Raw genomic sequence first — 57671 nt, forward strand, 5'->3', positions numbered from 1 at the left:
CATCGCGCCGCAGCCGGCCGAGGTCCGCAGCCGACGCGTCACGACGGCGGGTGCGGAATGACCCAGTCCCGGCCGGTGCTGCGACGCCGGCCGGGTGCCTGGGGCGGCGCGGCAGGTGCTTGACCATGCCGAACGACGTACCCAGGTGCTACGAACTGCGCATCGAGGGACACCTCGACCAGCACTGGTCGACCTGGTTCGGCGGCCTCGCCCTCACCCTCGAGAACGACGACACCACCACCCTCCGCGGCGTCGTGACGGACCAGTCGGAGCTGCACGGCGTACTCGCCAAGATCCGCGACCTCGGCGTCGCCCTCATCTCGGTCACACCCATCAACGCCGCCCACGACGCTGATCCCCAGCAACAGCAACATCGGTAGGCCTTCGGGGCTCACGCCACGAACGTGGCGCACACACCCGAACTACATGCTCGAAGACCACCGACTTCGGCGTGAGACGAGTGGGCATGACCACGGTTCCGCTCAAGTACCGGAGGTCCGTCGGACAGCTACTGTCGAGGCATGACCCATCTCGTGGTGGACGCTCCGATCACCACCGTCACTGTCTATCCGGACCGCGCGCGAGTCACTCGGCGCGGCCGGATCACGGTGCCGGCCGGCGACCAGACCGTGTACGTCGAGCCACTCCCGCTCGCACTGGAGGAGGACTCGGTCCGGGTCGCCGGCCGCGGACCGGCCACCGTGCTCGGCGTGGACCTGGCGATGCAGCACCATCCACAGGCCCCGGACGACACCGTGGCCGAGCTGGAACGACAACGCCGCGAGACCCAGTCCGAGGTTGCGGAACTGACCGACGCCGATGATGTCCAGGCCCAGCTGGACACGTTCCTGGCGCAACTGGCCCGCCGAGCCGGCGGCAGCTTCGCCCGGACGCTGGCGTCCGGCGAGGCAGATGACGAGCTGAGCGGGTTCACCGACTCGCTCGCCGCCCGGCTGTCCGCCGTACGATCGAAGCGGAGAGAGCTGGCCACGCAGCGGCGCGAGGCCGAGGCACGCCTCGCCGCCGCCGACCGTCGGCTTGCCGCGGTCGCGCAGCAACGCACCCCAGACCGCCGTTCCGCCGCCGTCGCGTTGGCTCTGGACTCCGAAGCGGAGGTGGAGATCGAGCTGTCCTACGTCGTGTCCGGCGCCGGCTGGACCAGCTCGTACGACGTACGCCTCACGGGCGACCAGCTCACGCTCCACTGGTACGGCCTGATCACCCAGCGCACCGGTGAGGACTGGCCCGAGTGCGACCTCACGCTGTCGACAGCCCGGCCCACGGTGACCGCGAAGGTGCCCGAGCTCGCCCCCTGGTACCTCGACCGCTTCCACCCGCCGGTACCGGCCGCGGCGGCCGCACTCTCGCGAGGCCGCGAATCCCGGACGGCCGAGTACGGCGCCGTCCAGCTCCAGTCAGCCGAGCCCGCCTTCGCCGACCTCGCCGCGACCGTCGAGCAGGGCGTCACGGCAGCGATCTACACTCCGCCCCGACCGGTCGCCGTACCCGCCGACGGCGCGTCGCACCGCGCGACCATCGCCGCGATCGACCTCGACGCCGAACTGGACTACATCACGGCACCGGTCCGGTCAGCCGACGTCCACCTGCGGGCCACGGTCGTCAACTCGTCTACGCACACATTGCCTGCCGGGAAAGCCGCGGTCTTCCACGAGGCGGACTTCGTCGGCTCGGCCGCGCTGCCGCTGTGGGCTCCCAGCGAGGACGTCGAACTCGCCCTCGGTCTGGACGACCGGATCCGCGTCGAGCGGAAGCTGGTACGCCGGACCGCGAGCAAGGCGACGCTCGGATCGACGCGCCGGCGCGAGGTCGAGTACGAAACCCGGATCGAGAACCACACCCCCCGCAGGGCCCGGGTCACGGTCCTCGACCAGCTGCCGGTATCGCGCGACCACGAGATCACCGTCAAACCGATCACCGCGGACCCGGAGCCGGCCGAGACCACCGACCTCGGCGTCGTCACCTGGAAGATCGACCTGGCCGCCGGCGAGGAGATCGGGCTCAAGCTCGGCTTCCGGGTCGATACCGGCAAGTCCGTCGAACTGACCGGATGGCGCGAGTGACGGTGGCCGGGGTTCGGCGCTGATCAGCGGCGGCCAACTCCCCCTTGCTCACCGGAGGGGCGCCGATAGCCATTACGCTGACTGGATGCGCAGGCACAGCGGGATTCCCGCCCTGCTTCTCTCAGCCGCGGCGGTGACGGCGGCCGGATGCTCAGATCCTGCCTCGGTCCCGTCATCGGCGCCCGGATCGACCACTTCGGCGAGCGTGGTGTCTACGTCCCCAGCGCCGGCCCCCGCCAGTACGCCGACACCGGGCACCACCCAACCGTCAACGACTCCGACGATCCCACCCAGCACTCGGTTCAAGGACCCGGCCGGGCAGTTGGTCCGGTCCGTCAACCGCTACGCCACCGGGCGGGCTCCCAAGCAGGTGGCATTCACCCCTGACGGCAAAGAACTCTGGGCAACGCTCCTCGGCGGCGATGGCGTTGCGGTACACAACGCGGTGTCCGGCGCCAAGCTGGCCGGCATCCGGCTCGGCCGTCACGGCGGCGCCGTCGAGGTGATCTTCACCCGTGACGGTAAGACCGCATTTGCGTCGCAGATGGAGACACACACCGTCTGGCAGATCGACGTCGCCTCGCGGAGAGTACGGCGCAACCTGGACGTCGAAGGCGCATGGACGAAGGTGCTGGCGCTGTCGCCGGACGAACGCACGTTGTATGCGGCGAACTGGATCAGCCACGACGTGTCGGTGATCGATCTGCCGTCGTGGCGGGTGCGCAAAGTCATCCCGACCGTGCACACTCCGCGGGGCCTCTACCCGGCGCCGGACGGCCGAACCCTCTATGTGGCGGGCTACGAGAACGGCGAGCTCGCGAGGCTTGACCTTCGCACGGGCAAGCAGACGACCCTGCTCCGCACGGGAGGCGCCATGCGGCACCTGGTCGGCGACGGGCGACGGCTCTACGCCAGCGACATGGGTACCGCCTCCGTGTACGTCGTGGACCTGGCGTCCGGCAAGGCGCGGCGGCTGGCCAAGGTCGACGATCATCCCAACACCATCGACCTCAGCCCTGACGGCCGGGTGCTGTTCGTGTCCTGTCGGGGCCGGAACAACCCGAAGAGCTACTACATCCCAGGCCCCGAATGGGGCTCGGTGGTCGTCGTGGACGCCACGACAGGGCGCCCGCTGGACGCGATCGTGGCAGGCAATCAGACCACCGGGCTCGACGTCAGTGAAGACGGCGCCCTCTTGGCGATCTCCGACTTCCTGGACAACCGGATCCGCGTCTACACCATCCCGCCGTACCAGAAGCTCGCCAGTGGCAAAGGCGGCTTCTGGTCCGAACATCACGCCGACCTGGCCAAGTAGCCCGGGCGTCAAACGGCGATCGCTTCGCCTCACCGCCCGGCTCCTTGGCTCGCCGTCGAAACTTGGTTGGCTCCGTCTGTCTCAGGGTTGGGCGGCGAGCCACTCCTGGAAGGTGGGCCGGCGAGCTTGGCGTGCGGGCCGGGCAGGAACCCGCCGCCGGCGGCGGTCTCGGCATCGGGCAGGTCAGGGTTGTCGACGCCGACGACCTTGATCCCCCGGCGGGCGCCGAGGAGTTTGGCCGCCTCGGCAAGGTTCTCCGCGCGCGGCCCGGCGATCTCGGGGATCGGCGTTCCGGGAGCGGGCTGGGCGGGCACGTCGGGGTCGGTGGCCAGGTCGACCAGTTCCTCGGCCACGGTGCGGCAAGCAACGAGCTGGGTGGGCGGGTCGAGAACGGCTCATCACCGGCCTGTACAACGTGCGCAACCCGGAAAAGCTGTCGCGTGTGGAGCGGGAGACCGCCGTGAGCCGCTGAGTCCGCGGGGAAGCCGCCGCCCTGGCCCGCGACGGGGCGGGACAACTGATCAGGAATCGAGAAGCGGGGCGCCGGTGCCGCTACTAGCGTGACCGTCATGGCAACCATCGAATTCGTCACCATCGAGGTGGCCGACACCACGGCTGCCGACGGCTTCTACACCGCTGCCTTCGGTCTGGGTCCGCGGGTGCGCGTACGAACGGCGGAGGCATCGACGACCGGCTTTCGCGGGTTCACGTTGTCGCTCGTCGTGTCCCAACCCGCCAACGCCAACAGTCTCCTCGACAGCGCACTCGACGCCGGCGCCACGTCGCTGAAGCCGGCCGCCAAGTCGCTCTGGGGGTACGGCGGCGTCGTCCAAGCCCCGGACGGGACGATCTGCACGGTCGCGTCGTCGGCGAAGAAGGACAGCGGCCCGGTCACCCGGCAGATCGACGCGTTCGTGCTCCAACTGGGAGTCGCGGATGTGGCCGCGAGCAAGCGGTTCTACCTCGACCGCGGCTTCGCCGTGGCGAAGAGCTATGGCCGGAGGTACGTCGAGTTGGGCACTCCGTCGAGTCCCGTCAAGCTGGCGCTGTATCCGCGCCGCACTCTCGCCAAAGTCGCTGGCGTCTCCGCTGACGGCGCCGGATCCCACCGGCTCACGATTGGCAGCGATGCCGGGCCCTTCACCGACCCGGACGGCTTCGTCTGGGAGCCCGAATCACCCTGAGCGGGGCTCGGAGTGGGGCTACCCTTCCTCACATCGACGCATCTCACCGGCTGTTGCGGACCACATTCAGGACGTGATCCCATGACTGATCGCAAGAAGGACGGCGCAGGACCGAAGCTGCTCTCGGGCGGTAATCCGCAGATCCCCAAGGGCGAGGGGAAGGGCCCTGTGCAGGACTACATCGCTGCCATGCCCGGCTGGAAACGAGACGTCGGGCAACGCCTCGATGACCTGATCGTGCGCACGGTCCCCGATGTACACAAAGCTGTGAAGTGGAACCAGCCGTTCTACGGCCTCGATGGCGAGGGCTGGTTCCTGTCGTTCCGTTGTTACACGAAGTACGTGCAACTGCAGTTCCTCAGAGGGACTTCGCTCGATCCCCTGCCGCCGAAGGAGTCCAAGCACGACGAGGTGCGCTACCTCGACATCCATGAGGACGACGAACTCGACGAGAACCAACTCCGATCCTGGATCGAACAGTCCAGCAAGCTACCGGGCGAGCAAATGTGACACACCTCGAAACGCCCCGCTCGCCTTCGGTGCGCCGTACTCGTCGTCCGGGCGCAACTGACCTCTCATTCGTCGGTCTGGGTCACTGCTGATCCGTCGTACGCCGCCGGCGTGAATCCCTTGATCAGCAGCCAGATCGCCAACGTCACCTCGAAGATGCCGCCGGGGATGAGGAGCACCAGGCTGATAGGTGCACCGAAGATCTCGGCGGCGGCGCCGGCCAGGTGAAGCAGGTAGCCGATCAGGCCCCAGCCCGCCAGCCATCTGGGGACCAGCCCGGTGCGGAACAGCAGCGCACACAGGAACAGGCACCCGAACGCGAGCGAGAGCTGGCCGATCTGGTAGGCGGTCTCGTTCGCGTCGACCGCGAGCGACCCGAGGGCCTGAGCTGCGTCCGGGGACAGCCGTCCGCCGTCAGCCTGGCCGGCGAGCGGAATGATCATGAGCAGCGCGAGCACCCCGACGGTCATCAGGGCCATCTCGAAGACCATCGTGGCCAGATAGGCGACGGCGGTGCGCTTACCGTGGCGTTCCAGGACCGGGTAGAAGAAGACGGCCTTGCCGATGTCGACCGCGCTGGTCGCGATCATCAGGAACGCGCCAAGGGCCAGGATGGTCTGCTGCGCGCCGACGCCGGCGAGGAAGTCGGGGGCGCCGACGACCGAGTTCACCAGGATCGAACCGGCGCCGTAGATGAGGAACCCGGCCAGGAACAGGGCTCCGATCAGCCGGGACGTCCACATCCGTGAACCGGTCCGTGGGTCTCTGGCTTCGATGGGTACGACGCCGCGGCCGCGGTCGCCCAAGCTCGGTGGTGTTGCGATCGTGGTCATGTGTCGTGCCTCTGTTCCTGAAGATCGGACCTGAAGATGGCAGCGCCGGCGGCGCCCGATTGGTACTCAGATGGTGATGACGGCCTTGCCCCGGACCTGCCCGGACGCGAGCTGGCGCATGGCGTCCGGCACCTGGTCCAGTGGATAAGTCCGGTCGATGCTCGGCGTCACCTGACCGGCCTCGATGAGCTCGGTGAGGCGCTCGAGGTCGCTGGCCCGCTCCTTGGCGACGAACCAGGCCAGCCGCTGGCCCACGAACGGCGAGAGCATCAGTGCCCGCAGGGATCGGTTCATCCCGCCGGTGAGGTTGCCACCGTCTTCGCCGCCCACGAGCACTGCCGTCCCCTTGGGTGTGAGCGCGCGGCGTAGCCGGGACAGCTTGGGATTCCCGGCGATGTCGAGCACCAGGTCGTAATGGTGGGTGCCGTCGGCGTAGTCGTCGCGGGTGTAGTCGACGACCCGGTCGGCGCCGAGGGAGCGCACCAGGTCCAGTTTCGCTGTGCCGGCGACGCCGGTGACTTCTGCACCGAACGCCTTGGCCAGCTGCACGGCATAGCTGCCGACTCCCCCTGACGCCCCGATCACCAGCACCTGCTGACCCGCCTCGATCCGGCCGTGGTCGGTCAGCGCCTGGAGTGCGGTCCCGGCCGAGATCGGGACCGCGGCGGCCTGCTCGAACGAGAGGCTCACTGGCTTGCGAGACAGCTTGCCCTCGACGGCTACGGCGTACTCCGCGAACGAGCCGCGGCCGACGCCGTACACCTCGTCGCCGACAGCGAACCGGGTCACTGCGGACCCTACGGCCTCGACCGTTCCGGCGAGGTCACGCCCCGGCACCCGGTCCTTCGGACCGCGGAAGCCGAGGCCCACGATCCGCATCAGATACGGCTTGCCCGTCATCAGGTGCCAGGTGCCACGGTCCAGACCCGCCGCGCGCACCCGAACCAGCACCTCGTTGTCGGCCACCTCAGGACGGGCAATCCGGTCGTGCCGCAGCACGCTGGCGTCGCCGTACGTATCTTGAACGATTGCCCGCATGCGGGCGGTTACTGCGCCTAGCTGCTCAGAGTCCATGACCTTCTGCTTCCAGTGAGATACGGCGACCGCGGGTAACGAGCCAGAGGGCCAGGAGGAACTCACCGAGGAAGGTGACCGTGGCGACGCTGCCCGGAGGACTCGCGAGGACTGTCGAGAGGACGCTGTCGAACACGTAGCCGGCGCCGGCAATGACGAGTAGGACGCCCAATAGCTTCGGGACATACCCCGAGCGATAGGCCAGGTATCCGACGAGCGCCAGATGGATCCCGAAGAGGATCAGCCCGGCCATCCAGAGGTCCTCGAACGCATTGATCTTCAGGAGGCTCTGGCCCTGGATCTGCTCTGCGGTGAAGACGCGCGAGTACTCGTCGGAGGCCACCAGGTCGGGGATTCCGGCGAGCTGGCCGATGGCCAGCATGAATATGCCCGCGTAGGCGAGCCGGAACCAGGCCGCCAGCCTCGCAAGTCCGCTGCTCACCGGACTGAAGAATCGGAACAACGCCCACGCGACCACCACGTCGAGCACCACCACCGCGTAGAGGCTCGCGGTCCCCCAGCGGAAGAGGCCGTCGGAAGCCGCGATGTCCTCGACGGTCCTGGCTGGGTCACCCTGCGTCATCAGCCCTTCACCGGCGTAGAAGATCCCGAAGCCCGACAGGGCCGCCATGACCAGAATCCCGACTCCGGCGAAGAGGCCGGCCTGCCGGATCGACGCGGCTCCGGGCTCCCGCTTGTGTGTCCTCGGTGGGACGGGAGCCGAGTGGCCCTCGATGGTGGTGTTGCTCATGGAGTGTCCTCGCGTCGGCGGTGTAGTACTTAGTACGGGACGGTACAGTACAAAGTACGAATACACTATGGCTGGACTGGCCAGATGAAACCTGACGGGCAATGGATCGGAGCGAGATGTCTGAACCCTCGGACGACAGTCGCGATGAACGCCCCCGACTCAGCCGGGAACGCGTCCTGCGAGGGGCCGTCGCGGTGGCCGATGCCGGTGGCCTCGAGTCCCTGACGATCCGCTCCCTTGCCCAGAGCCTGGGTGTGAAGCCGATGTCGGTCTACTACTACGTCTCCAACAAGGAAGAGATCCTGGACTGCATCATCGACCTCGTGTTCAGCGAGATCGAGCTGCCGGCGGCCGGCGGGGACTGGCGTACCGAGATCCGCCGGCGAGCGCACTCAGCCCGCCGAGTGCTGCGTGCGCATCCGTGGGCGATCGGGCTGATGGAGTCGCGCACCAGTCCCGGCCCGGCGACTCTGCGGCATCACGACGCGGTCATCGCCACACTGCGGGCCGCCGGCTTCTCCCGCGAGTTGACCGCTCACGCCTACGCGCTGCTCGACAGCTACACCTACGGCTTCGCGCTCCAAGAGGTCGGTCTGCCCTTCAACGGCTCGGACACCGTCGCCGACGTCGCCGAGCCGATCATGGAACGATTCTCCACCGGCGAATACCCCCATCTCGTCGAGATGGCGACCGACTACTACCTCCAACCCGGGTACGACTTCGGTGACGAGTTCGAGTGGGGACTCAACCTGATCCTCGACGCCCTCACGGCATCGGCAACCTCCGGCACCCGGCATCGCTCCGATCCCGACCGGGAGAGCTCGGCGGGCCGAGGGCAGTGAGCCCGGCCCCTGGCTGCCAGGTGCCAACTGCTCTTCCCTGGTGGGCTTGTGCGCGCCCTTTCGGCGCGCACAAGAGGTGTGCTTCTACTGAGCTTGATGCGCATGGTGCGGCAGAAGTTGCGGCATCCGCCGACTCACAACGTCAATCACATCGTTTGGTGATGCCCAGTCACCACATCGCTCCCTAGTTTCTGGTCATCGCGCGTCGCACGTCGCGCTAGCCGAACCAGGGGAAGTCGATGACCATCACCGCCACCAAACCCACCCGCGCGGCCGGCCTCGGGTACTCCCTGTGACGCGATCAGCGCACAAGCTCCCATGCATCCGCGTCCAGCATTCCGGATGCCCGCCTCGACCGGCCAGCGTGAAATGAGACCCGTCTCCGGCGCAGCCGTCGGGCAACGTCCCGAGCGCAGTCGACCCAGCTCCGGCTCGAAGCCTGCGGCGGTGCGCGTACGGCGCCGTGGGTCGACCTGGCGCGTACCCGCCGCGCTAGTCGCACTCAGCCTGGTCCCGATCCTGGCCGGCTCCGCCCGTCTCATCGAGCTGTCCGGCGGACCGCAGCTGCTACCTCCCCGTGTCGACGACCCCGTCACCCGTCCCGCTGGTGGTGCACATCGTCAGCGTCATCATCTACGCCACACTCGGAGCCTTCCAGTTCTCCGCCGGCCTCCGTCGCCGCAGGCTCGGCTGGCACCGGACCGCCGGACGCCTCGTCGTACTCGTCGGTCTGGTCGTGGCGCTGTCCGCGCTGTGGCTGACGCTGTTCTATCCCCGCCCCACAGGTGGGGACCTGCTGTTCGTCTTCCGCCTACTGGCCGGATCTGGCATGGCCGCAAGCCTTGTCCTCGGGGTCACCGCGATTCGTCGGCGCGACATCATCCGGCACCGCGCGTGGATGGCCCGCGCGTACGCCCTCGCCCTGGGCGCGGGCACCCAGGTGTTCACTCTGAGCATCGGAGAGGCGATCCTCGGGACCAACGACCTCAGCGAAGCGATCCTTCAAGGCGCGGGCTGGGTGATCAACCTCGCCGTCGCCGAGTGGTTCATCCGTCGGCGGCCGGCCCACCGATCCGCACCTGCGTGACGTCCCTGGCTGAGGCAGCGATGGCGATTCCGATCGAGGAGGCGTGCCGCCGAAGCGTGGCTGGCCACCTGTGGGCCACCGTCCACGGCACGTTGCTATTTCAGAACCAGGTGGTCCGCTGAGCGGTGGCCTCAGCCCCGCGTAGTCGCCGCTGGACTGGGTGCAGTTGACTCTGGCCGCCTTCCAGAGGATGGTGAGCCCCTCAGGGCGTATGCGGTGTTGATCTCAGACGTGTCCGTCGAAGAGGACAACCGGAGCCGGCGATCGGCGGGCTCCTCCCAGGGAGCTCAGGCCCGATGACGGGACCCGCCCCGACTGCGGCACCGCCGCGTTGCAGGGTCCGCCGCCCGCGTCCAGCCGGCCGACCGCAGCCCTCACGATCTTCCTGCGCCCCGCTCATGGAGGGAGTGGCGGGGCGCAGGAAGCACACCGGCGTTCGCAGACGCCCGTACCCAACGACTCCGCTCGTTGGGTGCCGTCAGCCGCGCGGAGTGGACCAGGTCACCGTCACCGGATCGCGTCGAATGTTGCCCGAGGCAAAGGGCGGCTCTGGTCCATCGCCCCGGCAAACTGCGGCCGGATGATCAGGCATGCCAGAGATTGGCGAACGATGGTGCATTCATACTTTGTACGATAGTGTTCACGGTACGAGTCACCCCTCTCTGTCGGCGCACTGAGAGCATCCGCCTCAAGGCCGCTCCTGCGCACCCAACTCAGCGATCCACGAGGACTTCAGCCGTGTAGGTCGCAAGACCACGGCGCCGCCTCGGGCGGCATCTCACTAGGCGGGATCCCGCGCCGAAAACTCCGGTTTCACTGAGCAAGACCGCTTGGTCGAAGGAACACGAACATGGAGCAGATCCAGACTGGACCGGTGGCCGGCAAGACAGTGCTGATCACCGGTGGCACCGCAGGCATCGGCCGGGCAACCGCGCTGGGACTGGCCACGATGAACGCACGCGTCGCGATCACCGGGCGGGACCGCAGGCGCACCGCGGACGCGGCTCGCGCGATCCGCGCGGCCGGCGGCGAGCAGGTAGACGTCTTCGTCGCAGACCTCTCGTCCGAGGCAGAGGTACGGCGGCTGGCCGACGAGATCCTCCAGCGACTTCCGCGGATCGACGTACTGATCAACAACGTCGGCGGATACTGGAACACCCGGCATGTCACCGCAGACGGACTCGAGCGCACCCTCGCGCTCAACCACCTCGCGCCCTTCCTTCTCACCAACCTGCTCCTGGACCGCCTGAAGCAGAACACCTCGGCCCGCGTGGTCACCGTCGCTTCCAACGCCCACGCCACCGGCCGAATCGATTTCGACGACCTCCAGGGCGAACACTCATACTCCGGCGCGCGGGCCTACAACCAGTCCAAGCTCGCCAACGTCTTGTTCACCTACGAGCTGGCCAGGCGGCTGCGGGACACCTCCGTCACCGCCAACGCACTGCATCCCGGCGTGGTGAGCACATCCTTCGGATCCGAGGATCCCGGGGCTGCCCAGCGACTATTCGTCCCCGTCCTGCGGCCCTTCATGAAAACCCCGGTCCAAGGCGCCGCCACGTCGATCCACGTGGCTTCCGCTCCGGACCTCGAGCATGTCACAGGCCTGTACTTCGCCAACAGCAAACCGAAGAGCTCCTCCAATCGCAGCTACGACCAGACCGCCGCGACACAGCTGTGGCAGGTGAGCGCCGACCTCGTCGGCCTCTCAGCTCCACTCGGCCGTGGAGTCTGATGCGTGTGGTTGAGGTGCGTTCTGCTTCTCCTACACGTCGGGGATCGCTTCTCTAGGGCCAATTGAGCGGTTGTGATGGTCCTTGATCGAATGCGTTCGAAGTCTTGCTGCCGTCATCGAACGCGGCCGAGCCTGTCACTGCGGCTCTCGTGGCCGACCAGACGAGAAGGCCCCGACACCTGGCACTGGGAGGCAGCAGCATGCTTGGCAACATCCGGTGGCGCCGGGCGGCGTCCGTGGCGCTGATCGCCGCTTCCATCTGGACAAGTGCGCCTTCCTTTGCGACATCGGTGCACGAGGCCGGCCCTACCCCAAGGCTTCCCGAGCTGTCATTCGGTGACGACGCCAGCCCATGGCAGGACATCGTCGTCGACGGCGACGACGTGGAACGAGATGCCGACGGTGACGCCTACAACGTCTTCGGCGGCTTCGGTTCCGTCTCCTGCAACAACACGTCGCGGCTGTTGCTCGACTATCGCGAGGAGAACCCGGCGGCGTACTGGCGGATCCTCAACCTCCTGTTCAACCGGCGCACGGGTGCGGGGCTGAACCACATCAAGGTCGAACTCGGCTCGGACACCAACACCTCCTCGGGGGCCGAGCCCGCGACCAAGCGCAGTGCGGACGAACCGGCCAATGTCCTTCGTGGCGCCGGCTTCCGGCTCATCGCGGACGCGAAGACGATCAACCCCCACCTCAAGGTCGAGGCGCTGCGCTGGGGCGAGCCGTCCTGGACGGGCAACCGGCCGGCCGACCGGTACAACTGGTACAAGGAGACGATCGACGCCGCGTACGACACGTACGGCGTCAAGTTCGACTACATCAGCCCGTCGCAGAACGAGGTGAACATGAACCACCTCGCCTCCGAGCTCGGCTGGGTGGTCGACTTCGCGAAGCGGCTCCAGGCGGACGCCCGAGCCGGCGACGCGCGCTACGACTACTCCAAGATCAAGGTCGTCGCGATGGACTCCTACCGCAACGGCGAGACGGTCTCCCGGGCAATCCTGAACAGTCCCGAGGCGCTCAGCAACATCGATGCCATCGGCATCCACTACACCATCGGGGGTGGTCCCGAGCTCACCCGGCTCAACAAGGAGTACGGGAAGGAGGTCATCTACTCCGAGGGTGTCGCGCCGATGATCGACCCGGAGTACCGCATCAACGCACAGCCGGAGCGTGGCGGGATCGGGGGAACGGTCGGCGCGGTCGACATCGCCGACCGGTTCATCAATGCCTATCGGTGGTCCGGCTCCGGGGACAACCCGGCGCACATGACGTCCTTCCTCTTCCAGCCGGCGGTGAGCGCCCTCTACGAGGGATCGTCGTACTCGCCCAAGCATCTGATCCGGGCGTCCGACCCGTGGTCCGGCTACTACGAGGGCGGCGTCGGGATCACTCTGGTGCGACATTTCATGCAATTCATCGACCAGGGATGGGAGTACATCGAGGGCGCCAGCTACGGCGACGGAACGTTCGCCGACGGCGGCACCGCAGTCGACTCGAGTACCCGTACCTATCTGACGTTGCGCGAGCCGCGGAAGCCGGCCGACGCGAGTGGCGCGAGGACCTCCGACTTCACCCAGGTCCACGCCAACAACACCAGCAAGCCTCGGTACTTCGAGGTCAAGGTCACCGATCTCGGCACCACGTCGAAGACACCCCTCTACCTGTGGCAGACCAGGGGACCCGACGACGACGCCACGCAACCGGTCGACGTGAACCACTTCAAGAACATCGGCTACGTCACGCCGGTACGCGCGGAGACCCGTGACGGCAGCAAGTACTTCGTGTACCGCGTCAAGGTCGAGCCGTATTCCATCCTCACCGTGTCGTCACAAGCCCGCGGGATCCACAACTCGGCGAAGGAGTACAGCAGTGGCCAGTACGCGCCGACCGCCAAGGATTCGCCGCTTGCGCTCCCGTACTCCGATGACTTCGAGTACGCCGGCTACCCGACGGAGAACGTCAACGGCGTCGACATGACCTACCTGGAGCGGCGAGGAGGGACCCCGCGCTACACCGCCGACCAGAACGGCGCCTTCGAGGTCGTCGAGTCCGGCGACGGCAGCCACGACAACGTCCTCCAGCAACGCATCCACGCAGACAACCGCGGCTACACCTGGAACGCGTGGGGCGACGGCTCCCAGAACCAGCTCTCGACGACCGCACCGGCGACGATCCTGGGCGACCACACCTGGGCGAACTACCGCGCGTCGGTCGATGTCCGCTTCGACACGAAGGTCCGCAACCCCGCCCTTCCCAACTTCGCCGGGCTGGGTGTACGGCAAGTCGTCAGCCAGGGATCGGATCTCGCGGCGTACGCCCTGCGCCTCTCCCCCGCCGGCACCTGGCAACTGCGCAAGCTCGACACCGTCGTTGCCTCGGGCACCATCACAGGCTTCGACCCGGACGCCTGGCACCACATCACGCTGGAGGCAAAGGAAAACCAGATCACACCGGCGGTGGATGGTTCGCAGCTGACGACCTGGACCGACTCGGCGCCGAACCCGGTCATGGCAGGGCGGATCGCGCTGACATCCGGCTACTACCAGAACAACTGGGACAACCTTTCCGTCGTACCGATCGAGGGGCACGCCTGGCGGTCCGACAAACTGGACGACACTGCGTCTGCCCTCACGTACACCGGTGCGGCACAGTTCCAGCAAGTCGGTTTCGCAAACTACAACAGAACGCTGCACGTCCTCAGCCCACGTGCGTCGTTGACGCTGCCGTTCCGGGGGACGGGGCTCAACATCTTCGGAGCGACGGCACGGGCCACGATCGACGTGTCCGTCGACGGTGCACCCGCCCAAAGGATCACGGTCGGGCCCACAGGCACCCGTCAGACGTCACATTGGCTCCGCGGACTCACGACGACTGATCCCCACACGCTCTCGATCACGGTCGTGGAGGGTACGTACACCGTCGACGGTATCGACGTCCTGAAAGAGCTGGAGTAGCACCAGGACCTCGCGCTGCAAGCGTCGTACGCAACGCGTGCCGACTCCAGAACGCATCGCCCGGCTGATCTGAGGGGGTTCCGCAGGAGGAATCTCTGGCGCACGCTGGTGGCGTCACGATGACCCAGCAGGGAGGATGCCATGTCCCTGGAGAATCCCATCGACACCTGGCCGCCAGGGCCACCCGAGATACCGCCGCTGCGGCCGCCGGAACGCCCGGCACCAAAGCCGATCCTGCCGTCGTGGCTGGAGCCGGCCCCGGCGGGACTGGACCGCGACGTGGCCGACCGGCTGCTCGAGCAGCGAGTGATCGTCGTCGGCGGGCACCTCGACGACTCGGTGGCGAACCGGGTGGCAGCGCAACTGCTGCTTCTCGACGCACGCGAAAACGACCCGATCACCTTGCACCTTGCCTGTACCGACGCCGAACTGGAGGCATCGCTCGCCCTGGCCGGCGCAATCGATCTCGTCGAGTCGCCGGTCCACGCCATCGCCCGTGGAACAGTCCGCGGAGCCGCGGTCGCCGTACTGTGTGCCGCGCACCAGCGGGCCGCGCACCGGCACACGATGTTCGTTTTGTTGTCGCCACAGTTCTCGGGTGAGGGCACGGCCGCCGTACTGGCCACGCTCGCCGACCAGCACGAACGCCAGGTGGCGCGATTGCGAGACCTCATCGTGCGAGCGACCGGACGCACCACACAGGAAGCGGCCGCGGATTTGGACGCCGGCCGTGTACTCGGAGCCGATGAGGCCAAGGAGTACGGCCTCGTCAGCCAACTGCTGTGACCGCGTCAGCCAGACAGTCGCCCACAGGGTGGTGATAGAGATCGGGCAGCGGACTCGTCCGACGTCGTAGAGCGGTCGGCTCAGGCCAGCGGCTTCGTGTAGCGGCTGGGCGATGAGTGTGTTGAAGAGGCGGTGGATCTCGTTGCAGGTCAGCGTGACCAGGCCTTGTGGGGGTGGGGTTTCGGTTCGTTCGGTCGCGGTGACGGCGGCGAGGAAGGACCCCCGGACTTTGCAATGGCCGTGATGCTCACGGGAGGCGGTGTAGCCGATTGCGTCGCGCATCGAAGATGCCTATTTGCTCTAAGCAACCACGCCGGAAGACTGGGGCAGGTGGCTCCACCAACCAGCTGCCTAGCCAGTTCCGGGCGATGAGTCGCGTGGCGGCATCGCCTTGGCAACAAGGAGCGACGCACCGATTTCGAATCAGCGCTGGGTCACGACGGCTGGCCGTCGAGCCTGCGGACCTCTCACCAAGTTGTCCGCAGGTTCGCTGGCTGCCGATGTCTTCGACGTACCTCACAACGCCGGTGTGACCGGCTGCAAGACAAGGATGCCTATCAGGTGCTGCCGCCACACACACACGTGCGTGGCGGCCGGCCGTGGCTCAGATCGTGACCAACTCGAAGATCTTCGGCGACTGGCTGCCCAAGAATCGGTCTGCCCCGATGTATACGGCCCTGATCGCGTGGAGGCCGACGGCCAGGCTGGAGGTCGTGAACACTGCGTGCCCGGCGCTGTCAAGGGTGACGACGCCAATGAGCGTCGACCTGTCCATGAACACCACGAGGCCGCTGGGAATGGCAGTACCGCTATTGGCCAGCACCGCGGCGGTGAAGGTGACGGGATGGTTCGCCCGCGTGGGGTTGGCCGACGTGCTCAGGCTTGTGGTGGTGCCGATCAGCGCCGGCGGCTGCTGGATACCGGTCGGGCGGGTGATCGTGTCAGAGTCCAGCGTGACCGCGGCGGTGCGGGCCAGCGTGCGGCCATCCACGGTGACACCCGTCGTCACGGTGATCGAGGCGAGGGCCATGATGGTTCCTCGGAGGGTCGAGTAGGTACCGAGCGTTGCGGAGCTACCGACCTTCCAGAAGACATTGGACGCCTGGGCCCCGTTGACGAGGGTCACGCTGCTCGCGGACGCCGTGATGAGCGTGGATGCGGCCTTGAAGATGAAGACGGCGTTCGGGTCGCCTTGAGCGTCAAGAGTCAACGTTCCGGTGATGCCGAATGTGCCCGCAGGCGACTCGTAAACGCCGGGAGTCTTGGTGGTCCCGCCGAGTTCCACTCCGACGGTGGCCGTGGTCGGGCGCGCCGCTGCGTCGTCGTACGCGGCTGCGAGGTCGTTCTTGGCCTGTAGCGCAACAGCGTCGGCCACGTGGACAGTCCCGTTCACCTGCCCGGGCGGAAATCCGGTCACCGCTGTGCCCGGGCTCAGCCCGAGATCGCCGTTGATCGTCGTCGGGCCGGTGTTCGTGATCGTTGACCCGGCGAGGACCGCGAAGTCGGCGGCTGTGCCCAGCGACGGCGCCAGGGTGGCAGCGCTCGCGGTCGGCGGTCCGACCACACCGATCAGGACAGTCATCAGACAGGCAAGGATCAACGTTGGAACAAGCCGGGATGCTGCGGTGACCTTGCGGAGGTTGCCAGTGAGGGCGGTCATCAACATGGGGTATCCATTCTTCGCGGTCTACGTGAAAGTTGGTCGCTTCCGAATCCATAGTCGCACACAGAACGAAATCGTGTCGTTACTATAAGTGACTGATGGTTTCTCATGCTGCCTTTTTTGCGAAAACGCAGAATAAGGCCGACATGATGTTTGGAACGGCCAGACCCGAAACGTCAAAACATGAATCCAGAAATCGGCGACTCGTTCCGGCGCGGGTCAGATACACCCCGGCGAACACGGGCTGCCCGACGATCGCCACCACGTGCGCGCTGACAACGGCCCGGAATACCCACCCAGTCGGTCTTGTCCGATGCGCGGCAACGGAGCCCAGACTGCTGGTGGCCATGAGCGTCCTCCCGGATGTGTTCACTGTGCGAACACCGACGCTGTGACTCGCGGGCTATCTTGTCGAAGATCAATATTGCTATGACGTTATGCTGCGGGACGTCGCCTCGCAGCCGATCCACACCGACGGCCTGGAGTCGATGCAGCTGTTCGAGGATGTGGTGGGGGTTGGCATGCCACTCGATCACCCACTCGCAGGCCGTACGTCGGTGAGCATCGACGAGCTCGCCGACCAGCCTTTCGTCACCTCCCGCAGCGGACATTGGGGCCGCCGGCTGCTCGACCGGCTCTTCGCCGCACGGGGTCTCACTCCGAGGATCGTCTGCGAGAGCGACGAGCACAGCGCCATCGCCGACCTGATCAGCGCCGGACTTGGCATCGGTCTCGTCCCCGGCTTCGCCCGGCGTTCGGTCACGCGTGCGCCGATCGCCTGGATCGCCGTCGACAGCGCCGACTGCCGTCGCACGGTCACTCTCTACTGGGGGTCCGACAGCCATTTGTCACCCGCCGCCCGTCTGATGCGTACCACGATCACCAACTGGGACTGGACCACCGGCGATCCCCAAGAGAAGCACTGAAGATCAGCTCTCGGAATGGGCGCGACTCGGCCATCTCGAATGGATAGAGGACACACCTTCTGGCCGCTACTCGGACCACACTGAAGTCATGACGATGACAAAGATTCCCGGTGGCAAGTCGACGGTCACGCCGTACGTGATGGTGAAGGCTGCCGCGCGGTTCCTCGATCCGAGCACGCTGGGCGAGGTGTTCGCTGACCCGGCGGAACTGGCCAAGATGCGGGCGGCGCAGGAGTCCTTTGCCGACGAGATGCGCAGCCGCCGCTGACCGCCATTCGGCAGCGTTCTGCGTCCCGGCGTGATCTCGAGGATCCTCGAGCCCCGTCAGAGCGGGGTGAGGACGCAGAACTCGTTGCCCTCCGGGTCGGCCAGGACCGTCCATGGGACGTCGCCCTGGCCTACGTCGGCGGGCGTCGCGCCGAGGGCCTCGAGCCGGGCCACCTCCGCCGGTTTATCGTCACCGGGATACGGCCGGAGGTCGAGATGGACGCGGTTCCACCCGGTCTTCACGTCGGGCGTGCGGAGGAACTCGAGATACGGGCCGACACCCTTGGCGGAGCGCAGCACCGCGTGATCGTCGGTCACCTCGTGCACGGTCCAGTCCATCGCCTCGCCCCAGAACCGGGCCATGGCCCGCGGATCCGCGCAGTCGACCACCACCGCGGCAATCGGCCCGATGTCCCGGTAGATCTCCCGAGGCTCCAACACGCAGAACTCGTTGCCCTCCGGGTCGGCCAGGACCGTCCACGGCACGTCGCCCTGACCCACGTCAGCCGGCGTCGCACCGAGCTCCTTCAGACGCGCGACCAACTCCGTCTGATGGGCCACAGAGGTGGTGGCCAGGTCGACGTGCACGCGGTTCTTCACCGTCTTGGGTTCCGGGACGGCGAGGACGTCGATGCAGACGGCGGCGGGGTCGGGATAGACGAAGCCCACGGGCTCGACGTTGGTCACGCCGGGTCCCTCGCTGTCTAGCCCCCAGCCGAGCGCCTCCGCCCAGAACCGGCCGACCGCCGAGTCATCCCGAGCCTTCATCGTGATCTGAACAAGCCGCGTCGCCATGCCGCCGATCCTATGTCCAGGCGGGTCAGGCATCCCAAGTTCGGTGGTGCGCGCTTGCCCGCGCCGGCGTTCTTCACTGGCAGCAGTCGCGGAGTATTGTGACAGTAGGGTTCCCGGCGTTGAAGGTGGCCCGGCCGTGAGTTCGAACCGGCGGGTCAGCGCCCGGGAACCCGCCGTGTACGCGACGAACGTCGTGGCCTGGTGGCTCACTCGATAGCCGAGCGCGATTGCGCGTTGACGCTCGGAGCTGCTGCGTACCGCACCAATAAGGGCGTTGCCTCTCGGGCACTCAGTGTCTGCTGGTGCGGAGTCGGCCGGGTGTACGCGCGGGTACTGGTGCATGGGTGTCCCTCGACACTTTCCTGAGGGTTCCGGCACGGGAGGTGAGGGGCCATGAGCAATGGACGCGATCGCGGTGTGGAGAACTCCGCTGAGACGACAGCGAACCCCGGCACCGAGCATCTCCCAGACACGCCGAACCGAGATCCCGAAGCATTTGTTGCGGACGCTGAGCAGGCGCCGGAAGTACCCGCACCCGCCGAGGCGTCCGACCAGCCTGCGGAAGTGGAGCGGTCAAGCCCGGTTCCGGAGCCGGTGGTTGTGCCGCGGTGGGTGCAGGCGATCGTGGTGGCGGTTGCGCTGTTCGCGCTGACCGCGTTGGCGCGTGCGGCTGCGCCGGTGCTGATGATTTTCCTGGTCGCCGCGGTCGTGGCGTTGATCATCAATCCCCTGGTCTCCGGGTTGCAGCGGGCAAGGGTGCCCCGTGGGATCGCGATCGGCGCCGTCTTCCTGGCCTTCTTCGCGGTTGTGGCCGGCCTGGTGGCGCTGCTGGTGCGGCAAGTCTCTGCCCAGCTGTCGGCGTTCCAGGCTGACTTGCCCCAGCTGATCACCTCGGCGAACTCCTCGCTGGCTAACTTCCAGCAGTGGCTGGACCAGCGAGGTATCGGCATCCAGATCCAGCGCCCGGGAGAGACCGCACTGGAAACCATGCAGGCCCAGGTGCTCCAGGGCTCCGGTGATGTCGTCGCGTTCACCCGTGACCTGGTCACCATGGCCGTAGAGGCGGGATTCGTCCTCATTCTGATCCTGGTGATCACCGTCTACATGCTCATCTACGGTGCCCAGATCGGCGCTCTCGCCCGCAATATCATGCCGACCGGTGACGGCAGCAGCGACGACGACTACCCGGCCAGGGTGCAGCGCGCCGTGTCAGGGTACGTGCGCGGCCAGCTCACATTCAGTCTCATCATGGGCCTCAGCGCGGGCATCGCGCTCTGGATCTTCGGCGCAGTGGGGATCTTCCCCGCCGGACAGACCTACGCCGTGTTCTTCGGCGTCTTCTACGGGCTGATGGAACTCATCCCCTACCTCGGTCCTGTTCTCGGCGCGGCTCCCCCAGTGCTGGTGGCGCTCTTCCAGGGCGACCTGTGGACCGCGCTGTGGCTGGTACTCCTGTTCATCGCGCTGCAGCAGCTGGAAGGCCACGTGGTGGCGCCACAGGTCTTCGGACACACCTTGCGCATCAACCCCTTACTGGTGATCTTCGCGCTGTTGCTCGGCGGCCACCTGCACGGCATCGCGGGCGCCCTGGTGGCGCTTCCGCTGGCGGCGATCGCACGAGAGACCGCGCTCTATCTGCGGCGCCATCTGATGCTGGAGCCCTGGGGAACACCGAGCGCGGCCGCACTCCTCGCGCAGCCGACCGAACACACGCCGGCGATGTCCGGGCCGCGCCCGCCCCGGCACCCCAAGTCCCGGGTCACACGCCTGCTTTCAGCGGACGGGCTGAAGCGGCGCTTGCACGACAGGCACCGCCGAGGCCAATTGCCAGACCAGCCACCTGTCCACCACGACCAGCCGAACGCCTAGTGCAGGCGGACCATGGCAGATCGGAGTGGTCGCGGTGAGTGGCGGCAAGCGCCAGTGGATGGACAAGGGCCGAGCCCGGATCGGCACGGGCATCGCTGCGACAGCGCGAAGTGCCTGGCGGCACCGCGTGCTCGGCATGGCAGCGGAGATCGCGTTCTGGATGCTGCTGGCGTTGCCGCCCCTGGTGTTGTGCCTGCTCGGGCTGGTCGGCTATCTCGAATCGGTCTTCGGGGCCGACCTCGGCGCAGCGATCGAACAGCGGGTCCTGGAGGTCGCAACCCAGGCGCTGACCCCGGAAACAGTGGCGGACCTGGTCCAACCGCTGCTGACTCAGGTTCTCACCGACGGCCGTGCCGACATCGCGTCCGCCGGCTTCCTCCTCGCGATCTGGGCTGGTTCCACCGCGACCGCCAGCTACGTCAACGCGATCGCGATCGCTTACGGACAGCGCAGCGAACGCGGCGCTGTGCACAGCCGTCTGCTTGCTCTCGGCATCTACCTTGCCGGCGTGGTCACCGGAGTCGTTGTCCTACCGCTGCTTGTCATCGGCCCACGCACCGTGCTGCGCCTCATCCCGGACGATGGCCACGATCTCGCCGTGACCACCCTTCGGGTCGCGTACTGGCCGACCATACTCATCTTGTCGATCCTCGCCCTGGTCACGCTCTACCACTACGCCGTACCACTGCGCACCCGATGGCGCGACCACCTGCTCGGCGCCGCCATCGCGACGGGCATCTGGCTCGCTGGTGCCGCAGCCGTTCGCGCGTACCTGCGCTACGCCTTCGACTCGATCAGCGTCTACGGACCGGTCAGCACCCCCATCGCCGCTCTGTTCTTCTTCTACCTCACCGCGCTTGCCGTCCTCCTCGGCGCGGAAGCCAATGCCCATACCGCTGTCTCCGCGGCCAGACCCCGAAACTCACCACGGCGCCGGCGTACGCCGAGCGCATCCCCCGACGACACGGATCACGCGTGCCGACCTACCACCCCCGGCAGCCGGCGATCAGGAGGTTCCGATGACGATACGGCCCGACAACCCTCGCGACCCTCAGGCCAAGGCTCAGGTGACGACCCCGGCCAACTCGGAACCCGGCCCGGCCGATGACCTGAAACCACGCGAAGAACGCGATCCAGCCGAGCGGCCCGACGAAGAACCGCAGCTTGAGCCCTCGCCGTCGTCGACCACGCCCGCGCCCAAGCCAGTCCCTTCGACCCGCGCCGGCGCCATGTGGGTCGCCCTGTGCGCCACAGCCGTCGTACTGGTCGCCCTGATCGTGTTCTTGCTCCAGAACACGCGCACAGTGCAGGTCTCGTTCTTGTGGATGGACGGTTCCGCGCCACTGGCGATCACTTTGCTGATCGCCGCGGTAGGCGCGGCCCTCATGACCGCGTTGCTCGGCACCGTCCGGATCACCCAGCTCAGGCGCGTGGCCCGGCGCAGGCCAGCCAGCCACCGCCACAAACGCGGCAGCAAGTTCTGAACACGCTCTGGCCGTCAGGCGCGGACCTTGGATGGGCGGGATTTCAGGAGGCCGATCGCGACGGTGGTGTAGAGGGCGACGCCGGACAGTACGCCGGCTACGACGTTCACCGTGGCGACTGCCGCGCCGGTTGCCGCGAGTACGAAACCAGCCAGCCCCAAGACGGTCTGTGCCAGGCCGAGTCCGGCGTACAGGCTGATGCGCCAGGCCCGACCCAGCACGATGAAGTGGACGCCGACGACCAACGCGATCCACGGGACCGCGTACTCGGTGCGTCCGAGCACTCCGTTGATCAACACCAGCCCACCGAACAACGCCAGTCCTTCGAAGCCGACGATGTTCCAGTACCGGCGTCCGGCGAACCCACCGGACGGGACCTCGCCCTCGACCTGCCCGTTGCGTGCCACCCAGATGATGCCGGCCAACAGCGCGGCCGCCACCACAGCGCCGGCCAGCCGTAGCACCAGCGGCCCGTTGCCCGGCAGCCCACCACTGTTGACTTCGATGAACACCAATCCGAAGAGCACACCGACCAACGAGCCCACGATCATCCCGGCCCGCGCCTGATTCCCCACAGAGCACCCCTCATACGTCCATTTGAACCGACCGCCGATCCTAGACGGAACTCAGTTCCACCGGCCGGTCGGCGTCTGGTTCCGCCCGCCCGTGGGGTGTCCTCAGGCCGCCGCTGCGCGCAGGGTGGGTGACGGCTGCAAGCTCTCCCTGAGGTACTTCCGGCCACGATGGAGACGGGACATCACCGTCCCGGGCGGGACGCCGACCATCGCGGCGATCTCACGGCAGCTGAATCCGCCGACCTCGAAGAGCAAGAGCACCCTGCGATGCTGCTCGGGCAGCGATGACAGTGCCTGCCGGAGCTGCTCGTCGACGATCGAGCCGACGACAGCGGCTTCAGCCGACACCTCGACGTGTCGCCGATCCAGTTCGCTGTCCGGCTCCCAGGCTGCCGGAACCGTCTTCGGTTCGCGCAGGCGCTTGCGGTAACCGTTGATGAAGGTGTTGCGCAGGATCCGGTACAGCCAGGCGGTCAGGTTCGTCCCGGCGCGGAACTGAGAAAAGCCGCAGTAGGCGCGCAAGTAGGTCTCCTGCAGCAGGTCCTCTGCGTCCGCGGGGTTCCCAGTCAGCCGCAGGGCAGCGATGTGGAAACGAGGCAGGAGCGGAACCGCCTCGGCTTCGAACCGGGTCTTCAGGACATCTGGAGTGGAGGAGGCCACACCACGAGACTCGCGCCACCTCGCCTGTTTGTCGTCGCTGCGAGCCCCCATCCCACACCCCCGCTGACCGGGCACCCGGCATACCTGCTGGCAGGAATCCCCAGTCGCCCGTACGACGATCGCGTGGCCCGACACCCACCAGCCACCCGGGACGCCCTCGGTCGGATCCTTGCCTGCAACAGCAGCTGCGGTCGAGGTCGTCAGCGGCGAGGACCATCGGTTAGCGTTCGTTCAGGGAAGTGGTGTGGATGGCGCAGCTCCGGACTGGATCACCCGTCGTTCGCCGGCTGCTTGGCTTGCTCACAGCCGGCCTGCTGGTCGCTGCCGTCACCGGGCTCGTCAAGCTCGGGGAGCCGCACGTGCCGACACTGAATCTGCTGGTGCTCTACCTGCTCGCGGTGCTGCCCGTCGCCGTCTTCTGGGGTACGCCGCTGGCGGTCATCACGGCCGTGCTGAGCGTCTGGACGTACGCATACTTCTTCGTCTCTCCGCTGCACTCTCTGTTGATCGCCGATGCCCAGAACGCGATCGGTCTGGCTGTCTTTCTCGTGACCGCGGTCGTTGTGGGCGAGCTGGCGGCTCGGCTTCGGCGCGCGGCGCTTGTCGCCGAACGTCTGTCGGACGAGCAGTCGGCGCTGCGCCGGGTCGCCACTCAGGTGGCGCAGGGCGTGCCCCCCGGCGTCCTGTTCACCACCGTGACCGAAGCGGTCGGGCGGCTCTGTGGTGCCGATCTCGCCCGAATGGAGCGCTACGAACCGGATGGGACAGTCACCGGTGTCGCGGCTTGGAGCCGCGTGCCCGGCCACCTGGCGGTCGGAGAACGGTTCAACCTCGACGGACTCAGTGTCGCCCGCGATGTCCTGCGCCGGGGCGGACCGGTCCGGCTCGAGAGCTTCGCCGGCGAACCAGGCACCATCGCGCAGGAGGCGCAGGCGCTCGGGATCCGCTCGTCGATCGGATGCCCGATCAACGTCGGCGGGCGGCTCTGGGGCATCATCGCCGCCTCGACGACCAGCGACAAGCCGTTCCCGTCCAACACCGAGGCGCAGATCGCCAGCTTCACCGAACTGGTCGCGACCGCGGTCGAGAACGCCGAGGCCCGGGCTGAGCTGATGGCGTCGCGTGCTCGGGTCGTGGTCACCGCCGACCGGACGCGTCGTCAGATCGAACGCAACCTGCACGACGGCGCCCAACAAAGGCTGGTCTCACTCGCCCTGCGGCTGCAGGCGGCACGGGCGAGGGTTCCGCCGGAGCTGGTCGAGCTGAGCGGCGAGCTGGATCAGCTCGCCGGCGGGCTGACGGACGCGCTGGACGAGCTCCGTGAGACGGCGCGCGGAATCCACCCGGCAATCCTCGCCGAGGGCGGCCTCAGTCCGGCCCTGAAGACACTGGCCCGCCGGTCGGCGATTCCGGTCCAGCTGATCCTCGGTGCCGAGCCGCGGTTGTCCGAGCGACTCGAGGTCAGCGCCTATTACTTCGTCTCCGAGGCATTGACCAACGCGGCGAAGCACTCGGAGGCCACGCGAGTCACGGTGACCACGGACATTGTCGGCGACGTATTGCTGGTCGAGGTCCACGACGACGGCCGCGGCGGCGCGGACTTCGGCCGAGGCACCGGCCTCGTCGGCCTACGCGACCGCGTGGAAGCACTCGGTGGCCGACTGACCCTGGACAGTCCCCGCGGCGAGGGAACCACCCTGACGGCAGAATTCCCGCTCACGGACAGCTGACCACTCCGCTGCGACTGTTGGCCGGCGTACGGAAGGTCGGCGATGACTTCAGTGACTCACCCGGTACTCGCCCGAGCGAATCGGCCGAAAGGTCGCGTTAGCCGGAATGTATCGGCCCCCCACACGCGTGATGCTGAGGTTATGGCATTGCGTTGCTTCATCGTCGACGACAGCACTCACTTCCTGGGTGCTGCCCGAGCCTTGCTCGAACGCGATGGATTCGCCGTGATCGGTGTCGCCTCGACCATCGCGGAGGCTTTGGAGCACGTGGAAGGCGCTGAGCCCGACGTGGTGCTCGTCGACGTGAACCTCGGCAGTGAAAGCGGCCTCGACCTGGCCAGCCGGATCCACGATGAGACGAACGTGGACCAGTCGAAGGTGGTTCTGATCTCCACCCATTCCGAGGAGGACCTGGCGGAGCTGGTCGAGAACGCGCCGGCCGCAGCGTTCCTGTCCAAGTCACAGTTGTCGGCCGGCGCCATTCGTCGGATCCTCGACATCACCTAAGACTTGGCGCAGCTACCGGAGCGGAGATGCCTGTCAGCGAGACAAGGCGATTCCGGCTAGCAGGTAGCCGACCTGGGGGCTGGCGGTGCAGACGCGCCCGGCCCCGGGCGCGGATGGTGGTTGCAGGATCACCGAACCTCGGGCAACACAAGGGATCGATCGCGATGCTCGCCACGGAGACCACGCAGAGACAGCCGGCCGGTGGCGCAGCGCAGCCTGCCGTTCCACCACTGGGCGACGTACAGGAGGGCTGAGATGCGACAGGTTCAGATCGCGAAGGTGAGTCGCCCGAATGAGCGGTACGACGACGCCCCACTGCCCCTCGACCCCAGGGACCCGGACGTGGTGAGGGCACAGCAGCTACGCCGGACCGGTCATCCGTCGAGCACTCGGTCACGTCGGTCGAGAGAGGCTGGCTCGTGACCGGGACCAGTCAGGGCGTTCGGCCGGCCCGCCGCGAGCGGACGACGGCGGGGCGATGGACCTTACAGGCCGCGTGTGTGGACGAGGATCCCGATCTGTTCTTCCCGATCGGAACCAGCGGGCCCGGACTGTGGCAAATCGAGCAGGCCAAGCAGGTGTGCAGCCGCTGCGACGTGATCGAAGCCTGTCTCGAGTGGGCGCTGGCCAGTGGAGAACATGCCGGCGTCTGGGGCGGCCTCTCCGAGCCGGAACGCCAAGCCCTCCTCCGCCGCCGCCTTCGCCCTTAAGGCTCAGGAAGCGGTGCGGGCCCGAGTTGCCCGCCAGCGGTGACCTCCAGCTAGGCCCCCTCAGGGCTCGCGAGAAGGGGGTTGGGGACATCGGACAAGAAGTGGGTGAGCCGACCGGCACAAGACTCGTTCGAGTCACAACGAGACGTGAACCTTGCCCAGATTCCGCCCAGATGGCTGATTCCAGCCGTCTCGATCGCCGTGGTGGCCGTCGCCGCCGTTCCCTTCCCCGCCTCCGGCGACCAACCCTCCGGTACGACGACCAGCCGGATCGCGGCCCCTCGGACACCCAGCACCTTCACGCTGATCACCGGTGACAAGGTGATCGCCCGCCAGAGCCCCGGCGGCACCTTCGGCACCGAGGTTCGTCCCGGCCCGGGCCGTGCCGGCATGATGTTCCACAAGGTTGCCCTAGGCAACCAGCAGCTGGTGATCCCGTTCGACGCGGTCCCGCTGGTCACCGACGGCATCGTCGATCCGAGGCTCTTCGACGTCGCCCTGGCAGGACTGGACCACTGACTGCGTCCACAACGCGTACATCGAGATGCGTCGTCGGGGAACTGTAGCTATTGTCTGACGCGTCAGGCACTCAGCGGGCTGCATCCAATCCCTCACGCTCCGCTGCCGCGGGTGCCCGGAAGGAGCCCTCCGTGCACCTGGGACGTGGGCATAGTGCACAAATCTGGAGAATCGCCCACGCGATCCTCACCCACCGTGCCACTCACATCACTGCATTACTGATCGCTGTCAGCCTGTCCGTGTGGAACGTCGACCGCGTTCCACACACGGCGGTGCTGCCCGCGATCCTCGGCCTGCTGCCCTTCGCGATCGGCAAGTACGTCCTGTGTCCGTTGCGGTGGCACGCGCTGTCGACCAGCGGCCGCTCGCGTCGCTGGCACCTCCGCGCCTACGCGGAGAGTGAGATTCTCGGCCTGATCTCCCCGTGGCACGCCGGCGCGGACCTGTGGCGAATTCACCGGCTGGAGCGCGTCGGCGTACGGCGGACCGCCGCGGTCTCCGAGGTCGCCCTCGACCGGTTCGTCGGCGCCGTCGGGCTGATCCTCGCGGTCGCGATCTGCGGTGTCGCCATGCCTCCGGTAGTGCTCGCGGTCGCGGTCGGCGCGGCGACCGTCGTACTCCTGGCGGCACTGGTCGTGAACCGCCGGCGACCCGGCCTGGCCGGACGCTGGCCGTGGCCGTCACCGAAGGTATTCGCGGTCGGTGTGTTGCTGTCGATCGGTTATCAGACCACGATCCTGGGCTTGCTCATCGGAGCCATCACCGCGGTCGGCGACTCGGTGTCCCCCGTCCAACTCGTCGCTGTGTTCGGTGCCAGTCAGCTCGCGGGGGTGCTGCCCGGAGTCCACGGAGCCAGCCCACGCGAGGGCGCGCTGGTCGCGGGTCTGGCCTCCATCGGTGTCTCGTGGACGGCCGCATTCGGAGCCGTCGCGCTGACAGCGCTGCTGTACTGGATCCCGGCTCTCCTCATTGGCGGCGGCTGCCTCTTCCTCCGTTGGCGCGGCTGGTTCAGCGAGCCATCCCTGCGTACGTCGTGACACCTCACGCGACTGCGACGACGTCGAGGGTTGCGTGAAGTAGTTCCCACGACGTGCTGGACATCGGCGCCGTGTATCAACGGCGTGCGGCCGGGGGCTCTCGATGGGAGAGGTGACGACCACGGAGACGAAGGCGGCGCAGAATGGCTGAACAGATGTCCATGTCCGACGTGGAGGTCGAGCTGCTGGCGATCGGCGCCGGACCGTCGAACCTCGGACTCGCGGTCGCACTCGAGGAGTTGGCACCGGAGCTCGCGGCGAATGCCCTGCTGATCGACCGGAACCCGACGATCGAGTGGCAGCAGGGCATGCTGATGCCGTGGGCCACCAGCCAGGTGTCGTTCCTCAAGGACCTGGTCACCCAGCGGGATCCGCGCAGCAAGTTCTCGTTCCTGAACCACTTGTACGAGACCGGCCGGCTCGACGAGTTCGTCAACATGAGCACGTTCACGCCGTACCGGGTCGAGTTCGCGGAATACCTGCGCTGGGTGGCGGACACCCTGAGCGAGGTCCGGATCGAGCTGGGTCGCGAGTGTGTGGCGATCCGGCCGCGACGAGACGAGGCCGGAGCGGTGACGGGATGGGTCACCACGCTGGCCGACGGTACGGTGATCACCAGCAGGTACCTGGTGTACGGCGGCAGTCGCGAACCGAACATCCCGCCGGAACTCGCCGGTGTGTCCCCGAGCCGGATCATCCACAGCACGCAGTACCGCCAGCGGGTGGCCGAACTGTCCGCCGAACTGCCGTATCGGGTCGCCCTGGTGGGCAGCTCGCAGAGCGCCGCGGAAATGTTCCGTGCACTGCGCGACGACCTGCCCGACAGTGACATCACCTGGCTGATGCGGTCCATCGGGCTGAGCTCGGACCAGTCCAGCAAGTTCACCAACGAGCTTTACTACCCATCCTTCGTGGGCGAGTTCTACGACGCCCAGCCCGCGGCGCGTGAGCAGATCCTCCGGGAGCTGTACCGGACCAACTACTCCGTCGTCACTCCCCCGATGCTCGAGCATCTGTACGCCGACCTGTACCTGGACCGGTTCAACGAGCGCACCGATCGGCGGCTCGTCACCATGGTCGACATCACCGCCGCCCACGAGTCCGGTGACGAGGTGGTGCTGGAGCTCAAGGACCGGCGGACCGGGGCGGTCACGGAACTGCGCCGCGACCTGGTCTTCCTGGGCACCGGGTTCGACACCCGGATGCCGCGCCTGGTGCGCGACCTCGCCAACAGCCTCGAGCTGGACCGGATCGACGTCTCCCGCGAGTACCGGCTGGAGCTCGGCGCCGACAGCCCCGCCGCCTGCTACCTCCAAGGCGTCAACGAGGAGACCCACGGCATCTCCGACTCGCTGCTCAGTGTGCTGGCCCAGCGGGCCGAAGAGATCTGCCGGGACATCGTCGCGCACCGGGCCCGGATCCCGGCCGCGGCTGTATCAGCACAGGCGCCGTCCGGGCTCTAACGGGTGGGAGAACCGCCAAGCCCGCGAGGAGAGCCGGATGACAACGCTCGAACTGGATCGTGCCCCGACCGACGACGTGGCGCGAGCCCGGGACCAGGCGTTCGCGGGTCTGCGGGCAGCGATGCCGCCCGACATCATGGCCGAGGCGTTGCGCTGCAGCGGCCGGCTCGAGGCGGAGCTGCCACACCGGCCGGAACTCGAGCGCAATCTCGTCCTGGTGGCGTTCGGCGGCGGCAAGGACAGCGCGTACATGCTGGCGTTCGTCCGCGCGATGCAGCTGATCCTCGACAAGGTGCACGGCCGCACGTTCCGGATGCGGGTGGCGACCAACCGGCACGCGGGTATGCCCCGCGCGGTGCTGGAGAACATCGACCGTGAGTACCGCGCGCTGCGGCTGACCGACGACCCGGACTGCGAACTGCTGCTCGTGGACGGCGACGAGATCAGCGAGTTCCACGTCGACTCCCCGCAGCGCGAGCACGTGGTCCGTCGCAACCGGACCGACATCCTGATGACCGGTCACCGTACCTTCGCCGACGGGCGGCCGACGTTCTGCAACTCCTGCAACCTCAGCGTTTTCAACGCGTTCGGGCTGGCGGCGGCGTACGGCGACGGCGCCGACGTGCTGATCACCGGTGACTCGCCGCAGGAGCAGCGCCAGTACACCTTCTGGGTCGGCCGGCTGGCCCATCGGCTCCGGACCGCACCCACTGCCCGTCCGCGCGACGGCCTGAGCGGATTCGGCCGGGTGCTCGGCCAGCTGGACGACATCGCACACTCGTACTTCGCCGACATCCACGGCCCGGACGACACCGGCGCGATCGCCGAGCGCCGGGTCTGCACCGACGTACCGGAGCGGCTGCGGTTCTTCACGATCTACGGCGAGACCGCGTACGCCGCCGGTGACCACTTCGAACTGCTGACCGGTTTCCTCGGCTTCCAGTTCGACGACCTCGCCTTCAGCTTCACCGAGTCCGACTGCGCGAATCCCGCGCTGATGGCCCACCTGCGCGGGCTGAAGGCGGAGCGCCTGTTCCAGCGCTCGTACGACGAGGGCCTTGCCGAGTACGTCGAGTTCGCGCTCGGCCTGATGCGGAAGAAGGAGATCCCGGACAGCCTGGTGGAGATGATGCGCGCCCGCTACAACAGCCCGGACGCGCTGCAACGGATGCGGCGGACCGCCGAGGAGTACGCGCTGACGACCTTCGGGCTCACCGAGGAGCAACTGGTCTGCATGACCTACTCCCCCTTCGCCGGACAGGGCGGCGGGCTGGAGCGGTTCCTGGATCGCGAGCACCCACGCCTGACCGGTCGCCTCGGCGAGATCCACGACCTGCTGGCCGGTGCGGTGGGAGATCCCGCGCTGGTTGCGGAGCTGGAGCGGATCAGCGGACTCGAACCGAGCCAGCTGCGGGTGCTGTACAGCCGGTCGGTGCAGACGCCCGGCGGCGGCGGTGCGCCGGTGATCGACCTGATCCTGGCGGGCGACCCGCACAAGGCGGTCATCGAGACCCGGCACACCACGCACGGTCCGAACACCTTCGAGCAGATTTCGGGACGGTAACCATGGTCGTACACATCTCCCGGCTGGATCGCGACAACCTGCTGCACGAGTACGGCGTGGACACCCAGCGACTGCAGCCCTGGCCGGTGCTGAACGCCCCGTTCGAGCTCTCCTACGCGGTCTGCCGGGCGGGCACGGTCTCCAAGCTGCACACCCATCACGAGCAGGAGATCTTCGTCGCCGTCTCCGGCGAGTGCGTCGTCGAGTGCGGCGGTGACCGGCAGCCGTTCCGGGCCGGCGACGTCACGTACTTCACTCCCGGCCAGCTGCACCGGGTGCACAACCTCAACGACGAGGACTTCGTCTTCTGCAGCATCTGGTGGGACCCGCAGATGGCCCACCGGTTCCTCGCCGAGTACGCCGGGTCGGACACCGAGACCCTCGCAGCCAAGGCGGCCGCGAACGTCGCCGAGAACGCCCAGGCCGCCGAGGCCATCGAGACCGCCGAACGAGTAGGAGCCAGCGAATGACCCGACTGCTGCCGTCCGACGACGACCGTCCCGTCCTCGTCCTCGGTCCGAACCCGACCCCGAACGGCGGGATGCACCTGGGCCACATCGCCGGGCCGTACCTGGCCGGCGACGTCTACGCCCGGTACCAGCGAGCCCGCGGCCGCAACGTCATCTTCACCTCCGAGACCGACGACAGCCAGACCTACGTGGTGGCCTCGGCGGGCCGGGAGGGCATCACGCCGGAAGAGTTGTGCAGGCGCTCGACCGCGAAGATCCAGTCGGCACTGAGCGCGATCGGCATTTCGATCGACGGATTCGGCCCGTTCGACCAGACCTACCGGGCCACCGTGCTGCAGTACTTCAGCGCCCTGCACGCCGCCGGTGTGTTCCGGCTGAAGACCGTTCGGCTGCCGTTCCTGGAACGGACCGGCGAGTTCATGGTCGAAGGACTGATCGAGGGCGACTGCCCGGTCTGCCTGACGACCAGCCGCGGCGGACTGTGCGAAACCTGCTGCCACCCGAACAACTTCGACCAGCTGATCAATCCGCACTCGACGATCGACCCCGACGACAAGCTGACCTACCGCGAAGCCACCATCATGGTGCTGCCGCTGGAGGACTACCGCGAGCAGCTGACGACGTACCACGAGAAGCTGGCCGCACACCGGCGGCCGCACGTCCGGCAGATGATCGCCGAGCTGCTGTCCCGGCCGTTGCAGGACGTGCCGGTGACGTTCCCGCTGGCCTGGGGCATCCAGGCGCCGTTCCCGGAGGTCCCCGGGCAGGTGCTGAACGCGTGGCTCGAGCTGATCCCGGCCGGCATGTTCACCACGTCGTACGCCGCGATGAAGCTCGGCCGGGACACGGTACCCGGCGAGTTGTGGCGCAGGGACGAGAACCTGCGGATCGTGCACTTCCTCGGCTTCGACAACGCCTACTACTTCTGCCTGCCTCACATCGCCATGCTGATGGCGCACGGAGACAAGTACGTCTGGCCGGAGTCGATCATCAACAACGAGTTCTACGAGTTGGAGAGCTCGAAGTTCTCCACCAGCAAGGGCCATGTGCTGACCCCCGAGGAACTGCTCGAAGAGGTGCCGCGCGATGTCGCCCGGCTCTACCTGGCGCTCACCGCGCCGGAGTACCAGCGGTCCACGTTCAGCCGGGCGGGCCTGGACAAGATGGCCGAGGAGCGGCTCGTCGGCCCCTGGAACCAGTTGGCCGGGGCACTCGCGAAGGCGGTCGCCAACGCGGGCGACGACCGCACCCGGCTGCCCGTCTCGGCCGCCGCGCGGGACCGGGTCGCGATCATGCTCGAGCGGTTCGACCTCGGCTACGAGATGCCGACGTTCAACCTGAACCGTTCGGCGGACACCGTGCTGATCCAGATCGACCGGTTGCGGCGGCACGCGGTGGCGCTCGACCGCACCGGCCTGGACGAGGCACCCGAGGCCTGGGGCGACCTGTTCTGCGAGGTCAAGGCGCTGCTCGCGCTGGCCTCGCCGATCCTCATCGATCTCGCCGCGGCAGCTCGCGAAGACGGCGTCTTCGACGATCTGCCGAACGCCGGGACGCTGGTCGCCGGAGCCTTCGACGTCGCCGAGGTCACGCCGTACGCGCCGCCACTGCTGGCGGCCGAAGCGACCAGCGGTGACCTCGCCGGAGGCCGGTGACTCCCGATGCGGATCACCGTGGTCGGTGGTGGCGTGATCGGACTGCTCACCGCGATCGAGTGCGCCCGCGCGGCCGGCGTGGACCGGGTCGATCTCGTCGACGCCGGTCCGATCCCCTCACCGACGGCCACCTCGAACGACCGGCTCCGAGTGGTCCGAGCCTTGCATCGCGGTGAACCGGCGCTGACGATGGCGGCCGCACAAGCACACGTCGGCTGGATGGACATCGAGCGCCTGGTGGGCTCGCGGTTCTATCACCCGGCCGGGGCGCTCACTGTGATGCCGGAGCAGGACGTCGGGGCCGAGCTAGCCCTCCTCACCGCCGCCGGCGCGAAAGCCTCGGCGCTGTCTCCGGCGGACCTGGCGAACCGGTACCCCTGGCTGCGGTTTCCGGCCGGGACCGGTGGGGTGCTGGAGGCCACGGCCGGCGTCGTCCTGTCCGACCACGCGCTGGTCGCGCTGGCCCGCTGGCTGGGCAGCCTGCCCCGGGTTCGGCTGCACCCGCACCAGCGGGTCGTCGACGTTTCCCAGAACGACGGGGCCGCAACGATCCGGTTCGCCGACGGCGGCTTCCATACCGCCGACCAGGTGGTGGTGGCGGCCGGACCCTGGTCCCGCGAGCTAGTGCCGGCCGCCATCGCCTCCGACCTCACGCTCTACCGGCAGAGCGTGCTGTCGTACCAGCCGCCGGCCTGGCCGCGGGACTGGGCCGGCATGCCTGCGGCACTCGGACTTGGGCCAGCCCGCGACGCTTGGCTGATGCCGCCGGTGCCACGGTCGGACGCGCCGATGCGGTTGAGTGCGGCGAGCGCGTGCCGGCCGGTGACCGAGCTGAGCGATCGGGTCACCCCCAACCGGTGGCGCGAACACCTCGTCGGCGTGTTCGCCGAGTTGCTCCCGGCCTTCGACCCGGCCGCGGTGGTTGATTCCACCGACGGCTACTACCTGGCCGAACGGACGCGCGGCGGACCGTTGCTGGCGACGTACGGCGCCGGCCGGGTCCTGGCGTATGCGGCGTGCGGCGGGATGTCGTTCAAGTTCGCGCCGCAGATCGCGCGGACGATCGCCGATCGCGCGGTGGGCACACCACCCCGCCCGACCGGACTGGACTCGATCGACAGGCCGCGACTTCTCGCCGCGGTCGGTGAGGAGTAGACGACCATGAAGCTGCTCGCGCTCGAAGCCGTGCAGAACGCCGGCTACTACCAGTCCCGGTACCGCCAGATCGAGGAGTTCGGCGGCATGCTGTTCGTGCTCAACGGCCTCGGCGAACCGGACTACTGGCCGGCCCCGCGGTACCGGATCGCCGGCTCGAAACACATCGACGACATCATCGCGGCCGCCCGCGACTGGCACGCCGTCGAACGGTTCCATGGCATCCTCACCTTCTCGGAGTCCGGCGTACTCACGGTCGCCGCGGTGGCGGAGGCGCTCGGCCTGCCCGGTGTCGGCGTGGACGCGGCCAGGATCAGCCGGAACAAGCTCCTGATGCGAGAGGCGCAGCAGCGCGGCGGCGCTCCGGTCCCCCGGTTCCGGTTGGTACCGGACGTCACCGCCGCGCTGGCGGCCGCCGACGAGTTCGGCTACCCGGTCATCCTCAAGCCGACTTTAGGTGCCGCGAGCAACTTCGTCTTCAAGATCGACGACCCGGACGAGCTGCGGACCCGGTTCCCGCAGGCGCTCGACGGGATGGCGCGGATGTCGTGGTTCCGGATGGAGGCCGACGGCATCGACCTCGGGCCGTACGGGCTGCTGGTCGAGTCCTTCCTGGACGGCCGGGAGATGCAGATTGAGGCGCTCGCCTGGGACGACGAGGTGTACCTGGGCTCGATCGTCGACCGGATCACCATCGAGGGGAACACGTTCGACGACGACGCGCACCGGGCACCGACCACGCTCGACGCCGACGAACTGACCGCCGTACACCAGGTCGTCACCGCGGCCGCGCAGGCGCAAGGCCTGCGGCGGTGCGTGATGCACGCCGAGGTCCGCTTCCACCACGGCAGGCCGCACCTGCTGGAGATCGCCGTACGCCCGGGCGGAGGCGGACTGGACTACTTCGCCAGGCTGAGCGCCGGCTACTGCCCGATCCGGGCCTCGATGGCGGTCGCCGCCGGGGTGAAGCCCGACGTCCACCACTACCGCCCGACCGGGGTTCATCTGGCCGGCACCTGCCTGATCGGCGGACCTGGCCGGATCGAGCAGATCACCGTGCCGGCCGCGGTGGCCGAGTCCGACCGGGTGTTCTTCCTGAAGATCACGGCGAAACCCGGTGACGTGATCCGGCGGCCGCCGGACGGCAACAACATCCTCGGCTTCCTCTGTACCCGCGGATCGACGTTCGACGAGGCGATCCGGACGGCGTACGAGTTCGCCGGGCAGATCGACGTACGGCTGGCTGTGCCGGATTCCTCCCCCACCCCACCGCCCCGGTCTGGGCCGGATTCCTCCCCCACCCCACCGCCCCGGTCTGGGCCGGATTCCTTCCCCACCCCACCGCCCCGGTCGCCGGCTCCCCGGCTGACGGCCTGATTCAACCTGACGAGAGGTGACCTGGATGTCCACTGCGCTGACCGAACAGCAGTCCGACCAGCCGTCCGAGGACGGCCGGCCGCTCAAGGGTGGCAGCGTCACCTGGGCGTGCAACCCCGGCTTCCCGCCCGCTGCCATCTTCCCGTTCACACCCCGGGAACGGATCGGCATCCGCAACCTGTACGAGTTCCAGGTGCTGATGTTCCGCCCGCTCTACTGGCTCGGCTGGGAGGGCAGGCCGGAGGTGAACCCCGAGCTGAGCCTGGCCTACCCGCCGGAGTGGAGCGAGGACGGGCTGAGCGTCACCGTCACGCTGAAGCCCTGGCAGTGGTCCAACGGTGAGCCGATCTGCGCCGACAACGTGATGTTCTGGGTGAACATGATGGCGGTCAAGGGCGACCGGCTCGGTTACTACGTGCCCGGCTATTTCCCGGACAACCTGACGTCGTACGAGAAGGTTGCCGAGGACAAGGTCCGGTTCACCTTCGACGAGGTGTACTCCAAGACCTGGGTGGAGATGAACCAGCTGTCGCTGATCACGCCCATGCCGAAGGCCTGGGACCGGACCGAGGACGGCCCGGCCCGGGCGTCGTTCGACCTGGCCGACATCCCCGCCGTCTACGACTACCTCGTGTCGCAGAACGGCGAGTGGACGGTGGAGGCGAACCACTTCCGCGGCGGGTGGGCCGAGAGCCCGGTCTGGAGCGTCGTCAACGGTCCGTGGCGGCTGAAGAGCTACACCCTCGACGGCGTGGTCACCTTCGTCCCGAACGAGAACTACTCCGGCCCGAACAAGCCGCACCTGGACGAGTTCCGGCAGGTGCAGAACGACACCGACGAGTTGATGTACGAGCGGCTGAAGGCCGGACCGGACGCGCCGGACGGGATCCAGGTCGGGTATCTGCCCTTCGGGATGGGACTCACCGACGACGGCGAGGACCCGCTGGCGGACAGGTACCGGCTGGTGCCGCAGGACGTGTTCGTGGTGCGCTACATGCCGTTCAACTTCGACAACGACTCCACCGCGGCGCGGATCTACAAGCACGCCTACGTCCGGCAGGCGCTGCAGATGTGCCTGGACCAGGACCGTGCGATCCGGGAGATCTACCACGGCAACGCGTACCGGATGAACGGGCCGGTGCCGCTGTCGCCGGCCAACCCGCACGTGTCTCCGAAGCAGCGCAAGGACCCGATGCCGTTCGACGTCGAGGCCGCCCGGGAGTTGCTCGAGGCGCACGGCTGGGACACCAGCACCCTGCCGGCCGGCTGCGTACAACCGGGTGAGGTGGCCGGCTGCGCCGGCGAGGGCGTCGACATCGGTGACCGGCTCTCGTTCACGATCCGGTACGTCGAGGGCAAGGTCGCGCTCACGCGGCTGCTGGAGATGTTCAGGGAGGACGCGGCCAAGGCCGGTATCGAGCTGAAGCTGGAGCCGGTGTACGGCTCGGTGATGGTGGCCGAGGACCACAGCCCGAACGTCGAAAGCAAGCGGTCGTGGGAGATCAACACCTGGAACGGCGGCTGGTCGTACTACGGTCACCTGACCGGTGAGATGCTGTTCCGCACCGGTGGCGGGAGCAACTTCGGGGACTACAGCGACCCGAAGGCGGACGAGCTGATCGACCGGACGGTGCACAGCGACGACCCACAGGCGATGTACGACTACCAGGACTACATCGCCGAGCAGGTGCCGACCATCTGGTCGCCGGGCTTCCCGAACCGGATGTTCGAGGTCGCGAAGAACCTGCGCGGGGTCGAGCCGGTCAACCCGTACGGCCTGATCAACCCCGAGGACTGGTACTACGTGGAGGAGTGACCCGCTCCCCCGGCAACGACAACACCGCCCCAGCCGAATCGGCTGGGGCGGTGTTTGCCTACCTGGGCCGGATCAGGACTTCGGCGGAATGGTCGCGGCCGGCAGGTGGTGCATACCGCGCAGCAGCGTGCTGGGCTCCCACTCCAGGAAGCTCGGGTCGGCAGTCATCCGCAGGTCCGGGAAGCGTTCCAGCAGACGGGTCAGCGCGATGTTGGTCTGCATCTTGGCCAGCGGCTGGCCGATGCAGAAGTGCGGACCGTGGCCGAACCCGAGAACGCCGTTGGGACGGCGGTCCAGGTCGAGCGTGTTCGCGTTCGGGAACTGCTCGTCGTCGCGGTGCGCCGACAGGATCGACAGCGCCAGGATGTTGTTCTTCGGCACCACGGTGTCGCCGATCTCGATGTCCTCCGCGGTGAACCGGAAAGTGGCCACGCCGACGCCACCGTCGTACCGCATCAGCTCGTCGATCGCCTGCGGCATGATCGACAGGTCAGACCGCAGCCGGGCCATCGCGTCGGGATTGGTGAGCAGGCTGAGGATGGCGTTCGACAGCGTGTGCTGGGAGGTGATGTGACCGGCCACCGTGTACAGGAAGATCATCGCGACGAGCTCGTCGTCGGTCAGCCGGTCGCCGCTCGGCGTGCCCTCGATCATCGCGCTGACCATGTCGTCGGCCGGGTTCCTGCGCTTCATCTCGATGATCGCGTGACCGTACTCGATCACGTTCTTCGAGGCGTTCTCGACGACCTCCGGCGGGTGACCGGCGCCGACCAGCTCGACCGCCCACTGCTGGAATCGCTCCCGGTCCTCGAACGGGATGCCGAGCACGTCGCAGATGATCACGATCGGCAGCGGCTGGGCGTACTCGGTGACCAGGTCGACGTCGTCGCGGCCCGCGATCTTGTTCAGATAGTCGTCGACGAGCTCCTCGATGCGCGGCCGGAAGGCCTCCATCCGGCGCAGCGTGAAGGCCTTGCTCACCAGCGAGCGCAGCCGGGTGTGCCGGGGCGGGTCGCTGTTCAGCATGTGCTGGGACAGCTCGTCGTCGAAGCCGACGTCGGGCTTCTCGTCCTCGACATAGGTGCCGGTGTGGCGGGCGAACATCTCGTTCATCCGCCTCCCGTCCTTGCTCACCCGGGGGTCCTGGAGCAGCGCGCGCACGTCGGCGTACCGGGTGACGAGCCAGACGTCGGCGCCGTGTGGGAAGACCACGTGATGCACCCGGCCGGCCTTGCGGTACGGCTCGAGGATCTCGTACGGCCTCTGCATGAAGTCGTCCGGGATCCGCGGGAGGGCCTCCGTCGTTTCGGTTGTCATAGGTCCGATCCTCCTGGCTGCAGGCATGTCGACAAGAGCGCACGTGCGCTCCGCTACGCGTCGCCGTCACCTCATCAGAGGGCGCGACCGGCCGGCCCTGATACGCCTTGTTTTGTTGCTTTCAAACCCTGTCGGTACGGCGATCGGAGCGGTAGCCTGCGGGACCAAATGCCTTCCGGCACCGACCCGCCGGGGCATGGCGCTTGCCGGCATCGAGGGGTGGACAACTGATGAGCGAAGAACGCGAACCGAGCTCGACCAAGCAGCCAGGCGAAGGGCTCGGCGCCATCGCCACCTGGCGCCAGACGTCGGTCACGTCGAAGGCCCTGCTGTTCGGCGTCTTCGTCAACCGGCTGGGCGCCTTCCTGCAGATCTTCCTGGTGCTCTTCATGACGCACCGCGGGTTCACGGCCGGCCAGGCCGGCTTCGCCCTCGGCGTCTACGGCGCCGGCCATGTGCTGGGGTCGTTCGTCGGCGGCTGGCTCACCGACCGGCTGAGTGCCCGGGCGGCGACGTTGATCAGCATGCTCGGCTCGGCCGCGCTGATCGTCTCCATCCTGTACATCAACGTCTACTGGGTGATCCTGCTGGCGATCCTCACGGTCAGCACCGTCAGCCAGCTGAACCGGCCGGCCGCGCAGGCCATGCTGGCCGAGCTGACCAAGCCGGGGCAGCTCGTGATGACGATGGCGATGTACCGGCTGGCCATCAACCTGGGCACCGCGGTGACCCCGATCGTCGGCGTCGCGCTGGTGTCGGTCTCGTACAACCTGCTGTTCTGGGCCGAGGCGTTCGCCGCCGTCCTGTACAGCGCGATCGCCTGGAAGTTCCTGCCCGGCAAGGCCGCACCGGATGAGTCCGCCGAGGCTGCCAGGGCGGCGGAACCGAAGCAGGGCTATCGTGCGGTGCTGGCCGATTGGCGCTACGACTTCTACCTGGCCGCCGTGTTCCTGGTGACGATCGTCTATTGCCAGTACATCGCGGTGCTTCCGCTGGCGATCGTGGACGACGGCCTCAGCCTGTGGTGGTACAGCCTGGTCGTGTCGGCGAACGCCGTCGTGGTGGCGGTGTGCGAGGTGCCGGCGACGAAGTACGTGCAGAAGTGGCCGTTGCGGGTGACCGCCATCGCCGGCTTCGGCCTGGTCGCCGTCGGCTACGGCGTCTACGCGATCGCGCTGATTCCGGTGCTGCTGATCATCGGCACGATCATCTGGACGGCGTCGGAGATCATCGGCGCGCCGACCACCTTTGCCTACCCGGGCATGGTCGCGCCGCCACACCTGCGCGGCCGGTACTCCGGCGCCATGTTGAGCGCCTTCGGCCTCGGCAACGCGGTCGGTCCGGCGGTCGGCGTCTGGGCGTGGTCCCACATCGGCCAGACCTTCTGGCTGTGGGCGGCGGCGGTGGCCATCCTGTCCGCGGTGTGTGCCCGGATCGGGATGCGCCGGCCCGACGAGCAGCCGGCCACCACGGCGACGTCCGAGGCGACGTCTGAGGCTGCGTCTGAAACGATGTCCGACTCCCCGTCGGATGCAAGGCCCGGCGCCAGCCCCGAAGCGGCGACCTGAGCAATCCTCGAAGAAAGGCCGGCGCGGTGCCTCACGGAGGCACCGCGCCGGCCTGTCTCTCTCAGCGCTTCTGCACCGGCCGGCTTACCGTTTCCGGACCGGGAGGGCCGTCCCCGGTACGACGTCCGAGTCGGCCGGCAGCTCGTGCAGGCAGCAGCCGACCGAGGCACCGGCGAAGAGCCGGACCACCTCGAGGTCGGACTCGACGGTCGCGGCCCGGGCGTAGACGCCGCCGTAGCCGTTCACGACGGTGAAGACACCCCAGTTCACGATCCACGGCACGGGGTCGCCGTCGGGCATCGGGAAGAGCTCGGGCACCGGCCGGATCCGGCGCTGGACGACCCAAGGGCCGTCGAGTGCCTCCCGGATCCGCTCCTCCCACAGCTCCGCGCCAGTGTCGTCGCGCCAGCCCAGCAGCACGCCTTCCCCGCTGTGCCGTGAGGTCGGTTTGAGGACCAGGTCGTCCTGATGGCTGAGGACGTAGTCGAGCAACTCGACCTGGGTACCGTCCTCCAGCGTGACCGGCCCGGAACGCACCATCCGGGTCCACGGCAGGATCCGGTCCAGGCTGGCCAGGGTCTGCTGGTCGAAGTACTGACGGTTGGCCTCGTCGGACAGCACCGCCAGCGCCCCCTTGCTGGCGAACATCTCCGCGTCCAGCGGGGTGAAGATCTTCACCTCACCGCGGGCGGCGGCATCGAGGATCGGATCCATCAAGGCCGGCGCGTCCGGGTACTCGAGCAGGTCCTCCAGCATGAACAGCCGCTGGATGATGTCGACCTTCAGGTCGCCCAGCCACACCCCGCCGTCGCGTACCTCGAGCTGTCCGATGTGGCCGACATGCGCATCGATCCCCATGTCCTGAAGGCGTGTCGCGAAGTGCCGCATGTACGGCTCGAGGGTCTCGTAGCTGCTCGGCCAGTCGACGGTCGCCAGCACCGGCCGGGAGTCGTACTCGAACCCGCACTCGACGAACATGTTGTTGACCTGTTCGCGCATCGTGTCCACGTAGCCGAGGCGATGCGTCTGCGCGAACTCCGCCAGGACCGGCTGGTCCAGCAACGCCCGGGCCATGTCCGACTGGTCGATGCCGCCGAGCGCGCTGCCCATGTTGAACTCGAGCAGCTTGAAACCCGTCTCGTCCAGGTACAGGTCGGCGCGGCTCTGCTTCGTCACCGTCGCGCCACGGCTGCGCAGTACGGCCGAGACCTGTACGTCGGTCATCCCGACGGACCGGGCGAACGCGGCCAGATCACCGCCGTACAACTTGTCGGGAAGGCTGATCAGTGCGGCGTGCATGGTGAGGATGTCGTTCGCCAGCTGCTCGCACTCCTCGGCACCGAGGAACAGCGGCCGGGACAGGTACCGGCCGCCGTAGAACGACTGCAACCCGACGGACTCGGGTTGGGTGCTGACGAGCTCGCCGGCGGAGATCCCCCGTCGCTTGATCTCGTCGAGGTACTGCGCGGTGAGTTCAGCTCGGGTCAAGCCGGTAACCATATCGGGACCTCCGGTGGGCGATGCGGTGTCAGAGCACTCCTGCTCGGACAGAGCCCGGCACGGCAGGCCGGAAATACACTGACCCACGCAGGTATCTGAGCGCGGTCCTCGCGCGCTCTTGTCGGCATGGAACTCATCTCCGAGGCCGGCACCTCGACCGCAACCGCCGAAGCACCGTACGACGCCGGGACCCGGCGGAGCACCACTCGGCGGTACGTGATGTGCCCACCGACCCATTTCGACGTCACCTACTCGATCAACCCGTGGATGAATCCCGGCAAGCCGGTCGACCAGCCGATCGCGGCGGCGCAGTGGCAGCGGATCCACGACCAACTGGTCGAGCTCGGTCACACCGTCGACCTCATCCCACCGGTGCCCGGGCTGCCGGACATGGTGTTCGCCGCGAACGGCGCCACCGTCTGGGGTGACCGCGCGCTGGTGGCCCGGTTCCGGCACGCCGAGCGGGACGCGGAGTCGGCGGCGTACCTGGACTGGTTCCGCGGCCGCGGTCTGCATGTCCGCCAGGCGTCGTCGGCCAATGAGGGCGAAGGCGACTACCTGACGGTGGGATCCTGGCTGCTCGCCGGCAACGGGTTCCGCACCGACCGCCGGGCCCACGTCGAGAGCGAGGAGTACTTCGGCCGCCCGGTCATCGGCCTGACCCTCGTCAACGACCGGTACTACCACCTCGACACCGCGCTGGCCGTGCTGGACGAGCAGACCGTCATGTACTACCCGGCAGCCTTCACGCCGGGCAGCCAAGCGATCCTGCGCGCGCTCTTCCCCTCGGCGATCATCGCGTCCGCCGAGGATGCCGGTGCGTTCGGTCTGAACGCCGTGTCCGACGGCCGGCATGTGTTGATGCCGGCCGGTGCGACCCGCCTGGTGGCGAAGTTGCGGGAGGCGGGTTTCGAGCCGATCGGCATCGACGTGTCGGAACTGCTGCGGGCAGGTGGCGGGGTGAAGTGCTGCACGTTGGAGTTGCACGGTCCGGCAGCTGGCTGATGATCGACTACGACGGCAGGAAGTTCTCCCCTGTCGGGCACGACTTGGGCGACGGCGATGTTCCGGTCGCGTCGTACTGGCAACGCGGCGACCTGGTCTGGGCCGACTTCAGCGGTGGCCGGGTCCGGCGTGGATCGCTCGCCGGCGTGTGCCGTCCGGACGACAAGCTGGAGTTCATCTACACCATGGTGCTGGCCGACGGCTCCCTCATCGCGGGGCACTGCGAAAGCACGCCCGAGCTCCTGCCCGACGGCCGGATCCGGTTGCACGAACGATGGGAGCGGTACGGACCGCAAGCCGCCAGCGGCGTCTCCCAACTGGAGGAGATCACCCCGGGTTGATCGGCTGCGTGTATCAGGCAACGGTGGATCGGCACTCTGCTTGTCATGGATCTCGCCGCCGCCGTCGCCGCGGGCAGGGACGTCAGCGCCGGCGACCTGACCGTTGTGGTGACCAGCGTGTCGTCGGACTCGCACACCTGGAACCTCGTCGTCCTGCAACTGCTGCTCGAGGAACTCGGTCACCGGGTACACAACCTCGGTGCCTGCGTGCCGGACGAGCTGCTGGTCTCCGAATGCCTTCGGCTGCGGCCCGACCTGATCGTGGTCAGCAGTGTCAACGGCCACGGCTTCCACGACGGACTGCGGCTGATCCGTCAGGTCCGAAGCCAGGCAGAGCTGGCCGGCACTCCGATGGTGATCGGCGGGAAGCTCGGTATCGCCGGCCCCGGCTGTGACCGCAGCCGGGCCCAGCTGACCGCCGCGGGGTACGGTGCGGTCTTCGAGGACGGCTCTGGACTGACCGCGTTCCGGTCGTACGTCGGCCGGCTGACCACCGGCGAGGCTCCGTGAGCATCCCGGACACCGGCTCGTTCGGTGACTTCGTCGCGCGCGCTCACCAGGCCGACCGACTCGTGGTGCAACCGCGGATGGGCGTCAGCGATCCCGCTGCGATGCGCACCGGGCTCCTGGCCACCAGAAGCGCGACGGCGACCACCGTCGGAACGATCACGCTCGACAGCTACACCCGGATGGGTGACAACGCGAACGCGCACGCGGCGCTCGCGACCGGGGTCGAGCTGAACGGATATCCCATCGTCGCGCACGATGTGGCCACCACCCGGGCGGTGCTCGACGGTGTGGCCGGTCCCGACTTCCCGGTGCAGATCCGGCACGGTTCGCCCTGCCCCGAGCCGATCGTGGCCGCGCTGATCCAAGCCGGACTGCACGCGACCGAGGGCGGGCCGGTCTCATACTGCCTGCCCTACAGCCGGATGCCGCTGGCGGACTCGATCCCGAACTGGGCCCGCAGCTGCGACCTCCTGGCAGCGGTGCGGACCACCCGGGTCGAACCGCACGTCGAAAGCTTCGGCGGCTGCATGATGGGCCAGCTCTGCCCGCCCGGCCTGCTGGTCGCGCTGAGTGTGCTCGAATGCCTGTTCTTCCGCCAGCACGGAATCCGCAGCGTCTCGCTGAGCTACGCCCAGCAAACCAACCCGGACCAGGACACCGAGGCTCTGCTGGCGTTGCGCCGGCTGGCCGCCCAGTGGCTGCCCGACCTCGACTGGCACATCGTCGTCTACACCTACATGGGTGTGTATCCGCGGACGCCTGTCGGTGCCGCGCGGATCCTCGAGGAGGCCGCCCGGCTGGCCGTCCGGACCGGCGCGTCCAGGCTCATCGTGAAGACGGTTGCCGAGGGCTACCGAATTCCCACCTTCGCCGAGAACGTCGCTGCCCTGGAGACCGCGGCGGTGGCCGCCGAGCGCTGCCTGACGATCGCCGGCGAGGTTGTCGACACCGGCATCCACGCCGAGGCGAGCGCCTTGATCGAGGCGGTGCTCAATCTCGGTCCGGACCTCGGCAGGTCGCTGGCCACCGCGTTCCGGCGGGGCTACCTCGACGTGCCGTACTGCCTGCACCCGGACAACGCCGGCAGGGCCCGCAGCTACCTCGACAGCACCGGGCGGTTGCAGTGGGCATCCATCGGGTCGATGCCGATCCGCGGGGTGGTCGGCCCGACCGGATCCACCAAGCTGACGGCGGCCGGGCTGCTGGACTCGCTGTCGTACGTGGAGCGGACGTTCGACAACGCCGGCCTCGAGCAGGAATACCGAGCCGACTCACTAGGGAGCACACCAGATGACCGAGACCCGGATCCCGGAGACCGAAGCCCGGCTGCCCGCCAGTCCGCGTGAGCACCTGACCTCGCCGGTCACCCGGTCGGTGCTCAGGATCCAGAACCGGATGCTGGCCGCCGCGCGTGAGCTCCTCGCCGACCGGGGCTTCACCGAGTTGCTGCCACCCGTCATCGGCCCGGTCACCGACCCGGGTGCGCGCGGAGCCAAGCAGGTCGACGTGGACTACTACGGGCACCGGTACAAGCTGATGACCAGCGCGATCCTCTACAAGCAGGCCGCCCTGACCTCCTTCGACAAGATCTTCTTCATCGCGCCGAACATTCGGCTGGAACCACTGGAGACCGCCTCGACCAGCCGGCACCTCGCCGAGTTCCACCAGATCGACATCGAGATGGCGGACGCGTCCCGGGACGACGCCATGACGCTCGTGGAGGACCTGGTCCGGTACGTCGTACAGCAGGTGGGGGAGCACCTCCCCGGCGAGCTGGAGGCCCTCGGCCGGGACACCGGCGAGTTCACCGAACTGCTGAGCTCGTCGTTCGGACGCCGTACGCACGCCGACGCGGTCGCCGACCTGGTGGCCATGGGGCACGACCAGAGTCCGGACGCCGAGCTGGACTGGGTCGGCGAGGCGAAGCTGTCCCAGAAGGCGAGCAAGCCGTTCTTCGTCACCGACTACCCGAAGGGTTCACGCGGCTTCTACGACCGGGAGAGCAAGGACCAGCCCGGGATGCTGCGGAACTTCGATCTGATCGCCGCCGAGGGGTACGGCGAGCTGTGCAGCGGCAGCGAACGCGAGCAGGACTACGCGACCATCGTCGCGCGGATGCGGGAGACGGCCGAGAACCCGGCCAAGTACGCGTGGTACCTGCAGATGTTGCGGGACGGCGTACCGCCCAGCGCCGGGTTCGGGCTCGGCCTCGAACGGTTCACGCGCTACGTCGCCGGGCTGGACTCGGTCTGGCAGGCCAGCGCGTTCCCGAAGGTGCCCGGCATCGCTTCGCCCTGACCGCCGGTTCGGGCGAAGATGTCGCGCATGGTGGATACGACCCCCGCACCCGTCGGCCGGCTCAGTCTCGGACAGGGCACGGCGTTGTACGTCGGGGCCGTACTGGCGACAGGTGTCATCGCCCTGCCGGCACTCGCCGCCGACGTGGCCGGGCCCGCGTCGTTGCTGGCTTGGCTGGGTCTCGCGGTGGTGTCCGCTCCGCTGGCGGCGACCTTCGCCGCGCTCGGTGCCCGTCACCCGGACTCGGGTGGGGTCGCGACGTATGCGCGGCTGGCGTTCGGCGACCGGGCCGCGGCGGTCGTCGGCTGGTGCTTCTACCTGCCCGTCCCGGTCGGTGGCCCGGCTGCCGCGCTGTGGGCCGGTGGTTACGTCGAATCAGCACTGGGCGGTGAGCAGAGCACCGTGTTCGCGACCATGCTGGCGCTGTTGGTCGTCGTACCGGTCACCAACGCGTTCGGCATCCAGGTGACCGGCCGGGTCCAGATCATCCTGGCCGGGCTGCTGACGCTCTTCCTGGGCATTGCGGTCGCGCTCTCCCTGCCGCACGCCGACCTGGCCAACCTGCAACCGTTCGCGCCGCACGGCTGGCAGGCAATCGGGCCAGCCGCCGCACTGCTGGTCTGGAGCTTCGTGGGCTGGGAAACGGTCACCTACCTGACCGCGGAGTTCCGCCGGCCGGCCCGCGACGTACCCCGGGCGACCGCCATCGCGGTGATCGTCATCGGCGTGCTCTACCTCAGCGTCGCGTTCGCCACCATTACCGTTCTGGGCCCGCAGGCCGCCGACACCGACGCGCCGCTGGGCGATCTGCTCGCGATCGGCCTCGGCGCCAACGCCCGTGTCCTGGCCGCGATCGCGGCGCTGCTCCTCACCTTCGGCGCGATGAACGCCTACTACGCAGGGGCCGCCAAGCTCGGCGCCGCACTGGCTCGCGACGGCGCACTCCCAGCCTGGCTGTCCCGCGGCAGCTCCGCCGGAGTGGTGCCGCGACGCAGTCTCGTCGTACTTGGCGCACTGTCGACCGTGACTGCCGTGGTCGTGGTGGCGGCCGAAGTGGAGCCGCGGCCTCTGGTCCTCCTCACCACCGGCCTCTTCGTGACGGTGTACGCCGTCGGCGTCGCGGCGGCCGTCAGGTTGCTGCCGCGGCGCAGCAAGGCACGTTTCGCCGCCCTTGTGGCGCAGGGAGCCGTGGTGATCCTGCTGCTGATGGCCGGGCCCTACCTGGTCTGGCCGTTGGTCGTCACCGTGGCCGCACTGCTCTATCTGAGGCTGACCCGTACACGTCGTTGAACGCGGACGTATTTTCGCCGTACCGTCGCGGCCTCTTCCGGGCAGAAGCCGACCGAAGGAGGGACATCCTGTACGCCGAAGGATTCCCCGAGGCAGCGATCCGCAGGCGCGCCCGAGCCGGCGCCGCCGACGCGTTCCCACCGGCGGGCGATTACGGGCAAGCACTGTTCGGCGCTGACGCCGACTGTCCTGACACACCTTCGCCGGCCGACCCGATCGACCGGCTGCGACTGGTGCCACCCGTCTTCGTGCCGCAGCGGCTGGCTCGGCTCGTGGAGCTGGCCCGCGAACCGGTGTACCGGGACGTGGAGCTCGAGACGACGATCGGTGGATTCCGTTCCACGTTGCCGGTGTACATCTCGGCGTTCGGCTCGACCGAGGCAGCCAGCGTCGCCCTCGGCATCGCGGCAGGGCGCCAGGCCGGCCGCCTCGGCATCCCGATGGTCGTCGGCGAGAACGTGATGCCGGTGAACAGCTACGGCCGGCTCGAAGCCGACGCGGAACGCTCGCTGCTCGGCCGGATCAGCGCATACCAGGCCGAGGCGCTGGACGGGTACGGCGGCGTGGTCGTGCAGCAGAGCACCGAAGACGCCGACGCCGAGGTGTGGAACCTGGTGTACAGCGACCCGAACGCGCTGCCCCTGCTGGAGTCCGGGCGGCTGGCGTTCGAGCTCAAGGTGGGACAGGGCGCGAAACCCGGACTGGGCGGGATGACGCTGGTCGGCGCCGCCGCCGCCGAACGGCTGGCCGGCGCCTACCTGCTGGACCCGGTTCTCGGCGGCGACCGGGTTCTGCGCAGCAGCAGCCCCGGCACCTTCACCGAGGAGATCCTGCGGCAGCAGATCCGGCTGATGCGCAACAACTATCCGCGAGCCCGGATCTGGGTGAAACTGCCACCCGCGCGGGACGTGTCGTCAGCAGCTCAAGTGGCCTGGGCGGCCGGCGCGGACGCGGTCTCGGTGGACGGCGCCGAGGCCGGCACCGGCTGGGCTCCCCGGGCGTTTCTCCGCCATGTCGGGCTGCCGCTTGGCGAGTGCCTGCTACGGATCGGCCAGGACCGAACGACGCCAGATGCGTCCTGCCTGCTGGCGTCCGGCCGGATGTGGGAAGGCGCGCGCGTCGCCAAATGCCTGGCACTCGGCGCGACCGCGGCCGGCCTCGGCCGGGCCGCCCTGATCGCCGTGGACACCGACCCCGACCATGGGCTGGTCAACCTGGTCGAGTGCCTGGCCCTCGAGCTGCAGATGCTCGTCAGCGCCCTCGGTAAGTACCACGTGGCCGCGCTCGGTACCGAAGACCTGTGGAGCCCTTCGGATCGGTGACAACCGGTGCCTGGACTCCGGCAGGGCGCAGAGATCCGGGCACCGAGAGAGTCGGCCTACGCCAGCGTCGTCCTGGGCGCCAAGGCCCTGCTCCGGTCCAGCTTCAGCAGGTCGGCCACCGACCGGCGCGGATCCGGTGCCGTCTGCCGGCGGCGAACCAGGTCGACCAGCTCCTCGGTCGGCTCGACCCCGAGCTCGTTGGCCAGACTCCGCTGGAAGAACTCAAGCCGGCGGATCGCCTCGACCACGTTGTCCTCGGCCAGATGAACCTCGATCAGCACCCGGGTCGCGCTCTCCCGCAGCGGTTCCAGCCGCACCGCCGCCATCGCTGCCTCGATCGCCTCGGCGTACCGGCCCGAGCAGGTCAGTTGCTGGGCGGTCAGCTCGAGCGCGTGCAACTGGAGCTGGCGCAGGCGTTCCCGCCCCAGCAGGACCCAGTCGTCGTACCAGCCGGGCAGTAGTTCTCCCATCGCCGCGAGCGTCGGCAGCAGGCCCTGGTCGGCTCCGCACTCACCGTCGTTGATCACCCGGCGGATGGCGGTGATCAGCGTGTTCACGTCGACGTCGACCGACTCGTCGACGCGCAGTGTCTCGTCACCGCTGATGAGTCGGTTTGGGCTCAGCTGGCGCAGCCGCCACAGCGCGGTCCGCAGGCAGGCCTGGGCCTTGGAGTCCGATACCTCCGGCCAGAGCGTGCCAGCCACCTCGGCGCGGCTGGAACGTCCGCGCAGCGCGACGAACGCCACCACGCGGCGCGCACTGAGCGGGATGGACAAGGACTGGTGATCCGCGACAACGCGGAACCCGTCGAGCATTCGGAGCTTCACCGGTCGGTGACCTCCCTCGGGCAGGGCATCCGGATCGGGATCCTCCGCTTGCAGCGCAGCACGCATCTGTCGATCTCCCCCACTGTGAACGAAAACCTCACTGCCGCCGTTGTTCGGCGACATTCCGTGACCGTGAGCACGTCGGGCGGACGGGTCTCCCGGTACAGGCATCGGCGACTCCTCGTTTGAGTGACTCCCGAGCTACATCCCGTGAGTCTGAGCCGTCAGTTACTTGAGTACAAGTCGGTGGCGCGTCGGGATGCAGACAGATGCGACGCGGTTCGGTGTATCACCCGCAGTGGGTCACCCCCTCTCGTTCGGTAGTGGCGACCGGGAGGGAATACGTGGACGACAACAGCGGCGGTGTCGTACTCCAGTTCGGCAGCGGCTTCCAGCCGTACCGGGAGTACCTGATGCAGGGTGCCGCGAAACGCCGGCGGCTCTGGCTGATCGACGACGAGCCGGCCACCTGGCAACAGCCGTACGTCATCGGCAGCTCTGTGGTCGTGCCGCTCGAAGGAGCCGGTCTGGTGCTCGACCACGACGGTCTGCTCGCGGCCGCCGAGGCCGTCGCGCGTACCCATCCCGTCCGCGGAGTCTTCACGTACGACGAACCGTCGGTCATCGCCACCGCACTGGTCGCGGACCGGCTCGGACTCCCAGGCCTGACCGCCCAGGGTGCGCAGGGTTGCCGCGACAAGGTCCGTACCAGGCAGGCACTGACCGCCGCCGGGCTACCACAACCGCGCTTCGCGGTGGCCGCGACTGCCGACGAGGCCGCCACCGCGGCAGCGGACATCGGGTATCCGGTCGTGGTCAAACCGCGCGGCATGGCGGCGAGCATCGGCGTGGCCGTGGTGGACGACAAGGCCGGCCTGGCCGATGCGTTCGACCGGGCCGACCGCTCCAGCCGAAGCGGTCCGGCCGAGTATCACGGTGGGGCGCTGATCGAGGAACTGGTCGACGGGCCGGAGATCAGCATCGACGGTGCGGTGGTGGCAGGCGAGTACCTGCCGTTCTGTATCGCCCACAAGCAGCTCGGCCCACCGCCGTACTTCGAGGAGGTCGGCCACATCGTCGACGGCGCCGACCCGTTGCTGGCCGACGCCGAGCTGCGCGAGCTGCTCCGGGCCACGCACGAGGCGATCGGCGCCCCGTACGGCATCACCCACACCGAGATCCGGTTCAGCTCCCGCGGACCGGTGGTGATCGAGGTGAACGGCCGGCTCGGCGGTGACCTGATCCCCTACCTGGGCAAGCTGGCCACCGGTGTCGACCCCGGCGCGGTCCTGGTCGACGTGGCGCAGGGCATCCGCCCCCGGCTGGAGCCCGATCACCGGACCTGCGTCGGGATCCGGTTCTGTTATCCGCCCGAGGACTGTCGCGTCGTGGAGATCGTCGTACCGGAGCCGGGGGCGGTCCCCGGCCTGGTGGAGGCACATCCGATGGTGGCCCACGGAGCGACCGTCCGGCTTCCGCCGCGGGCCCACATCGGCCGGCACGCGTACGTCGTCTGCACCGCGGACGATCCCGCCACGTGTGCCGACCGGCTGACCGCCGCGGCGGACCTGGTCGAGTTGACGTACGACGCAGTGAACGAGCCCGAGTATTCCGGACGGCCCTGGTGAGCCACTGTGCTTTTGGCCTCGCCTCCGGCTCGGCTGGTCATGGGGCCTTGGCTCCCGGCCTTCCCTCGTCGCTCCGGTCGCTTCGCTCCCTGCGCTCCTCAGTCCAGGCCGGGAGGCCCCATGACCGCTCCCTTCGCTCCTCAGTCTCAAGCCAGGAGGCCACATGACCAACCGTGAGGTCGAGTTGCTCGCAGTCGGCGCCGGGCCGGCGAACCTGGCCCTCGCGGTCGCGCTCGAAGAGCTCGGCACCGACGGCCTGGCCGAGAACTCGCTCGTCATCGAACGCGGCCACGCGGTCCAATGGCAACAGGGTCTGCTGCTGCCGTGGACGAAGAGCCAGGTCGCCTTCGCCAAGGACCTGGTGACGTTGCGCAACCCGCGCAGTGAGTTCACCTTCCTGAACTACCTGCGCAGCGTCGGCCGACTGGACGACTTCATCAACATGGGCAGTTTCACGCCGTACCGTGTCGAGGTCTCGGGCTATCTCAAGTGGGTGTCGGAGTCGCTGCGGAAGGTGCGCCTCCAGCTGGGCTGTGACTGTACGTCGATCGAGCCGGTCCGGGACTCCCGCGGCACCCTGACCGGGTGGCTGACCCGGCTCGGCGACGGCAGCACCATCTCCAGCCGTTACCTGGTCATCGGAGCCGGGCGCGACCCGTACCTGCCGCCGGTGCTGGCCGGCCTGCCCACCGACCGGTTGATCCACAGCACCCGGTACCGCAGCCGGGTGACGGCGCTGGACAAGGACCAGCCGTACCGGGTCGCTGTGATCGGCGCGGCGCAGAGCGCGGCCGAGATGTTCCGGGCGGTCCAGATCGACCTGCCGAACGCGGACGTGAGCTGGGTGATGCGATCGATCGGCCTACGCGCGTACGACACGAACAAGTTCACCAACGAGCTGTACTACCCGTCGTTCGTCGACAAGTTCTTCGAGGCCAAGCCGGAAGGCAAGGCGCAGATCCTGCGGGAGATGCACCTGACGAACTACTCCGGCGTCGAGACCGACCTGTTGCAGGAGCTGTACACCGGCCTGTACCTGGACCGGCTCAGCGGGGTCGAACGGCGGCGCCTGGTGCCGATGACCGACATCACCGGTGCCCGCATGGACGGTGACGAGGTCGTCCTGGAGCTGACCGACCGCAAGACCAGCGCCATCAGTGAGCTACGCCGGGACCTGGTCTTCCTCGGCACCGGCTTCGTCCGGGAGATGCCCCGTCTGGTCCGGGGCCTCGGCGCGGCGATCGGACTGGAGCGGATCGAGGTGACGCGGCAGTACCGGCTGAAGCTCGGCGAACCGTCGAACGCGGCCTGTTATCTGCAGGGCGTGAACGAGGCGACGCACGGTATCGCCGACTCGCTGCTCAGCGTGCTCGGCAACCGGGCCGCCGAGGTCACCCAGGACATCCTCGCCCGCCGGCACGGAAAACGAGTCAACGGGGTGCACCGGGCCGCGGCGGAGGAGCTGACTGCTGTCCCGTTGTCCGCCGACGGTGCGCTGCGTACCTGAGGCGGCGTCGGCCGATGCCCGGGCCGGAGAAGTCTCTGCTCCCCACGCCCGGCCGTGCACTGGCGGTGGCTGTCGGCCTGGTCGCCGGCGCGATCGCTCTGGTCGGTCTCGCGTACGCCGCGGGGTGGCTGACACCCGACCACACCGTCGGGGCTGCGTCTGTGCCGCCGGCCGCTGGGCCGACGCCGGCACAGCTGCTGTGGCGGCTGCTGCTGGCGATCGCGGTCGTCTGCGCGCTGGCCACTCTGTGTGGCCGGCTCGCCCGGCTGATCGGGCAGCCCGCGGTGGTCGGCGAGATCGTGGCCGGGCTCGTGCTCGGGCCGTCGGTGATCGGATCGGCGGCGCCGTGGCTGTTCGACGCCGTCCTGCCGGCCGAGGTGCGGCACGATCTGGGCCTGCTGGCGCAGGCCGGGCTGGCCGTCTTCATGTTCACCGTCGGCGCCGACTTCGGCCGTGACCGGATCGGCCGCGACCGCGGTGCGATCGCGGCCGCCAGCCTCGCGATCATGGCAGTGCCGTTCGCCTTCGGCGTCCTCGCGGCGATGCCGCTCTACTCGACGCTGGCCGGTCCGGCGGTGGACCGGTTGCCGTTCGTCGTCTTCATCGGTACGGCGCTGAGCATCACCGCTTTCCCGGTCCTCGCCCGGATCGTGCAGGAGTGCGGACTGCACGGCAGCCGACTCGGTTCGTTGGCCATGTTGTGCGCCGCCGCTGCCGACGTACTCGCCTGGTGCGCACTCGCGATCGTGATGGCGATGATCCGGTCGGCGGGCCCGGGTGAAGCCCTGCTGGCGCTCGCCCTGACCGTGCTGCTCGGCGCAAGCTGCCTGCTGGTCCTCAAACCACTGCTCCGACGACTCGCCGTTCGGTACGCCGCCGCGGTGCCGACGCCGATCCTGGTGCTGCTCGTACTCGCTTTGATCCTCGGCCTCGCCGCGGCGACCGACTGGATCGGGGTGCACGCGATCTTCGGTGGCTTCCTGGCGGGTCTGGTGCTGCCGAAGGACAGCCTGCCGGTGGGGCAGGTCGCCGAGCAGCTCGGCAGCCTGAACCGCGCGCTGCTGGTGCCGGTCTTCTTCGCCTCGATCGGCCTGCAGACCGACATCACCGCGGCGGTGTCCCAGCCGCAGGTGCTCGCCGCCGGTGCGCTGCTGCTGGTCGTAGCGATCGCCGGCAAGGTGTGCGGAGCCGTGCCGGTGGCCCGGGGCGGCGGTCTGCCGGTCCGCGCCGCAGTCGGCCTCGGTGTCTTGATGAACGCCCGTGGGATCACCGAGATCGTCGTCCTGTCCGCCGGGCTCGGTGTCGGCATCATCAACCACAGCGCCTTCACGGTGATGGTGGTGATGGCACTGGTCACAACCATGATGGCCGCTCCGTTGCTGCAGCTGCTCGGCCCGACCCTGCGGGATCGCAGCGCCACCGACCGGTTACCGACGGGTGCGTATGCGAGCGGTGACGCCACACGCACGATTTCGTGACGAATCGACTACGTCTGGGTGACGGCACCGGTGATCGAATGGGCCGCGAAGGCAGCACTGACGACGACCGCGGGGGACGTGGTGAGGCACAGGGCCGTCCAGGGTTTTTGCCGGGGTGAAATTTACCGAGCCCGCTGTGGAAACGGGCTTTCGGCCGGTGGTCCGCCACCACCGGCCCGATTTCCTGTGCCTTTTGCTCACGGACGCCGCCATCTGTGGGGAACAGCGAAAGGACGTGGAGCGTGTCGACGATCTCGCTACGCAAAACTGCACGGCCGGCCGAGGGAAATCGCCACCGCAACGATTCAGGACCCTCGCTCGAGGTCCTTCTCGACCGGGCACTCAACTCCGACTGGTCAGCGTGGAAGGAGTTGGAAAGCCGCTACAGTCCTCTGCTCCTCCATGCCGCTCGTGGCATCGGCCTGAGCCACAGTGACGCCGCTGATGTCGCTCAGTTGACCTGGCTGCGGTTGTGGCAACACGGTCGCCAGATCCGCGACCCCGAGTGCCTCCCGGCTTGGCTGGCCGCGACGGCCCGGCGGGAGGGCCTGCGGGTCGCGATCAGCCGGAAGCGGTACCTGCTGTACGCCGACCCGACAGCCGAGCACAGCGACGGCCACCGCGCGGCTGTCCTCGACGTCTACCCGGTCGACGGAGAGTACGAACCGTCCACCGAGCAGGCCCTGTCCAGGCTGCCCGGCCGGTACCAGAAGCTGATCCGGCTGCTGATGTCGGACAGTTGCCCGTCCTACACGGAGATCGCGGAGAAACTCAACCTCCCGATCGGCAGCATCGGCCCGATGCGAATGCGCGCCCTGCAGATGCTCCGCCGCACCCCAGAACTGGCAAGCCCCACCACCCGCTGACCCACCGTTCGCCCACTTCCGGAGCGGGCGGGTGACGATCAACTGCCGGATCCACCAGGGTCCCGCAGTCCCCCGCCCCTCCAACACGTCGCTCACCGCACCTGACGAAGCAGGCGTCCCGTGATGGTGGGCGCGACGCTAGGACCAGTGTGACGGGCGGATGAGCCGTGGCGGGAGCGTCGTACTGGCGTCGCCGCGGGTTGCGTTCACCTGCATCTGGGTCAGGAAGATGCTTCGCGCCAGGGCGGCGCCGCGCAGGTCGGTATCCCGGAGATCGGCACCGATCAGGTCGGCGGCCGTGAGATCGGCCTGACGCAGATCGGCGGCGATCAGGTAGGCGCTGCGCAGGTCCGCGCCGCGGAGGTCGGCGCCGCGCAGCTTCGCGCCGATGAGGTCGGCGCCGCGGCGGTTCAGCGGTGCGTTCGAGACCCCGGTACGGACGAGCTCGCTCGTCTGTAGCAGCAGGTCGTTGATCCTTGAGCGGTGGGCGGACACGTCAAGCTCCGCGAGCGACTCCGGACTGCCGAGGGTCAGGCGTTCGGTGTCGTCGAGCGCACGCTTGAGCCCGCCGTGCAGCGAAGGTGCCAGCTCCAGCGCCTCGGTCAGGTACCAGAGCAGCTCATGCAGCAGCCGCACCACCGCGAACACTTCGAATGTCAGCGCACCCGAGTCCGCCGCCAGCCGCCAGTCGCGGCCGCCGAAGGTCACCTGCGTGACCTTCTGGCCGGCGCCGAAGCAGTCGTACACGGTGCAGCCGGGGAAGCCGCCGTCCCGCAGCCGCGCGTGGATTCCGCAGCGGAAGTCCTGCTTCAGATTCGGGCACGGTTGACCGGCCGGCTTGTCGATGGCGAAGTCGTCGGACGCGGTCAGCGCCAGCGCCACGCAGCACAGCCCGGCGCACTGCGCACAGTCGGCGCGCAGGTCCGGGCGGCTTACGGGCTGGTGGGGCATGTCCCTGTCGAGGCTAGGGCGTGCGGCCGCGGGTCGCATCAGTTGCGCCGTGCGGATCGAGAAGTTTGCGCGGCGCGCCTGCGGAGCTGCGTCATCGCCTCTCGGGCACATGAAGCAGCCGATGGATGCCCGGAGTCGGTGGCGAGTTGATAGGCCCGCTCGGCGCCGGCGAGGTCGCCCTGATCCTCCCGGAGCACCCCGAGGTCGAAGGCCGCCTTCGGGGCCATGTCAGCGTGCCCGGAGTCGATCGCCAACTGGAAGGCCAACTCCGCGGCGGCGAAGTTCTGCTGACCGTGACAGAGCACGCCGAGGTTGACCGCCGCCTGCGGGGCCTGGTCGGCGTGACCGGTGTCGATCGCCAGCCAATAGGCCCGCTCCGCCCCGGCCAAGTCGCCCCGCCCCTCACGCAGCACCCCGAGGTTGACCGCCGCCTTCGGGGCTAGGTCGCCGTGCCCGGAATCAATCGCCAGTTGATAGGCCCGCCCCGCTCCGGCCAAGTCGCCCCGTTCCTCACGGAGCACCCCCAGGTTGACCGCCGCCATTGGGGCCATGTCGGCGTGCCCCGAGTCGATCGCCAGTTGATAAGCCCGCTCCGCCCCCGCCGAGTCGCCCCGTTCCTCACGGAGCACCCCCAGGTTGACCGCCGCCTTCGGCGCCTGGTCGGCGTGCCCCGAGTCGATCGCCAGTTGATAGGCCCGCTCCGCCCCTGCCGGATCGTCACGGAGCACTCCGAGGTTGACCGCGGCCATCGGGGCCAGGTCAGCGTGCCCTGAATCAATCGCCACCTGGAGGGCCTGCTCTGCCCCGGCGAAGTCGCCCCACCGCTCACGGAGCACCCCGAGGTTGACCGCCGCCTTCGGCGCCTGGTCGGCGTGCCCGGAATCAATCGCCAGTTGATACGCCCGCTCCGCCCCGGAGAAGTCGCCCCGGTCCTCACGGAGGACACCGAGGTTGAACGCCGCCCGCGGTGCCCCGTCGGCATGCCCGGAATCAATCGCCAACTGCAGGGCGCGCTCTGAGCCGGCGATACCCTTCCGACCCTGCTCGCTTGTTTCCATCACGGCTTCCCCCGCCCAAAGGCGCACCGCTGCGCGCCATTCTTCATACGGTACAGAACATCGCCAGAAATACGAGCGTGCTGCCAATGTCAACAGGATTCCCATTCCATCGACAGATTTCTGCGGCTTCCCGCGGAACGCCTTCTCGTCGCAGAGTGGGACGAGAAGGCGCCGTGCTGAGGTCACCTGATGCGGGCGGAGCTCCAGAGGTACGTGTCGTAGCCGAATGTGCCGCCACCGGGTGCCAGCGTCTTGGCGTCCGAGTCGAACGCCACGTGCAGCCCATCGTCGGAGATCGCCGGGCCGTGACTGCCGTTGCGGCCGTCGACCCGGGCCTGATCCAGGCCGTCCGTGATCCAGCCGAGAGAGCCGGTCTTCCGGTCCAGCCGGAACACGTCGCTGAGCTCCCCCTGGTCCGCGCGAGTCAGGCGAGCTGTCGTCCCGAACGTGACGTACCGCCCGTCGGCGGAGATGTCAGTACGGAAGCTGGCGCCGATGGCCCAGGCCGGCTGGCCCAGATAGTCGGCGGAGATCAGCTCGAGCCGATCGGTACGGAGGTCGCGAAGCCAGACGTTCGGAATCGGATCCATTCCCGGCTGCCACCCGACGACGGTGAAGACCACGAACCGTCCGTCGTTGGAGACGGCCGGCTTTCCGGCCTCGAGAGACTCGGACTGGGGGTCGACCGTCACGCCCCGCGAAACCACTCGAGTCGTGTTGGTACCGCGGTCGCGGACGGCGACCGCCGTACTGGAGGTGAAGGCTACGAGGCGCCCGTCCGCCGAGACCGCGGGATCACTGGAGG

Annotated in this window: 53 protein-coding genes and 1 pseudogene (2 of these 54 running past the window's edge); 40 read left to right on the forward strand and 14 right to left on the reverse strand. The window is 68.3% G+C overall.

The window, feature by feature from the left end; all coding sequences use genetic code 11:
• The 4 genes from AB0F43_RS21340 to AB0F43_RS21355 all read left to right on the forward strand — a co-directional run.
• A protein-coding gene (locus AB0F43_RS21340) for a hypothetical protein (protein ID WP_360479274.1) crosses the window boundary here: on the forward strand, positions 1–61 show its 3' end. The gene continues 626 nt to the left of window position 1, outside the view; only the last 61 of its 687 coding nucleotides appear in the window; the start codon falls outside the window, past its left edge; its stop codon occupies positions 59–61.
• 64 nt (positions 62–125) lie between these two features.
• On the forward strand, positions 126–380 hold the full coding sequence (locus tag AB0F43_RS21345) for a hypothetical protein (protein ID WP_360479277.1): 255 nt from the start codon (positions 126–128) through the stop codon (positions 378–380).
• Between the two features lie 141 nt (positions 381–521).
• Positions 522–2081 carry a DUF4139 domain-containing protein gene (locus AB0F43_RS21350; RefSeq protein ID WP_360479280.1) on the forward strand — a complete coding sequence of 520 codons (1560 nt, stop codon included), beginning with the start codon at positions 522–524 and terminating at the stop codon, positions 2079–2081.
• A 208-nt stretch (positions 2082–2289) separates the two neighbouring features.
• Entirely contained in the window at positions 2290–3396 is a 1107-nt protein-coding gene (locus AB0F43_RS21355; RefSeq protein WP_360479282.1) for a YncE family protein, read from the forward strand.
• Positions 3397–3425: 29 nt separating this feature from the next.
• On the opposite strand, the gene AB0F43_RS21360 is transcribed toward AB0F43_RS21355, so the two are convergent.
• The gene (locus AB0F43_RS21360; RefSeq protein ID WP_360479285.1) at positions 3426–3749 is read right to left on the reverse strand and encodes a hypothetical protein; all 324 of its coding nucleotides are present in this window, start codon (positions 3747–3749) and stop codon (positions 3426–3428) included.
• 216 nt (positions 3750–3965) lie between these two features.
• Here AB0F43_RS21360 and AB0F43_RS21365 point away from each other — a divergent pair, with 216 nt between their 5' ends.
• Complete coding sequence (locus AB0F43_RS21365; RefSeq protein ID WP_360479288.1) at positions 3966–4580, forward strand: glyoxalase; 615 nt, start codon at positions 3966–3968, stop codon at positions 4578–4580.
• Between the two features lie 81 nt (positions 4581–4661).
• Positions 4662–5090 carry a DUF1801 domain-containing protein gene (locus tag AB0F43_RS21370; protein ID WP_360479291.1) on the forward strand — a complete coding sequence of 143 codons (429 nt, stop codon included), beginning with the start codon at positions 4662–4664 and terminating at the stop codon, positions 5088–5090.
• A 65-nt stretch (positions 5091–5155) separates the two neighbouring features.
• Here AB0F43_RS21370 and AB0F43_RS21375 read toward each other — a convergent pair whose 3' ends face one another.
• From AB0F43_RS21375 to AB0F43_RS21385, 3 genes are all read right to left on the reverse strand, one after another.
• Positions 5156–5923: a DUF4386 domain-containing protein gene (locus AB0F43_RS21375; protein WP_360479294.1), complete on the reverse strand. Its 768-nt coding sequence runs from the start codon at positions 5921–5923 to the stop codon at positions 5156–5158.
• Between the two features lie 66 nt (positions 5924–5989).
• Positions 5990–6997: an NAD(P)-dependent alcohol dehydrogenase gene (locus tag AB0F43_RS21380; protein ID WP_360479297.1), complete on the reverse strand. Its 1008-nt coding sequence runs from the start codon at positions 6995–6997 to the stop codon at positions 5990–5992.
• Positions 6987–7748: a DUF4386 domain-containing protein gene (locus tag AB0F43_RS21385; RefSeq protein ID WP_360479300.1), complete on the reverse strand. Its 762-nt coding sequence runs from the start codon at positions 7746–7748 to the stop codon at positions 6987–6989. Before AB0F43_RS21385 ends, AB0F43_RS21380 begins: the two co-directional genes overlap by 11 nt.
• Positions 7749–7864: 116 nt before the next feature.
• Between AB0F43_RS21385 and AB0F43_RS21390 the strand changes: the two genes are divergently transcribed.
• The 5 genes from AB0F43_RS21390 (at position 7865) to AB0F43_RS21410 (ending at position 15158) form a co-directional block, all read left to right on the forward strand.
• The gene (locus AB0F43_RS21390) at positions 7865–8590 is read left to right on the forward strand and encodes a TetR/AcrR family transcriptional regulator (RefSeq protein WP_360479303.1); all 726 of its coding nucleotides are present in this window, start codon (positions 7865–7867) and stop codon (positions 8588–8590) included.
• A 577-nt stretch (positions 8591–9167) separates the two neighbouring features.
• Positions 9168–9677, forward strand: a complete 510-nt coding sequence (locus AB0F43_RS21395) for a DUF2306 domain-containing protein (protein ID WP_360479306.1) — start codon at positions 9168–9170, stop codon at positions 9675–9677.
• An 850-nt stretch (positions 9678–10527) separates the two neighbouring features.
• Entirely contained in the window at positions 10528–11412 is an 885-nt protein-coding gene (locus AB0F43_RS21400; protein ID WP_360479309.1) for an SDR family oxidoreductase, read from the forward strand.
• Between the two features lie 200 nt (positions 11413–11612).
• Positions 11613–14372 (forward strand): hypothetical protein, encoded by a 2760-nt coding sequence (locus AB0F43_RS21405; protein ID WP_360479312.1) that lies wholly within the window; start codon positions 11613–11615, stop codon positions 14370–14372.
• 141 nt (positions 14373–14513) lie between these two features.
• On the forward strand, positions 14514–15158 hold the full coding sequence (locus AB0F43_RS21410) for an ATP-dependent Clp protease proteolytic subunit (protein WP_360479314.1): 645 nt from the start codon (positions 14514–14516) through the stop codon (positions 15156–15158).
• A gap of 604 nt (positions 15159–15762) precedes the next feature.
• Here AB0F43_RS21410 and AB0F43_RS21415 read toward each other — a convergent pair.
• Positions 15763–16818 carry an ice-binding family protein gene (locus AB0F43_RS21415; protein WP_360479317.1) on the reverse strand — a complete coding sequence of 352 codons (1056 nt, stop codon included), beginning with the start codon at positions 16816–16818 and terminating at the stop codon, positions 15763–15765.
• Between the two features lie 440 nt (positions 16819–17258).
• Between AB0F43_RS21415 and AB0F43_RS21420 the strand changes: the two genes are divergently transcribed.
• Together AB0F43_RS21420 and AB0F43_RS21425 are read left to right on the forward strand one after the other, a co-directional pair.
• On the forward strand, positions 17259–17747 hold the full coding sequence (locus AB0F43_RS21420; protein WP_360479320.1) for a LysR family transcriptional regulator substrate-binding protein: 489 nt from the start codon (positions 17259–17261) through the stop codon (positions 17745–17747).
• 88 nt (positions 17748–17835) lie between these two features.
• On the forward strand, positions 17836–18015 hold the full coding sequence (locus tag AB0F43_RS21425) for a hypothetical protein (protein WP_360479322.1): 180 nt from the start codon (positions 17836–17838) through the stop codon (positions 18013–18015).
• A 56-nt stretch (positions 18016–18071) separates the two neighbouring features.
• Here the strand turns inward: AB0F43_RS21425 and AB0F43_RS21430 are convergent, their stop codons facing one another.
• Positions 18072–18809: a VOC family protein gene (locus AB0F43_RS21430; protein WP_360479325.1), complete on the reverse strand. Its 738-nt coding sequence runs from the start codon at positions 18807–18809 to the stop codon at positions 18072–18074.
• Positions 18810–19421: 612 nt separating this feature from the next.
• Here AB0F43_RS21430 and AB0F43_RS21435 point away from each other — a divergent pair.
• The 3 genes from AB0F43_RS21435 to AB0F43_RS21445 all read left to right on the forward strand — a co-directional run bounded on the left by AB0F43_RS21435 (position 19422) and on the right by AB0F43_RS21445 (position 22162).
• A complete protein-coding gene (locus AB0F43_RS21435) occupies positions 19422–20678 on the forward strand; it encodes an AI-2E family transporter (protein ID WP_360479328.1) in 1257 nt (418 codons plus the stop codon).
• A 34-nt stretch (positions 20679–20712) separates the two neighbouring features.
• Positions 20713–21786 (forward strand): YihY/virulence factor BrkB family protein, encoded by a 1074-nt coding sequence (locus AB0F43_RS21440; RefSeq protein WP_360479331.1) that lies wholly within the window; start codon positions 20713–20715, stop codon positions 21784–21786.
• A gap of 121 nt (positions 21787–21907) precedes the next feature.
• Positions 21908–22162: a lipopolysaccharide assembly protein LapA domain-containing protein gene (locus tag AB0F43_RS21445; protein WP_360479334.1), complete on the forward strand. Its 255-nt coding sequence runs from the start codon at positions 21908–21910 to the stop codon at positions 22160–22162.
• Between the two features lie 14 nt (positions 22163–22176).
• Here AB0F43_RS21445 and AB0F43_RS21450 read toward each other — a convergent pair whose 3' ends face one another.
• Positions 22177–22737, reverse strand: coding sequence for a hypothetical protein (locus tag AB0F43_RS21450; RefSeq protein WP_360479337.1), 561 nt, complete (start codon positions 22735–22737; stop codon positions 22177–22179).
• Between the two features lie 102 nt (positions 22738–22839).
• A complete protein-coding gene (locus tag AB0F43_RS21455; protein WP_360479340.1) occupies positions 22840–23448 on the reverse strand; it encodes a sigma-70 family RNA polymerase sigma factor in 609 nt (202 codons plus the stop codon).
• A 197-nt stretch (positions 23449–23645) separates the two neighbouring features.
• Between AB0F43_RS21455 and AB0F43_RS21460 the strand changes: the two genes are divergently transcribed.
• The 12 genes and pseudogenes from AB0F43_RS21460 (at position 23646) to AB0F43_RS21515 (ending at position 37400) form a co-directional block, all read left to right on the forward strand.
• Positions 23646–25127: a DUF4118 domain-containing protein gene (locus tag AB0F43_RS21460; protein ID WP_360479343.1), complete on the forward strand. Its 1482-nt coding sequence runs from the start codon at positions 23646–23648 to the stop codon at positions 25125–25127.
• Positions 25128–25268: 141 nt separating this feature from the next.
• Positions 25269–25634: a response regulator gene (locus AB0F43_RS21465; protein WP_360479346.1), complete on the forward strand. Its 366-nt coding sequence runs from the start codon at positions 25269–25271 to the stop codon at positions 25632–25634.
• 491 nt (positions 25635–26125) lie between these two features.
• Positions 26126–26344, forward strand: a pseudogene (locus tag AB0F43_RS21470) (WhiB family transcriptional regulator); the annotation flags it as partial.
• A gap of 147 nt (positions 26345–26491) precedes the next feature.
• The gene (locus tag AB0F43_RS21475; RefSeq protein ID WP_360479349.1) at positions 26492–26863 is read left to right on the forward strand and encodes a hypothetical protein; all 372 of its coding nucleotides are present in this window, start codon (positions 26492–26494) and stop codon (positions 26861–26863) included.
• A 131-nt stretch (positions 26864–26994) separates the two neighbouring features.
• Entirely contained in the window at positions 26995–27900 is a 906-nt protein-coding gene (locus tag AB0F43_RS21480; RefSeq protein ID WP_360479352.1) for a lysylphosphatidylglycerol synthase domain-containing protein, read from the forward strand.
• Positions 27901–28043: 143 nt separating this feature from the next.
• A complete protein-coding gene (locus tag AB0F43_RS21485) occupies positions 28044–29363 on the forward strand; it encodes a SidA/IucD/PvdA family monooxygenase (protein ID WP_360479355.1) in 1320 nt (439 codons plus the stop codon).
• A gap of 37 nt (positions 29364–29400) precedes the next feature.
• Positions 29401–30927: a PqqD family protein gene (locus AB0F43_RS21490; RefSeq protein WP_360479358.1), complete on the forward strand. Its 1527-nt coding sequence runs from the start codon at positions 29401–29403 to the stop codon at positions 30925–30927.
• Between the two features lie 2 nt (positions 30928–30929).
• Positions 30930–31397, forward strand: a complete 468-nt coding sequence (locus tag AB0F43_RS21495; protein ID WP_360479361.1) for a cupin domain-containing protein — start codon at positions 30930–30932, stop codon at positions 31395–31397.
• A complete protein-coding gene (locus tag AB0F43_RS21500; protein WP_360479364.1) occupies positions 31394–33052 on the forward strand; it encodes a class I tRNA ligase family protein in 1659 nt (552 codons plus the stop codon). Before AB0F43_RS21495 ends, AB0F43_RS21500 begins: the two co-directional genes overlap by 4 nt.
• A gap of 6 nt (positions 33053–33058) precedes the next feature.
• Complete coding sequence (locus AB0F43_RS21505; RefSeq protein WP_360479367.1) at positions 33059–34207, forward strand: FAD-binding oxidoreductase; 1149 nt, start codon at positions 33059–33061, stop codon at positions 34205–34207.
• Positions 34208–34213: 6 nt separating this feature from the next.
• A complete protein-coding gene (locus AB0F43_RS21510) occupies positions 34214–35584 on the forward strand; it encodes an ATP-grasp domain-containing protein (protein ID WP_360479370.1) in 1371 nt (456 codons plus the stop codon).
• 25 nt (positions 35585–35609) lie between these two features.
• On the forward strand, positions 35610–37400 hold the full coding sequence (locus AB0F43_RS21515) for an ABC transporter substrate-binding protein (protein WP_360479373.1): 1791 nt from the start codon (positions 35610–35612) through the stop codon (positions 37398–37400).
• Positions 37401–37472: 72 nt separating this feature from the next.
• On the opposite strand, the gene AB0F43_RS21520 is transcribed toward AB0F43_RS21515, so the two are convergent.
• Positions 37473–38717 (reverse strand): cytochrome P450, encoded by a 1245-nt coding sequence (locus tag AB0F43_RS21520; RefSeq protein WP_360479376.1) that lies wholly within the window; start codon positions 38715–38717, stop codon positions 37473–37475.
• 230 nt (positions 38718–38947) lie between these two features.
• Between AB0F43_RS21520 and AB0F43_RS21525 the strand changes: the two genes are divergently transcribed.
• The gene (locus tag AB0F43_RS21525) at positions 38948–40285 is read left to right on the forward strand and encodes an MFS transporter (protein WP_360479379.1); all 1338 of its coding nucleotides are present in this window, start codon (positions 38948–38950) and stop codon (positions 40283–40285) included.
• An 84-nt stretch (positions 40286–40369) separates the two neighbouring features.
• Here the strand turns inward: AB0F43_RS21525 and AB0F43_RS21530 are convergent, their stop codons facing one another.
• Entirely contained in the window at positions 40370–41773 is a 1404-nt protein-coding gene (locus tag AB0F43_RS21530) for a hypothetical protein (protein ID WP_360479382.1), read from the reverse strand.
• Between the two features lie 138 nt (positions 41774–41911).
• On the opposite strand from AB0F43_RS21530, the gene ddaH reads away from it, so the two are divergent.
• Genes ddaH through AB0F43_RS21565 form a run of 7 tightly spaced genes read left to right on the forward strand, consistent with a single transcriptional unit; the run spans position 41912 to position 48551 of the window.
• Complete coding sequence (ddaH, locus tag AB0F43_RS21535; protein WP_360479385.1) at positions 41912–42790, forward strand: dimethylargininase; 879 nt, start codon at positions 41912–41914, stop codon at positions 42788–42790.
• A complete protein-coding gene (locus tag AB0F43_RS21540) occupies positions 42790–43131 on the forward strand; it encodes a hypothetical protein (RefSeq protein ID WP_360479388.1) in 342 nt (113 codons plus the stop codon). The genes ddaH and AB0F43_RS21540 overlap by 1 nt, the downstream gene beginning before the upstream one ends.
• A gap of 45 nt (positions 43132–43176) precedes the next feature.
• Positions 43177–43641 (forward strand): cobalamin-dependent protein, encoded by a 465-nt coding sequence (locus tag AB0F43_RS21545; RefSeq protein WP_360479391.1) that lies wholly within the window; start codon positions 43177–43179, stop codon positions 43639–43641.
• Entirely contained in the window at positions 43638–44987 is a 1350-nt protein-coding gene (locus AB0F43_RS21550) for a methylaspartate mutase (RefSeq protein WP_360479394.1), read from the forward strand. The genes AB0F43_RS21545 and AB0F43_RS21550 overlap by 4 nt, the downstream gene beginning before the upstream one ends.
• Positions 44932–45939 (forward strand): asparagine synthetase A, encoded by a 1008-nt coding sequence (locus AB0F43_RS21555; protein WP_360479397.1) that lies wholly within the window; start codon positions 44932–44934, stop codon positions 45937–45939. Before AB0F43_RS21550 ends, AB0F43_RS21555 begins: the two co-directional genes overlap by 56 nt.
• Positions 45940–45966: 27 nt before the next feature.
• Complete coding sequence (locus tag AB0F43_RS21560) at positions 45967–47229, forward strand: amino acid permease (RefSeq protein WP_360479399.1); 1263 nt, start codon at positions 45967–45969, stop codon at positions 47227–47229.
• Entirely contained in the window at positions 47226–48551 is a 1326-nt protein-coding gene (locus AB0F43_RS21565; protein WP_360479401.1) for a glutamate synthase-related protein, read from the forward strand. The genes AB0F43_RS21560 and AB0F43_RS21565 overlap by 4 nt, the downstream gene beginning before the upstream one ends.
• Before the next feature lie 56 nt (positions 48552–48607).
• Here the strand turns inward: AB0F43_RS21565 and AB0F43_RS21570 are convergent, their stop codons facing one another.
• Positions 48608–49444: a BTAD domain-containing putative transcriptional regulator gene (locus tag AB0F43_RS21570; RefSeq protein WP_360479404.1), complete on the reverse strand. Its 837-nt coding sequence runs from the start codon at positions 49442–49444 to the stop codon at positions 48608–48610.
• 278 nt (positions 49445–49722) lie between these two features.
• Here AB0F43_RS21570 and AB0F43_RS21575 point away from each other — a divergent pair, with 278 nt between their 5' ends.
• From AB0F43_RS21575 to AB0F43_RS21590, 4 genes are all read left to right on the forward strand, one after another.
• Complete coding sequence (locus AB0F43_RS21575; protein ID WP_360479407.1) at positions 49723–51006, forward strand: ATP-grasp domain-containing protein; 1284 nt, start codon at positions 49723–49725, stop codon at positions 51004–51006.
• A gap of 163 nt (positions 51007–51169) precedes the next feature.
• Positions 51170–52513, forward strand: coding sequence for a SidA/IucD/PvdA family monooxygenase (locus tag AB0F43_RS21580; protein ID WP_360479410.1), 1344 nt, complete (start codon positions 51170–51172; stop codon positions 52511–52513).
• Positions 52514–52527: 14 nt separating this feature from the next.
• The gene (locus AB0F43_RS21585) at positions 52528–53991 is read left to right on the forward strand and encodes a cation:proton antiporter (RefSeq protein WP_360479413.1); all 1464 of its coding nucleotides are present in this window, start codon (positions 52528–52530) and stop codon (positions 53989–53991) included.
• Positions 53992–54362: 371 nt separating this feature from the next.
• Positions 54363–54857 carry a sigma-70 family RNA polymerase sigma factor gene (locus AB0F43_RS21590; protein WP_360479416.1) on the forward strand — a complete coding sequence of 165 codons (495 nt, stop codon included), beginning with the start codon at positions 54363–54365 and terminating at the stop codon, positions 54855–54857.
• A 138-nt stretch (positions 54858–54995) separates the two neighbouring features.
• Here AB0F43_RS21590 and AB0F43_RS21595 read toward each other — a convergent pair whose 3' ends face one another.
• The 3 genes from AB0F43_RS21595 to AB0F43_RS21605 form a co-directional block, all read right to left on the reverse strand.
• Positions 54996–55808 (reverse strand): pentapeptide repeat-containing protein, encoded by an 813-nt coding sequence (locus AB0F43_RS21595; protein ID WP_360479419.1) that lies wholly within the window; start codon positions 55806–55808, stop codon positions 54996–54998.
• 38 nt (positions 55809–55846) lie between these two features.
• Positions 55847–56866, reverse strand: coding sequence for a tetratricopeptide repeat protein (locus AB0F43_RS21600; RefSeq protein WP_360479422.1), 1020 nt, complete (start codon positions 56864–56866; stop codon positions 55847–55849).
• A gap of 182 nt (positions 56867–57048) precedes the next feature.
• Positions 57049–57671: the 3' portion of a hypothetical protein gene (locus AB0F43_RS21605; RefSeq protein ID WP_360479425.1), read on the reverse strand. It continues 502 nt past the right edge of the window; only the last 623 of its 1125 coding nucleotides appear in the window; its start codon lies off the right edge, out of view — the gene reads right to left on this strand; its stop codon occupies positions 57049–57051.

The sequence above is a fragment of the Kribbella sp. NPDC023972 genome (assembly GCF_040639075.1).
Taxonomy (GTDB): Bacteria; Actinomycetota; Actinomycetes; order Propionibacteriales; family Kribbellaceae; genus Kribbella.

Bases quoted from the DNA above. Each gene is read 5' to 3' on its own strand.
- AB0F43_RS21345 (WP_360479277.1), top strand. From the start codon at position 126: ATGCCGAACGACGTACCCAGGTGCTACGAACTGCGCATCGAGGGACAC.
- AB0F43_RS21350 (WP_360479280.1), top strand. From the start codon at position 522: ATGACCCATCTCGTGGTGGACGCTCCGATCACCACCGTCACTGTCTAT.
- AB0F43_RS21365 (WP_360479288.1), top strand. From the start codon at position 3,966: ATGGCAACCATCGAATTCGTCACCATCGAGGTGGCCGACACCACGGCT.
- AB0F43_RS21370 (WP_360479291.1), top strand. From the start codon at position 4,662: ATGACTGATCGCAAGAAGGACGGCGCAGGACCGAAGCTGCTCTCGGGC.
- AB0F43_RS21375 (WP_360479294.1), bottom strand. From the start codon at position 5,923: ATGACCACGATCGCAACACCACCGAGCTTGGGCGACCGCGGCCGCGGC.
- AB0F43_RS21380 (WP_360479297.1), bottom strand. From the start codon at position 6,997: ATGGACTCTGAGCAGCTAGGCGCAGTAACCGCCCGCATGCGGGCAATC.
- AB0F43_RS21385 (WP_360479300.1), bottom strand. From the start codon at position 7,748: ATGAGCAACACCACCATCGAGGGCCACTCGGCTCCCGTCCCACCGAGG.
- AB0F43_RS21390 (WP_360479303.1), top strand. From the start codon at position 7,865: ATGTCTGAACCCTCGGACGACAGTCGCGATGAACGCCCCCGACTCAGC.
- AB0F43_RS21400 (WP_360479309.1), top strand. From the start codon at position 10,528: ATGGAGCAGATCCAGACTGGACCGGTGGCCGGCAAGACAGTGCTGATC.
- AB0F43_RS21405 (WP_360479312.1), top strand. From the start codon at position 11,613: ATGCTTGGCAACATCCGGTGGCGCCGGGCGGCGTCCGTGGCGCTGATC.
- AB0F43_RS21410 (WP_360479314.1), top strand. From the start codon at position 14,514: ATGTCCCTGGAGAATCCCATCGACACCTGGCCGCCAGGGCCACCCGAG.
- AB0F43_RS21415 (WP_360479317.1), bottom strand. From the start codon at position 16,818: ATGACCGCCCTCACTGGCAACCTCCGCAAGGTCACCGCAGCATCCCGG.
- AB0F43_RS21420 (WP_360479320.1), top strand. From the start codon at position 17,259: ATGCTGCGGGACGTCGCCTCGCAGCCGATCCACACCGACGGCCTGGAG.
- AB0F43_RS21425 (WP_360479322.1), top strand. From the start codon at position 17,836: ATGACGATGACAAAGATTCCCGGTGGCAAGTCGACGGTCACGCCGTAC.
- AB0F43_RS21430 (WP_360479325.1), bottom strand. From the start codon at position 18,809: ATGGCGACGCGGCTTGTTCAGATCACGATGAAGGCTCGGGATGACTCG.
- AB0F43_RS21445 (WP_360479334.1), top strand. From the start codon at position 21,908: ATGTGGGTCGCCCTGTGCGCCACAGCCGTCGTACTGGTCGCCCTGATC.
- AB0F43_RS21455 (WP_360479340.1), bottom strand. From the start codon at position 23,448: ATGGGGGCTCGCAGCGACGACAAACAGGCGAGGTGGCGCGAGTCTCGT.
- AB0F43_RS21460 (WP_360479343.1), top strand. From the start codon at position 23,646: ATGGCGCAGCTCCGGACTGGATCACCCGTCGTTCGCCGGCTGCTTGGC.
- AB0F43_RS21465 (WP_360479346.1), top strand. From the start codon at position 25,269: ATGGCATTGCGTTGCTTCATCGTCGACGACAGCACTCACTTCCTGGGT.
- AB0F43_RS21485 (WP_360479355.1), top strand. From the start codon at position 28,044: ATGGCTGAACAGATGTCCATGTCCGACGTGGAGGTCGAGCTGCTGGCG.
- AB0F43_RS21490 (WP_360479358.1), top strand. From the start codon at position 29,401: ATGACAACGCTCGAACTGGATCGTGCCCCGACCGACGACGTGGCGCGA.
- AB0F43_RS21495 (WP_360479361.1), top strand. From the start codon at position 30,930: ATGGTCGTACACATCTCCCGGCTGGATCGCGACAACCTGCTGCACGAG.
- AB0F43_RS21500 (WP_360479364.1), top strand. From the start codon at position 31,394: ATGACCCGACTGCTGCCGTCCGACGACGACCGTCCCGTCCTCGTCCTC.
- AB0F43_RS21505 (WP_360479367.1), top strand. From the start codon at position 33,059: ATGCGGATCACCGTGGTCGGTGGTGGCGTGATCGGACTGCTCACCGCG.
- AB0F43_RS21510 (WP_360479370.1), top strand. From the start codon at position 34,214: ATGAAGCTGCTCGCGCTCGAAGCCGTGCAGAACGCCGGCTACTACCAG.
- AB0F43_RS21515 (WP_360479373.1), top strand. From the start codon at position 35,610: ATGTCCACTGCGCTGACCGAACAGCAGTCCGACCAGCCGTCCGAGGAC.
- AB0F43_RS21520 (WP_360479376.1), bottom strand. From the start codon at position 38,717: ATGACAACCGAAACGACGGAGGCCCTCCCGCGGATCCCGGACGACTTC.
- AB0F43_RS21525 (WP_360479379.1), top strand. From the start codon at position 38,948: ATGAGCGAAGAACGCGAACCGAGCTCGACCAAGCAGCCAGGCGAAGGG.
- ddaH (WP_360479385.1), top strand. From the start codon at position 41,912: ATGGAACTCATCTCCGAGGCCGGCACCTCGACCGCAACCGCCGAAGCA.
- AB0F43_RS21540 (WP_360479388.1), top strand. From the start codon at position 42,790: ATGATCGACTACGACGGCAGGAAGTTCTCCCCTGTCGGGCACGACTTG.
- AB0F43_RS21545 (WP_360479391.1), top strand. From the start codon at position 43,177: ATGGATCTCGCCGCCGCCGTCGCCGCGGGCAGGGACGTCAGCGCCGGC.
- AB0F43_RS21555 (WP_360479397.1), top strand. From the start codon at position 44,932: ATGACCGAGACCCGGATCCCGGAGACCGAAGCCCGGCTGCCCGCCAGT.
- AB0F43_RS21560 (WP_360479399.1), top strand. From the start codon at position 45,967: ATGGTGGATACGACCCCCGCACCCGTCGGCCGGCTCAGTCTCGGACAG.
- AB0F43_RS21570 (WP_360479404.1), bottom strand. From the start codon at position 49,444: ATGCGTGCTGCGCTGCAAGCGGAGGATCCCGATCCGGATGCCCTGCCC.
- AB0F43_RS21580 (WP_360479410.1), top strand. From the start codon at position 51,170: ATGACCAACCGTGAGGTCGAGTTGCTCGCAGTCGGCGCCGGGCCGGCG.
- AB0F43_RS21585 (WP_360479413.1), top strand. From the start codon at position 52,528: ATGCCCGGGCCGGAGAAGTCTCTGCTCCCCACGCCCGGCCGTGCACTG.
- AB0F43_RS21595 (WP_360479419.1), bottom strand. From the start codon at position 55,808: ATGCCCCACCAGCCCGTAAGCCGCCCGGACCTGCGCGCCGACTGTGCG.
- AB0F43_RS21600 (WP_360479422.1), bottom strand. From the start codon at position 56,866: ATGGAAACAAGCGAGCAGGGTCGGAAGGGTATCGCCGGCTCAGAGCGC.